Raw genomic sequence first — 55751 nt, forward strand, 5'->3', positions numbered from 1 at the left:
GACCCTGCGTGTCACCGGCAACGCCGGCGGCACCTGGGCCATGCGCATCCGTATCCCCGGCTGGACCGCGGGTGCCACCATCAGCGTCAACGGCGTCCGCCAGAACATCCCCACCGCGGCCGGCGGCTACGCGACCCTGACCCGCACCTGGGCTCCCGGAGACACGGTGACGGTACGCCTGCCCATGAGCGTCACCGTGCGCCCGGCCGCCGACAATCCCCAGGTCGCCGCGGTCACCTACGGTCCGGTCGTCCTGTCCGGCGATTATGGCTCGACCGCCCTCGCCTCTTTGCCGTATCTGGACACGGCCTCCATCAGGCGGACCGACTCCGCCTCGCTCCGCTTCACCGCGACCGCCGACGGCTCCGCCGTCGCCCTCGGACCATTCCACGACGCGCACGGTCACAACTACACCGTCTACTGGCGCACGGTCCCCACCGTCCGGCTCGTCAACGCGGGCAGCGGCCTCGTCCTGGGCATCCACGACATGTCCACGGCCGACGGCGGCCGGGCGCTCCAGTGGACCGATTCGGGCACGGCCGACCACGACTGGGAGATGGTCGCGGACGGCGATGCCGTCCGGTTCCGCAACGCGCACAGCGGGAAGGTCCTGGGCGTGCTGAACATGTCCACGGCCGTCGGGGCCGCCGTCCTGCAGTGGGCGGACAACGGCACCGCCGACCACCGGTGGACCCTGCTCGACCAGAGGGACGGCACCTTCAAGATCCGCAATGTGCACAGCGGCCGGCTCCTCGCGATCGAGAACGGTTCCACCGCCGTCGGCGCCCTCGCGATCCAGGACGCGGACGACGGCACCGCCGACAACCGGTGGCGCATCGTGCGCGTCTGAGGCGGACCGGGGACCCGGGAGGCCGAGCAGACCCTTCCCGTGGAGTGCGACCCGCTCGTCACGGCCGCCCGACGCCGGTCGACGAGACGTGAGGCCGACAGCTGTCGACGGAGACTGCCGGCCTCACGTGTCCGCTCACCCCTGGCCATCCCCCTCCCGCGGCGGGTGCGGACCACTGCCCGGGATGCGCTCGACCCCCTCCGAGGGCCTTCGCATGGTGGCCGCCCGCACCCTCGGGCGGCGAACTATGGTGTGCAGCCACATACACGCGTGACCAGCCGGTTTCTACGGTGTGGCGACACGAACACGTCCCCATCACCTGCTCGGAAGTGGTGCCCATGGCCGCCGCAAGACCCACTGCCACGTCCCCCGGATCCATCAAGCGGATCGTCGCCGCCAGCCTGATCGGCACCACCATCGAGTGGTACGACTTCTTCCTCTACGGCTCGGCCGCCGCCCTCGTCTTCAACACCCTGTTCTTCCCCAGCGCCGACCCGCTCGTGGGCACCCTGATCGCCTTCATCACCTACGCCATCGGTTTCGCCGCCCGTCCGCTCGGCGGCATCGTCTTCGGCCACTTCGGCGACAAGATCGGCCGCAAGAAGCTGCTGGTGCTCAGCCTCCTGATGATGGGCGGCGCGACCTTCGCTATGGGCCTGCTGCCCACGTACGAGTCGATCGGCGTGTGGGCGCCGATCCTGCTGACGCTGCTGCGGCTCGTCCAGGGCTTCGCCCTCGGCGGCGAGTGGGGCGGAGCCGTCCTGATCGTCTCCGAGCACGGCGGCGACAAGCACCGCGGCTTCTGGGCGTCCTGGCCCCAGGCCGGCGCGCCCGGCGGCAACCTGCTCGCCACCGGTATCCTGTCCCTCCTCGCCGCCGTCCAGTCGGACGCCGCCTTCCAGTCCTGGGGGTGGCGCATCCCGTTCCTGCTCTCCGGACTGCTCGTCATGATCGGTCTGTGGATCCGCGTCTCGGTCTCCGAGTCCCCGGTCTTCCTGGAGGCGCAAGCCAAGGCGGAGGCGGCGGCCGCGGCGGGCGCGAAGGAGGAGGCGCCGGTCGTCGAGGTCTTCCGGCGCAGCTGGCGCGAGGTCCTGTCGGCCATCGGCACCCGCTTCGGCGAGAACATCTCGTACTACATCCTCACCTCCTTCCTCCTCGTGTACGTCACCGTCCACCTGGAGCTGCCGAAGAGCACCGCCCTGAACGCCGTCCTCATCGGCTCGGCCGTCCACTTCGTCACCATCCCGCTCTGGGGCGCGCTCTCCGACCGGATCGGCCGGCGCCCCGTCACGCTGATCGGCTCGGCGGGCATGGCGGTCTGGGCGTTCGTCTTCTTCGGACTCGTCGACTCGAAGTCGTTCCTCGTCATCACCCTGGCCGTCACGGCCGGTCTGCTGCTGCACGGCGCGATGTACGGGCCGCAGGCCGCCTTCATCTCCGAGATGTTCGACACCAAGGTCCGCTACTCGGGCGCCTCCATGGGCTCCCAGCTCGCGTCGATCCTCGCCGGAGCCCTCGCCCCCATCATCGCGGTCGAGCTCCTCAAGGACTACGGCAGCTCCACGCCCATCAGCGTCTACCTCTGCGCGGCCGCCGTGATCACCACGATCACCGTCGCCGTCACCCGCGAGACGCTCGGCCGGGACCTCGCCCGCAACCGCCGGGACGAACCGGCCACCACGGCCCCCGCGACTACCGCCACCGCCGTCGGAGACCGCGCGTAGCGCTCGCGTCGCCCCGGCCGCCGTCATCCCGCGCGACGACGGCGGCCGGGCCCGTCCGTCCCCTCACTCGCGCAGACCGCCCGCCCGTACGCGAGCGCCGACTACCGCTGCCGGTACACCGGGCCCATCGACGACGTCGTCGCGGAGGAGGCCTCCCCGGCACCCCCGACGTCCCGCTCCGGCTGGGGTCCTCTTCGCGGCCGACCGTTACCGCGCGAGTGCACCCCCGGGGCCATCGCGCTCCCCGCCTCGCTCGCCGACCACGCCGCCGTCGCCATCGACAGCGCCCGCCGCCCGGACGAGAGCCGTACCGCCCTCACCCGGCTCGAAGCCGCCCACGCGACCGCCCGCGCCCGCAGCGAGGCCCTCCGCCTCGCGTCCGACGCCCACGACCGGCTCCAAGCTGATGCTGCGCGGCGCCGGAGTCGACGAGGTTGCCGCCGAGATCGGCGTGCTCGGCGGGGGAGCGGCCCCGTCGACACGGTCGTGCTGCGCCTCGACCGCGTCGCCCAACTCCTCGGTGCGCCTGGAGCATTCCCGACAGCGCCCTGGAGTTCCGCCTGGCTCTCCGGCTGCACCGACTGTCCCGGGGGAGGGGGGTGAGAGGTCCGGCGGCCGGAGAGAAGGTCTGAAGGACGGCGCGATCCTCCGAGGGCCGTTCCTGGTATGGACCTGACAAGTGAAGCCCGCTACCGTGCCGTGAGAGCGCTCTGAGAGCGCTCTCAGCGTGCGCTTCCCCCACACCAGGAGGTTCCGTGAAACGCTCAACCCCCGCCCGCTCCGCCGCCCGGCGCTCCACATCCGTCGGCGCCGCCCTCGGTGCCCTGCTCCTGACGGTCGGTCTGGGCGCGGCCGCGGCGACCGCCGCTCCGCTGCCGGAGCCCGCCGCACCGCCGTCGGCGTCCGCCGGACTCCTCGACGCCATGCGGCAGGACCTCGGGCTCACCGCGGCGCAGGCCGAGGAACGGCTGCGCGCCGAGAAGGCGGCCACCGAGGTGGAGAGGACCGCCCGACAGCGCGCGGGCGCCGCCTACGGCGGCTCGTGGTTCGACCCGTCGGCCGGCCGGCTCGTCGTCGCCGTCACCGACCGCGCCAAGGAACCCGAACTGCGGGCCCTGGGCGCCGACATCCGCCTGGTCCGCCACAGTGCCGCCGCGCTGGACCGCGCCAAGGCCCGCCTCGACGGCCTCCGTGCCCCCGCGGGCGTGGCCGGCTGGCACGTCGACCCGAAGGCCAACGCCGTCGTGGTCGACGTCGTACGCGACGCACGGCGCACCCCCGCCGTGCTGGCCTTCCTCGACCGGGCCCGCGCCACGGGCCTCGTGACCGTCGCCGAGACGGCCGAAGCGCCCCGCACCTACGCCGCCGGGACCGTGGGCGGCGACCCGTACTACACCGGCAACGTCCGCTGCTCCATCGGCTTCTCCGTGCACGGGGGCTTCGTGACGGCCGGTCACTGCGGGCGGGCCGGTGCGGCCGTGCGCGGCTGGGACGGCTCCGCCATGGGCACCTTCCAGGGTTCGTCGTTCCCCGGTGACGACTACGCGTACGTCTCCATCCACAGCGGCTGGTGGACCGTACCCGTCGTCCTCGGCTGGGGCACCGTCCCGGACCAGCTCGTACGCGGCTCCGCCGAGGCCCCGGTCGGCGCGTCGATCTGCCGCTCGGGCTCGACCACGCGCTGGCACTGCGGCACCGTCCTGGCCAAGAACCAGACGGTCAACTACAGCCAGGGCGCGGTGTACCAGATGACCAAGACCAGCGTCTGCGCCGAGGGCGGGGACTCCGGCGGCTCGTTCCTCAGCGGCGACCAGGCCCAGGGGGTCACCTCCGGCGGCTGGGGCAACTGCTCCACCGGCGGCGAGACGTGGTTCCAGCCGGTCAACGAGATCCTGGCCCGCTACGGCCTGCGACTCCACACGGCCTGAGCCGGGTACGAGGTGAGGGGGGTCGAGATCCGTCGAGCCCCGCCGTCGAGGCCCCTCGAACCTCGTCGAGGTCCGCCATTGAAACCCGTCGAGGCCGGTGCACCCGCCGGCCTCGACTCCGGCCTCGCCGGCCGGACGGTCAGTCGCTCAGCCCGTGCTCTCGGTCAGCCCGTGATCTCGGTCAGCCGGTGGCGGACGAGATCGGCCACGACGTCATCGGGGAGGGGGCGGCCGGCGGTGAAGCGGACGGTTCCCTTCGACAGGTCGAAGCCGCTCAGCCGGTCCCGTACCGCGTCGACCGCCGCCGGACTGAAGGGGAAGACGCTCAGGTGCTCCTTGGCGGCCCGGAACCCGAGGAGCGGTCTGCCGCCGTGCCGCAGGGCCGGCATGCCGTAGCTCCGTCCGTCCTCCGCGTCCGGAGCGACCTCCAGGGCGATCGCCCGGATCCGCCGGAAGGCGTCCCGCGAGTCCGCGTCCAGACCGTCGAAGTACTCCTCTACCTCGGTCATCCCCGCACTCCCCTTCTCCACGAGCCGGCCGAAGCGGCGGACACGGTCGGGTCGGCCGGACCACCCGGATCCGTCCGGAACGGAAGCATTCCACGGCTTCGACGGCGCCGCGGTGAGCGACGCCGCCACGCGCACCGCCGTGTCGACACCCGCCTACGGCTCCGAGCGCGAGCGTTCTGCTTCGAGGGCGTCCGCGCGCGCCGCGAGGTCCGCCGCGATGTCGTCCCGGTCCGGCCCGTGCAGCCACAGGTTCTCGGCCGCCTCCCGCAGCGGCGCCGGCTCGTCCGGCCGCTGAAGGAGCAGCAGCCGGTAGGCGAGGTTCCGTACCCAGACGGGGAGTCGGCCGTCGACGACGTGCGGACAGAGCTCGCGCAGCATGGCGTGGATCTCGTCCGCGTCGGCGAACGTCAGCCGTTCCACGAAGAGGAACTCCCGGTGGTCGCGGTCGCACTCGGGGGTGGGGGCGTACTCGTCGCCGTACAGGCACCGGGCATGCGCCGTCAGGGTGCTGTGCATGAGGGGACCCCGATCCTTCGTCGTTCCCGTTCCCGCTCCCGTACCGGGCGGTGCGGTGCCTAGCCGCGGTACTCGCAGAGGTAGGCGGTCTCCTCGGCGACCTTGAGCTGGAACGTGCTGTCGGCGGGGACGTCGAACTTCTCGCCCGCCTCGAAGGTCCGCCAGTCGTCGGAGCCGGGCAGCCGCACGGTCAGCGCACCGCTGACGACGTGCATGATCTCCCGCTTGCCGGTGCCGAACTCGTACTCGCCCGGGGCCATGACGCCGACCGTCGCGGGCCCCTCGGCGCCCGTGAAGGCGATGGACTTGACCGTCCCATCGAAGTACTCGTTGACCTTGAACATGCGTGTCTCCAGGAAGCCAAGCGGGGCTGGTCGCCGGCTCGGCTACGCCGGCCGCTGCAGCCTAGCGGCACCCCGCGCCCCTCCCGATGTGGGCCCGACGTTCCGCACACGGCTAACGGAGCGCCGCGGCGACGAGCCCTTCGAGGGCCTCGCGCGCCACTTCGCCGCCGCCGTTCACCAGCCGGTCGAAGACCAGGCCGTCGACGCAGGTCAGCAGGGTGTGCGTGCGGTTCTCCACGTCGTCCACGCCTCGGTCGGCGAGGAAGGTCCGGACGGCCTGGCGGCCGGCGTTCTCGCGGGGGACGAGGATCTCGCGCAGTTCCGGGTCGCGCACGCTCTCGACGGTGCAGGCGTAGCGGGCGAGCGACCGGCGGCGGCCCTCGCCGTCGAGCCGCTGCCGGGTGAGCGTCACGAGGCCGTCCACCAGTTCGTCGGTGGTGCGCAGGGGCGGCAGCCGTTCGGCCGTCGTCCGGAGCTCCTCCTGGTCGAGCCGGACCAGGCGGGTGACGAGTGCGGTGAAGAGGGCCGCGCGGGTGCGGAAGTACGCCGACGTGGTGCCGGACGGCAGCGCGGCCCGGCGGTCGACCGCCCGATGGGTGAGGCCGCGGATCCCCTCGTCGGCGAGTACGTCGAGCGCCGCGTCCGCGAGAAGGGTGCGCCGGTCCGAAGTCATGCCTCCTTTCTACACCCGTAGAAGCAGGGCGCGGGAGTCACGCTAGAGTCGGGCTTCTACAGATGTAGAAAAATGAGGAGGCAGGAATGGTCGGCACGGCAGTGGTGGTCGGAGGCGGCATCGGCGGGCTCGCCGCCGCGATCGGCCTGCGTCGCATCGGATGGGAGATACGGGTCGTCGAGCGCGCGCCGGTGCTCGAAGACGCGGGCGCGGGCATCTCCCTGGCCGCCAACGGCCTCCGGGCGCTGGACGAACTGGGCGTCGGCGAGGCCGTCCGGAGCGCCGCGCGGGGCCAGTACAGCGGCGGCACCCGCACACCGGCCGGCGGCTGGCTCACGCGGATGGACGGCGCGCTCCTGGAGAAGGCCGTCGGCACGCCGATCGTGGGCATCCCGCGCGCCACCCTCCACCGGCTGCTGCGCGAGGCCCTGCCCGCCGAGGCGCTGCTGATCGGCTACGACGCCGGCGCGGTCCGGCAGACCGCGCCCGGCAGGGTACGCGTCGAGGACGGCCGGGGGGGCGTCCTGGAGGCGGACCTGGTGGTGGCGGCCGACGGCATCGGCAGCAGGATCCGCAGCGGCCTCTTCCCCGCCCACCCGGGCCCGGTCCACAGCGGCTCGACCGTGCTCCGCGCCCTCACGGAGGAAGCGGTCGACCTCCGCACCGACTTCGAACTGACCTGGGGGCGCGGGGCGGAGTTCGGGCACATCGCCTTCCACGACGGGCGGGCCGAATGGCACGCCGTCCTCAGCCTTCCCGCCGGCACGCGCTTCCCGGACCCCCTGGCCGAACTGCGCCGACGGTTCCACGACTGGCACGACCCGATCCGCGCGCTGCTCGACGCCACCCGGCCCGAGGCGGTGCTCCACCACGACATCGGCGAACTCCGTACGCCGCTCCCGTCGTACGCGGTCGGCCGCATCGCCCTGCTCGGCGACGCGGCACACGCCATGACTCCCCACCTCGGTCAGGGCGCCTGCCAGGCACTGGAGGACGCGGTCACCCTCGCCGCGGCCCTCGCCACCGCGCCCACCACGGAAGCGGCCCTCGCCCGCTACGACGCCGAGCGGCGGCCCCGCAGCCAGGCGGTCGCCCGGGCCGCCCGCCAAGCCGGGCGGATGGGCCAGCGGCTCACCCATCCCGTGGCCGTCGGCCTGCGCAACACGGCGATGCGCCTCACCCCGTCCCGCACCGCGACACGCATGATCCTGCGCCACCACGCCTGGACCCCGCCCCGACTGCGCTGACCGCCGGAACGGAGCGGGGCCGGGGCCCGCCGAGGTGCCGGGCGGGGAACGGTCCGGGGCGGGGTGCCGAGCCCGGGCCGGCCTCTCGCGGCTTCCGGTCCCCGTGACGGCCTTTGCGGAGCGGCCTGTCCCCGGCTCCGACCCCTTCCGCCCGCCCCTCGGGTCCACCCGCCCAGGCCCGCCCCCGGGTCCGCCCGTTCAGGCCCCCCGGTCCACCCGTTCAGGTCCGCCCCCCCGGGTCCACCCGTCCAGGCCCGCCCCCGGCTCCACTCGTCCAGGTGAGTTCACGGCCTCCGCCGGAACCCGGTCCCCACCGGAACGTTCCACCCGGTGTTCCCCGTGCCGCCCTCCCCGCCTCCTGGAGCACCGTCGATGCGATCCCCGGCGTCAACCGCCCGCCATGCGACCGGAACCGGCGGCCCGGAGGGACGGAGGTGACGCGCGGCGTGCTGGTGGGGCGGGCACCCGCCCCGGGGGAGGTGGGGGACGCGTACGACGCGGTCGTCATCGGCTCCGGGGTCGGCGGCCTGACGGCGGCCGTCTGCCTTGCCCGGCAGGGGCGCCGGGTGGCGGTCTTCGAGCAGCACTACACCGCGGGCGGATACACCCATGCCTACCGGCGGCGCGGCTGGGAGTGGGACGTCGGCATCCACTACGTCGGGCAGCTCGCGCCGCGCGAGCCGGTCCGGGTGCTGTCCGACTACCTGACCGGCGGCGCGCTGCGGTGGGCGCCGCTGGGGGACCCGTACGACGAGTACCGGCTGGCCGGCGAGGTGTACGAGGCGCCCGTCGGACTCGCCGCCCACCAGGCCGGGCTGATCGCCCGGTTCCCGGCCGAACGCCCGGGCATCGAGGCGCTGTTCAAGCTCGTCGCACGCTGCCGGGCGACGCTTCCCGTCCTCGCCCTCGGCCGCCTCTCGGGCCCGGTGGCGCGGCGCCTGACGGGCCTGCTGCGACCGGCTGCCGTCCCGCGCGAGGCGCTGCGACCGGCCAGGGAGGTCGTCGCGGGCCTCGTCCGCGACGAGCGGCTGCGGCAGGCCGTGCTGACTCCCGCCGTCCTGCTGCTCGCCGACTCCTCCGCCCGGCTGCCGTTCTTCCTGGTCGCCGTCCTGTTCGAACACTTCAGGAAAGGCGCCTGGTACCCGGTGGGCGGCAGCGCCGCCATCGCCCGGGCGATGCTCGACCCCGTCCGCGCCGCCGGGGGAGAGGTCTACGTCCGGACGGCGGTGGACCGGATCGAGCTGGACGGGTCGCGGGCGAAGGGCGTGGTGCTGGCGGACGGCACGCGGGTACGGGCCCCGATCGTGGTCAGCGCGGCAGGCGCCCACCACACGTACCGCACCCTGCTGCCGAGCCGGTCCGCATCCGACGCGCGAACCGACCCCGTGCACGGCATGCGCGAGGGCTTCCCCTTCGTCCTCCTCTTCCTCGGCTTCGACGGCGAGCCGCAGGAACTGGGCCTGCCCCGGCACAACCTGATGGTCACGGACGGCGACTGCGACGCCTTCTTCGACCGCGCCGGCCGGGGGGACGGCCGCAGCGAGGGCGAGGGTGACGCTCTGCGGACCAGTGGCCTCTTCCTCTCCTTCTCCTCCGCCAAGGACCCGACCTGGACGGACCGGCACCCCGGCCGGTCCACGGGCGAGATCCTCGCGTACGTCGATCCGCGCCTCTTCGCCCCCTTCCGCGGCTCGCGCCACCGCGACCGCGACCCCGCCTACCTGGCCCTGAAGTCCGAGCTCACCGAACGCCTCCTCGACCGGCTGTACGTCCATCTGCCCCGCACCAGGGGCCGGGTGGCGTACCACGAACTCGGCACCCCGCTGACGGCCGAGCACTTCACCCGCTGGCGGGGCGGGAGCCTCTACGGGCTCGCCAAGGACGTCGCGGGGTTCGGCGACGGCACCCGCCCCGGCCTCGCCGACCGTCTGCGTCCGCGCACCGAGTTCGAGGGGCTGTACCTCGCCGGTCAGGACGTCCTGGCCGGCGGTTTCCTCGGCGCGGCCACCGGCGGGCTCCTGGCCGCCCACGAAGCCCTCGACCGCCCCGGCCGCAGCCGCCTGTGGCGGGCCCTCCTCGGGAAGGCTCTCCGCCCCACCGCGTAGGACCGCCTCGGTCGGATCGCGGCGACGGGTTCCCGGAGGCGCTCGCGGGTGCCCCGCCGTCAGAGCGAGGCGAGCCGGTCCACCAGGAGGTCCGTCCTCCGCTCGGCGTCCTCCGGGGGCAGCCGCCGTGCCTGGGTGAGGGTGGCGAGGCCGTGCAGCGACGCCCAGAACACCTCGGTGAACAGGCCCGGGTGGACGCCGTCCCCGGCGACCTCTTCGAGGTTCTCCAGCAGGGCGGCGAAGGCGTCCTTCAAGGGCTGCGGCGTGGACTCCTGCGCGAACGCCAGTCCGCCGTCGAGCTGGAACATGGCCTCGTAGACGGCCGGGTTGCGCCGGGCGAAGTCCAGATAGGCGCGGGCCAGGGCGGCGGCCCGGTCGCGGGGCCCGTCCGCCGCGGAGGCCGCCGCGCGCATCGACCCGGCCAGTTCGGCGGCACCCTGGAGGGCGACGGCCCCGATGATCTCGCGCTTGCCGCGGAAGTGGCTGTAGAGGACGGGCTGGCTGTACTCGATGCGCTCGGCGAGCCGGCGGGTGGTGACCGCGTCCCAGCCCTGGTGCTCGGCGAGTTCGCGGGCCGTGGCCACGATGAGCCGCTCGCGGTCCGCCCGCTCGCGCTGCTTGCGTTCCTGTACCGACATACCTCGACCCTAGCACTGCTAGACAATCGAGCGACTGTAGAGCTAGCGTTGACCCATCACCTAGCAACGCTAGATGTGAGAGGTCGGACGTCAGAAGGGGTGGTCATGCTCAACGCGCTCGAGGTCCTCACCACGGTGGTCGTCGGGGTGATGGTGGGGGTGGAATTCTCCGTCGCCTTCGTCATGAACCCGATATTCAACGGACTTCCCGACGACAGCACCGTGCTCGCCCGGGCCCACGGCGGCCGGATGCTCGGCGCCGTGATGCCCGTCTGGTATCTCGGCTCGCTCGCCCTGGTCGCGGTCTGGGCGGTCGCGGGACGGCACCAGGGAGGCACCGGCCTCGTCGTCACCGCCGGCGCGCTGCTGCTCGTCAGCGTGATCATGTCGGTCGCGCTGCTCGTCCCGATCAACAACCGGGGCAAGACGTGGACGCCCGAGAACCGGCCCGCCGACTGGAAGCGGCAGGCGAGCCGCTGGGACCGGTACCACTACGTCCGCGTGGCGGTCATCATCGCCGCCTTCGCCCTGCTCGTCACCGCCCTGGTCTGAGCCGGAACGCCGGCGACCCGGCTCGGTCGCCTCGCGGCGCGGGTGCGCGAGGTCGACGAGGGAGCCGGGTCGCGGGCCCTGTTCGAGGACGAGGGCAGGCCCAGGGGGGGGCGGGGTGCCGGGGTGCCGGGGTCAGGAGAAGACGACCGACCGCACCAGCAGTCGGTCCGAGGCGCCGCCGCCCGGCCGCAGGGCGTAGAAGGCGTCACCCTGGCAGTTCGCCTCCAGGAACACCACGGCCGTCGCGTCCGTGCGGTTCTTCGGTGCGTAGGCGGGCGAACCCGGCTCCGAGCCCGGCCCCTGGATGTCGATGCAGGTGCCGCTCTGGGGGTTGTTGAGGAAGCCGACCGCCTCGTACCCGTCGGCCGTCCGGTACGTGTAGCGGAACTGCCCCTCGGCGGCGGAGGCCGAACCGGGGGCGGTGAGGAGCAGAAGGGCGGCACCGGCGGCCGAGGCCAGGGTGGAGCGCAGACGCATGGGGGTTCCTTGTTCGCGGTCGAACTCCGCCGAGGGGCGGAGAGGGCACTGCGAGCGTTGCCCCCGGCTACGGCGAGGCACTCCTGCTGTCACCCGCACGGGTGCTGCGGAATCGTTTGCCCAGCTCAAGTGGCGGTGCGGTCCCCGAACCCGCGCGATCACCCGCGCCCCCAGGACGGCCTCGGCGGCGCCCCTCACAGGTGTGCCGGCGGCAGCAGGTCGCTTTCGCTGACGGTGTAGGTCAGGTCGGGGTAGATGAAGTCGGTCTCCTCGTTCTCGCGGCGCCGCAGGGTGAAGAACTCGCGCCGCTGCTCCTCGTCGGCGGCGGTGAGGCGCGCACCCCGGGGGAGGTACGGATGGCCGTCGCGGAAACGCAGGAGCGTCTTGGACGTGCGGAACGTGACGCCCAGCCATTGATGGTCCTCGGCGCCGGGGGCCGGGGGCACGTCGAGGACGATCCTGTGCCGGAAGCGGCTGTTGGACGCGACGGAGAACGCGACGACGCTGTTGTGGGTGAGGGCGATCTCGTACGTCTCGCCGTCGTCTCCCTTCGACTCGAAGACGAGTTTCCTCGGCGGGCTCGCCTCGGGGGTGCGGTAGCAGGAGAAGACGGCGATGGACGAATCCTCGGCCAGGTCCAGGGCCTGGTCCGAATGACCGCCCATCTTCCGATAGGCGCCCGTGTACATCTCGATGAGCGCGTTGTCGAAGCCGACCGGAATTCCCGCACACGCCCGAACCCGCTCCGCCAGCCACTCGTGTACGGCACGGAACCGCTGCGTCGGCCTGGCGTAACGGGTGGTGGTGCGTACGAGGGGAACGCCGCCCGTCGCGTCGACCTTGGTGAGCGTCGCTCCCCGCCGGCCCTTTCCGAGGGGTTCGAGGTGGGCCGAAGCGGACAGTTCCGCGAAGAGATTCCCGTCGACCGGCAGGGTCCGGCAGGTGATCTCGTCCGAGATCCTAGGGGCGGGGCGCAACGTAGTCTCCCGTGTTCATGCTGAACAGGAAATCGCTTCCGTAGTCGATGAAGGAAGACGTCCTGTTCTCCTCGGCGTACAATCCGCGGAGCCTGTCCATGCCCTCCTCCGTGGGAGGCTCCAACGGCACCAGGTCCTCGGCCGCTTTGAGGAACGTCCGACCGCCCCTGTGCACGGCCTCCGTGCGGGAGCAGCGCACCACGTAACCCAGACGGGTCGGGAGCAGCGACGCGTCGAGAGCCGACGGGCGGATCTCGTGGGTGTACAGGCGGTTGGTGGACAGCGGCATGAAGAACACCGAGCCCGGATGGAGGGTGACGGTGAAGTGCGGCGGAAGCGCCGCCCCGTCGAGTCGGGCATCCGGCTCCTTGAGGCGGAAGCGCAGCCTGGTCAGCCCGCTGACGCCCTTGACACCCCGGTCGAAGGGGTCCAAGGGAGCCTCGCCCAGAGGGCGCAGCTTGTCCAGCCCGTCGTAGAAGGTGCAGAAGGCCATGATGCCGTCGGCAGGCATGTCCTTGGTCTTGTCGGCGTGCGCCGAGATCTTCGCCTTCGACTGCTTGCGCTCCGCCGTGGCGAGCGTGTTGTGGTAGACCTGCGCGAGGACGTGATTGAGCGGCGCGTGGTTCCGGAAGACGGTGGCCGCCTCCCGGTTCAGGTCGTCGACGATGAGCGTGTCGGTCGGCCGGAATCCCTCCGTCGGTCCCGACAGATTGGTCGAGCACCGGAGCAGGCGGAAATGCAGGTCGTCGCCGACCCGGGTGACGGGCGTCAGATAGATGCCGCTGCGGTGAGCGGTTCCGGGCTTGGTGGACTCCGTCAGCGACTGGAACGCGTGCTCCGCCCGGATCCGACCGAAGTGATCGACTTCCGGGTCGAAGAAACGGGGATAGTGGACACCGACTCCGTGGACGCGCAGCGGGACCCGGCCCGGATCGATGAGGACCCGAGGCGGATGAGGGCCGTCGCCGTGGCCGGACGATGCCTCCCGGACGACGAACACCCGGGCGGCCGTACCCAGGCGAGGGTCGTCCAGGCCGGAAACGTCTCCCACCAGGTACACGGTCCTGCCGGTGAGGTCGTGCGCCCCGGAAGCCAAATCCTCCGGGGTGAGGACGGTCCCGAAGAAGTCCCTGGCCATGTCGTGATCGCGGGACAGGGCGGAAGACACCACCAGGACATGGCGCGCGGCGTCGAGGCGCGCCTCGCCCGGCTCGGCGGAGCCCGAGGCCGAGGCGGAAGCCGAAGTCATAGTCGTAGTCGAGTCGGTCATTCGTTCCCCGCTATCCGTCGTCCGTCGTCCGTCATGCGACATCGTGGGTGGTCCGTTCCTCGTCATCCGTCACTGGGCGCCCGGCGTCGGAAGGCGTAGGTGCTGGGACGGAGTTCGACGAACCGGTGGGCGTTCCAGCCGCCGCCGGCGCGGGCGCGCCGCGCGCGAGGCGGGCCGACGGAGACGGGCGCACGGAACCCCCTGTTGTGTGCGTACGGTGGGCGGATCCTACGTCACCGGCCGCCGCGCCGAGGCGAGGGTGCCGGCCGGGACGTCGCGACGCGGCGCGGCACCGCACGTACGGTGACCCTGACGAGTACGACGACGAGCGCCACGGAGCGCCCGGCGGGACCGCCCCGCCGGACCCGTGCGACGGCGCCCGGCAGAGAGAGCGATGAGGCCGCGATGAGTGAACCGACGAAGCCCGAGGTCGAGGTCCCCGAGGGCGACGCCCCCACCGAGCTGACGGTTCGCGACCTCGTCGTCGGGGACGGCGCGGAGGCGAAGCCCGGAACGGTCGTCAGGGTCCACTACGTCGGCGTGACGTTCGAGACGGGGAGGGAGTTCGACGCTTCCTGGGACCGGGGCGAGCCGTTCAAGTTCGCCCTGGGCGGCGGCAGGGTCATCAAGGGCTGGGACCGGGGCGTGCGGGGCATGAAGGTGGGCGGCCGGCGCGAGATCGTCGTCCCGCCCCGGCTCGGCTACGGCAAGCAGTCGCCCACTCCGCTGATCCCCCCGGGCTCGACCCTCGTCTTCGTCGTGGACCTTCTGTCGGTCGTGGGACCGGGCTCAGGGCGATAGACGCGGTGGCGGCGGTGGGGGAGGGGCATCCGGCCCGGTGGCGTTCCGGCAGTCGGCAGTCGGCAGTCGGCAGTCGGTACCGGTACCGGTGCCCGGCAGCCGGCAGCCACGACGACCCGGCCGAGCCGAGTACGCACGCGGGAATGCGGACGTTTCCGTGACCCGGGCCCTGGGCGCGAGCCGCGTCACCGCTCTGCTGCCTTCTGCGACGCCCTCGACGGCTTTCCGCTGGCTGCTGCGCCGCTGATCCCCGGAACCGCATGGCATGCGCCGGTCGTGGAGCGGGTGCGGCCCGCAGACGGTCCCGCGGACGGTTCTTGACCGATGAAGCCGCGGGGCCCTAGTTTCATGCGCACCGACTCGCGGGCACGGAAAGGGGGCGAGGGCGGATGTCGATCTTCTCCGACCTGAATCGCCTCGCTCACCGGGCTGCCTGGGTTCCGGGTCGTGTAGCGCACGGCTGCTGACGCGGCCGCTGTTCCGGCCGGCCCTCTCGTGGTGCCGCCGTTTCCTTCTCTCCTCATACGTGCCGGCTCCTGCCGTGTGTCGTCGTGCGGACATCCGACGCGCGCGCCCCGGGCCGGTCCTCTCACCGCGCACCGATACAGAAGGCCTGACATGGCGAACCATCCCCGTCCCCGTCCCGTTCTCCCTCCCTGTCCTTGTTCCCCTTCCCCTTCCCCTTCCCTTTTCCTTTCCCTTTGCCCTTCCCTTTGCCCTTCCCTCCCTACGACCCTGCACCGAAGCGAGGAACCGTCGTGACCGAGGCGCGGATCACCGTGAACGGGCAGGAGGCGCCGATCGCCCCGGCCGCGGCGCACACCACGGTGCTGGACTTCCTGCGCGAGCGCGGGCTCACCGGAACCAAGGAAGGCTGCGCCGAGGGCGAGTGCGGTGCGTGCTCGGTGCTGGTGGCTCGGCCCGGCGTGCACAAGCCCACCGACTGGGTCGCGGTCAACGCCTGCCTGGTGCCCGTGGCGGCACTCGACGGCCAGGAGGTCGTCACCGCCGAAGGGCTCGCCACCCCTGGCACGCCCGGCACGCCCCCCGCCCTGCACCCCGTGCAGGAGGAGCTGGCCGTGCGCGGCGGCTCCCAATGCGGCTACTGCACCCCGGGGTTCGTCTGCAGCATGGCGTCGGAGTACTACCGGCCCGACCGCCGCGCCTCCCTCGGTGCCACCGCTGCCACCGCTTCCACCGCTTCCGTCGATGTCGCCGTTCCCAGCGCTCCCGCCGAAGGTGCCCCTGATGCGGACCACCACCACGAGCACGGCCCCAACGGCTTCGACCTGCACGCGCTCAGCGGCAACCTCTGTCGCTGCACCGGCTACCGGCCGATCCGGGACGCGGCCTTCGCCGTCGGAGACCCCGCCGCGGACGACCCGCTCGCGCGGCGCCGGGACCAGGCGCCGCCGGAGCCGGTAGCGACCCACTACACCCAGGACGGCGGTACGTTCCTGCGGCCGGGCAGCCTCGCCGAGGCACTCCGCGTCCTGCGCGAACGGCCCGAGGCGGTGGTCGTCTCCGGCGGCACCGACCACGGCGTCGAGGTGAACATCCGCGCCCGCCGCGAGCGTTGTGTCGTCGCCGTCGACCGCCTGCCCGAACTGCGGCAACTGCGCGTCGAGTCGGACCGCATCGAGCTCGGCGCGGCCCTGACCCTCACCGAGATCGAGCGCCGACTCGACGGCGAAGTGCCGCTGCTGGCAGCGCTGTTCCCGCAGTTCGCCTCGCGCCTGATCCGTAACAGCGCCACCCTCGGTGGCAACCTCGGCACCGCTTCCCCCATCGGCGACAGCCCGCCGGTGCTGCTCGCCCTGGAGGCGTCACTGGTGCTCGCCGGCGCCGACGGGGAGCGGGTGGTCCCGCTCGCCGAGTACTTCACCGGCTACCGGCAGAGCGTCCGCCGCCCCGACGAGCTGATCCGCGCGGTCCGCGTCCCGCTGCCGCAGGCGCCCGTCACCGCCTTCCACAAGATCGCCAAGCGCCGCTTCGACGACATCTCCAGCGTCGCCGTCGCCTTCGCGCTCGACATCGACGCCGAGGACGGCACGGTCCGGAAGGCGCGGATCGGGCTCGGCGGCGTCGCCGCCACCCCGATCCGCGCGCTCGCCACGGAGGCGGCCCTGGAGGGCCGGCCGTGGACGGCGGAGACCGTCGAGGCCGCCGCGCGCGAGCTGCGCGGCGAGGGCACGCCGATGGACGACCACCGCGCCAGCGCCCTCTACCGCTCCGCGATGCTCGGCCAGAGCCTGCTGAAGCTGTACGCCCAGACCACCACCGAGGCGGTGTCGTCATGAGTCATCTCTCCGAACGTCCCGAGAAGGCCGTCGTCGGCGTCTCGATGCCGCACGAGAGCGCCCGCCTGCACGTCACCGGCGCGGCGCTCTACACCGACGACCTGGTGCACCGCACCAAGGACGTGCTGCACGCCTACCCCGTGCAGGTCATGAGGGCCCGCGGCCGGATCACCGCGCTGCGCACCGAGCCCGCGCTCGACGTGCCCGGCGTCGTCCGCGTCCTGACCGGCGCCGACGTGCCCGGCGTCAACGACGCCGGCATGAAGCACGACGAGCCGCTCTTCCCCGACGAGGTCATGTTCCACGGCCACGCCGTGGCCTGGGTGCTCGGTGAGACCCTGGAGGCCGCCCGGCTCGGTGCCGCGGCCGTCGAGGTGGAGCTCGACGAACGCCCCGCCCTGGTCACCCTGGAGGAGGCGATCGCGGCCGGCAGCTACCACGGCGCCCGGCCGCTGATGGAGACCGGCGACATCGACGCCGGGTTCGCGGACTCCGCGCACGTGTTCAGCGGCGAGTTCCGCTTCTCCGGGCAGGAACACTTCTACCTGGAGACCCACGCCGCCCTGGCCCTGATCGACGAGAACGAGCAGGTGTTCGTCCAGAGCAGCACCCAGCACCCCTCGGAGACGCAGGAGATCGTCGCGCACGTGCTCGGCGTGCCCGCCCACGAGGTCACCGTGCAGTGCCTGCGCATGGGCGGCGGTTTCGGCGGCAAGGAGATGCAGCCGCACGGCTTCGCGGCCGTCGCCGCGCTCGGCGCCAGACTGACCGGCCGACCCGTCCGCTTCCGGCTCAACCGCACCCAGGACCTCACCATGTCCGGCAAGCGGCACGGCTTCCACGCCACCTGGCGGATCGGCTTCGACGCCGACGGCCGCATCCAGGCCCTCGACGCCACCCTGGTGGCGGACGGCGGCTGGAGCCTGGACCTCTCCGAGCCGGTGCTCGCCCGCGCCCTGTGCCACATCGACAACACCTACTGGATCCCGAACGCGCGCGTCGCCGGCCGCATCGCGCGGACCAACACCGTCTCGAACACCGCCTTCCGCGGCTTCGGCGGCCCCCAGGGCATGCTGGTGATCGAGGACATCCTGGGCCGCTGCGCGCCCCTGCTCGGCCTCGACCCGACGGAGCTGCGGGAACGCAACTTCTACCGGCCCGGCCAGGGGCAGACGACGCCGTACGGCCAGCCGGTCACCCAGGCCGAACGCATCACCGCCGTCTGGCGGCAGGTCCAGGACGACGCCCGGCTCGCCGACCGCAGGCGGGAGATCGACGCCTTCAACGCCGCGCACCCGCACACCAAGCGGGCGCTCGCAATCACCGGCATCAAGTTCGGCATCTCCTTCAACCTCACCGCCTTCAACCAGGGAGGCGCGCTGGTGCTGATCTACAAGGACGGCTCCGTCCTGATCAACCACGGCGGCACCGAGATGGGCCAGGGGCTGCACACCAAGATGATGCAGGTGGCCGCGACCACGCTCGGCATCCCGCTGCACCGGGTGCGGCTGGCCCCGACGCGTACCGACAAGGTGCCCAACACCTCCGCGACCGCGGCCAGCGCCGGCACCGACCTCAACGGCGGGGCGATCAAGAACGCGTGCGAGCAGCTGCGCGAGCGCCTGCTTCAGGTGGCCGCCACCCGGCTCGGTGTCCACGCCTCCGACGTACGCGTCGTCGACGGCGTCGCGCGCGCCCTTGGCAGCGACAAGGAACTCGCCTGGGAGGATCTGGTGCGCACCGCGTACGTCCAGCGTGTGCAGCTGTCCGCGGCGGGCTTCTACCGCACCGAGGGCCTGCACTGGGACGCGAAGTCCTTCCGGGGCTCCCCCTTCAAGTACTTCGCGCACGGCGCCGCCGCGACCGAGGTGGAGGTCGACGGCTTCACCGGCGCGTACCGCATCCGGCGCGTGGACATCGTCCACGACGTCGGCGACAGCCTCTCCCCGATGATCGACATCGGTCAGGTCGAGGGCGGATTCGTGCAGGGCGCGGGCTGGCTGACCCTGGAGGACCTGCGCTGGGACACCGGCGACGGCCCGCACCGAGGCCGGCTGCTGACCCAGGCGGCGAGCACGTACAAGCTGCCCAGCTTCTCGGAGATGCCGGAGGAGTTCCACGTCCGGTTGATGGAGAACGCCACCGAGGAGGGCGCCGTGTACGGCTCCAAGGCCGTCGGCGAACCCCCGCTCATGCTCGCCTTCTCGGTGCGCGAGGCGCTGCGGCAGGCCGCGGCGGCGTTCGGCCCGGCCGGCGTCAGCGTCGAGCTCGCCAGTCCGGCGACCCCGGAGGCGGTGTACTGGGCCGTCGAGGCGGCCCGGGGCGGTGGGTCGGGCGCGGGCCCGTGGGACGTGGCGGGAACCACGGGCACGGGCAGCGGCACAGTGCCGGAAGTGAACGTTCCGAGTCATGTCTGACATGACCTGGATCGCCGCGGTCGCGCGGTTGCGGGGACGCCGTGAGGCCGGCGTCCTCGTGACCGTCGCGGCCGTGCGCGGTCACGCACCCCGCAAGGCCGGCGCGAAACTCGTCGTGGGAAGGACGGGGGTGTGGGGCTCGATCGGGGGCGGCAACATCGAGGCCGTCGCGATCGACCGGGCCCGGGAACTGATCGACACGCCCGGGGCGGAGGCCGAGCCGGAACTGATGGAGTTCGCCCTCAACGACAAGGTGACCGGCCCGCACGGCGTCCAGTGCTGCGGGGGCACGGTCTCGGTGTTCCTGGAACCCCTGCCGGTGCCGCCCGCGGTGGCGGTCTTCGGCGTCGGACACGTCGGCATCGAACTGGCCCGCATCCTGGCCCGGCACGACCTCGACCTGCACCTGATCGACAGCCGCCCCGACATGCTCACCGCGGAACGCCTCGCCGTCCTCGACGACGCGGTGGCCCGACTCCACGTCCACCACACCCCGCTCCTCCCCGAGGCTGTCCTCGAAGAACTCGCGCCCGGCACCCACGTGCTGATCGCCACGCACGACCACGCCGAGGACGCCGCGCTGTGCGACGCCGCACTGCGCACGCCCGGCCTCGGATCCATCGGCCTCATCGGCTCGGCCGCCAAATGGGCCCGCTTCCGGCAACGCCTGGCCAAGGAGGGCGGTCACGATCCCGCCGCCATCGACCGGATCAAGACCCCGATCGGCCTCCCCGGGATCACCGGCAAGGAACCCGCCACGATCGCGGTCAGCGTCGCGGCGGACCTCCTCCTGACCTTCCAGAAGGCCGGCCGCTGATCGGGTCTCCGCGGGCGGACGTTCGCAAAACGCGGCCCGCTCGCGGGTGTCGGACGGAGCCCGCCGCCTCCGTCCCCGGTATACCGGTGGCTCGAAGTCCCGCACGGCCGAGGGTGCCACGGCCCGGACGGCATGACGGCCCAGGCCCCCGTCAGAGGAGAAGCGCCATGACACTCGAACGGATGGACAACGTCGGCATCGTCGTCGAAGACCTGGACGCCGCCGTCGCCTTCTTCACCGAACTGGGCATGACGCTCGACGGCAGGGCGCAGATCGAGGGCCTCTTCGCGGACCGGGCCGTCGGTCTCGACGGGGTCCGCAGCGAGATTGCGATGCTGCGGACCCCGGACGGCCACGCCAAACTGGAACTCGTTCGATACCGCACCCCGGAGGCGATCGCCGACGGTTCGCCCCACCCGCCGCCGAACACCCTGGGCCTGCACCGGGTCATGTTCGCCGTCGACGACATCGACGACACCATCGCCCGCCTCCGCCGCCACGGTGCCGAACTCATCGGCGAGGTGGCGCAGTACGGTGACGTCTACCGCCTCTGCTACCTCCGCGGCCCCTCGGGCATCATCCTCGCCCTGGCCCAACGGATGAACTGACGCCCGGGCATCGGGCGCTCCTTCCCGACGTCGACCCCCGCCGGGATCGCGCAGCCGTCGGTGTCACCGGACACGTGACCGATGGGGTCTCGGCGACCAGGGGGTCACGGGGCGTGATGCCGCCCACATGCGGCGGGGCCGCCGCCCGGGGCGTGTTAGCTTCCGGCAGTGATATCCCAGGTCGCGGATGCCCGCGAAGTCGACGAGGCAGTCAGGTCCGGTTCCTTCCCGTCGGACGGCCGGCCGTCCGACGGTGCCGCGCACGCGGACGGGTCCCTGGGGCTGCTCGACCTGTTCGGCGACTCCTTCGTCCGTGATCCGTATCCGTGGCTCGAGCGGCTGCGCGCCGAGGCGCCGGTGCACCGGGATCCCGGCACGGGACTGTGGCTGGTCAGCCGGCACGAGGACATCCGGCGCGTCCTGCTCGACACGGACCGGTTCCTGCCGGACAACGCCCAGAACGCGGTCACGCCGCTGCCCGTCGCCGTCATGCGGGTCCTCGTCCGTGCCGGGTTCACGCTGCCGCCCGCGCTCGCCAACAACGGGAGCCCCAGCCACGCGGGGCTGCGCCGTGTTGTCATGCGGTTCTTCGACGCCCGGAGCGTCGCCGCCGCCGTACCCATGATCGAGCGCATCGCCGACGAGCTGATCGACCGGCTGCCCGGGACGGCGACGGCCACGTGCGACCCTTTCGACCTTTTCGTCCCCTTCGCCCAGGTCCTCCCGTGCCGGGTGCTGATGGAGCTCCTCGGTATCCGCGGCGTCGACCCCGTCACGCTGATCGCCTGGAGCGACGCCGCGCTGGAACTGTTCTGGGGGCGGCCCACGCTCGCCCGCCAGCTGGAACTGGCCGAGCCCGTCGCGGCGTTCCACCAGTGGCTCACCGCGACCGTCCGCGATGACGACGCGCCGTCCGGCTCCTTCATCCGCGCCCTCGCCGACCACCGGCTGCCCGACGGCACCCCTCTGGACACGGCCACCGCCGTCGCCGCCTGCTTCTTCGTCTTCGTCGCCGGCCAGTCCACCACCGGCCAGCTCATCGCCACCGTCCTCCGCCGGGCACCCACCGACCCGGAGGTGTGGCAGGGCGCCGCCGCGGAGGACGGCCTCGCGGAGGCGTGGGTGGAGGAGGTCCTGCGCCGTGAGCCGCCGGTGACCACCTGGCGCCGGGTGACCGCCGAAGCCACCCGCCTGGGCGGCGTGGAGCTGCCGGCGGGCGCGCAGGTGCTGCTGATGCTCATGGGCAGCGGTTCCGATCCGGACGTCTTCCCGGACCCGGAGCGCATGTGCCCGGGACGGGCGAACGCCCGCCGCCACCTGGCGTTCGGGGCCGGCCGCCACCTCTGCCCCGGCGCCACGCTCGCCCGCACGGAGGCGGCGGTGGCCCTGCGGGTCGCTGCCCGCCGCCTGCCCTCCCTCCGGCCGGCGGACCCCTCGGACGGACCTCCCATGCTGGGGCTCCTGTCGTTCAGGGCCCCGCTGCGGGTGGCGGTGGAGCGCAGGACCCAGCGGCCGTGAGGGGGCCGGGCCTCGGCACCGGTGACCGGGGCGGGCACTCGTAACGGCGGGCGGGCCCGCCGCGCCGCCCCTTCCTATGGCACCGCGCGCCACATTCCCGGCCCCGGAAGTGGCGGCACGCCATGTGGGCCGGGATCCCCGCCGTTCACCAGGATGTCCGCATCTCACCCCCACCCGCACCCGGAGATGCGCATGAAGATCAGAAGGATCGGCGGCAACAGCGGCAGCGGCGGCCACCGCGGGGACGGCGGGACCATGCGGGTCCGCCGGTTCGGCCGGCTCCTCGTCGCCGCCCTGGCGGCCGCCGGCATCGCCGCCACGACGGTCGGCGGGGCGACGGCCGCGGTTCCGCCGCCGACGTCCGGCACGCTCCAGCGGTACGACATCAGCGCGACCTACGTGAGCGGCCTCTCGTCCGGCGGCTTCATGGCCAACCAACTGCACGTCGCCTACTCGGACGTCTTCGCGGGAGCCGGCATCTTCTCGGCCGGCCCGTACGACTGCGCGCAGAACAACCTCAACACGGCCCTGTACGCCTGCATGGACACGCTCATGGCCCGCAAGACCCCCGCCCAGCTGGAGCAGCTGACCCGCGACAGGGCCGCGGCGGGCAAGGTCGACCCGGTCGCCAACCTCTCGGGCGACAAGGTCTGGCTGTTCCACGGCACCAACGACGCCACCGTCAAGGCCCCCGTGAACGACGATCTCGCCACGTACTACCGCGACTTCGGCGCCGACACCGTCTACGACGACACGTCCGCGTCGGGCCACGCCTGGGTCAGCCCGATCGGACCCAACGCGTGCACGTCGACCAGCTCGCCGTACGTCAACAACTGCGGCGGCGACCCGGTGAAGGACATGCTGACCCATCTGCTCGGGAGCGTGGAACCGGCGACCTCCGCCGCGCTGACGGGCAAGCTGGTCAGGTTCGACCAGAGCGCGTACGCCCCCGGCGGCAGCTCCAGCGCCATCGGCATGGGCGGCGAAGGCTTCGCCTACGTGCCGCGGTCCTGCCAGAACGGCGCCTCCTGCACGCTCATGGTGACGCTCCACGGCTGCTACCAGTACTACGGCCTGGTCGGCAACGCCCTCATGGACAAGGCGTACCTCAACGAGTACGCCGACACCAACGACATGATCGTCCTCTACCCGCAGGCCACCACCATGACCGGCAACCCGCGCGGCTGCTGGGACTGGTGGGGCTACAAGTCGGCCGACTACGCGCAGAAGAGCGGCCCCCAGATGAGGGCCGTGACGAACATGGCGAAGGCCCTCGGCGCCGGCACCACCGGCACCCCCGCCCCCGGCCTCCCCGCCCCCACCGGAGTGACCGTCACCGCCACCACCGCTTCGAGCGCCTCGCTCTCCTGGAACGCGGTCCCGGGCGCGGCCTCGTACGACGTCTACCGCGACGGCGCCAAGGTGAACGCGACCCCGGTGACGTCCACCGGCCACACCGACTCCGGCCTGACCGCCGGCACGGCGTACGGCTACACGGTCGCGGCCGTCGACGCCTCCGGAGCGCCCGGCGCCAGGAGCGCCCCCGTCACGGCCACCACCACCGGTGCCGCGCTCTGCGTGACCGCCGACAACTACGCCCACACCCAGGCCGGGCGGGCCCACCAGTCCGGCGGCCACACCTACGCCAACGGCTCGAACCAGTACCTCGGCCTCTGGAACGTCCTGGCCTCCAGCACCATCAAGGAGACCTCGCCGGGCTACTGGGTCAGGTGCTGATCGCCCGGCGTCGCCGAGCCCCGTGCGTCGACCCCGACGGCGGGGCTGCGGCGTTCGACGAGGACGACGTCGCGCCAGGCGCCGTGATGGCGGCCGATGCGTTCGCGGGTGCCGATGACGCGGAAGCCGGCGCGCCGGTGCAGCGCGAGGCTGGCGGTGTTCTCCGGAAAGATCCCGGACTGCACCGTCCAGATCCCGGCGGCGTCCGTGGAGGCGAGCAGGGCGGTCAGCAGGGCCAGGCCCACACCGCGGCCCCGGGCGCCGGGATGGACGTAGACGGAGTGCTCGACGACACCGGCGTACGCGCACCGGTCGGAGACCGGGACGACGGCGGCCCAGCCCAGGACCCGGTCGGCGTCGAGGGCGACCAGGCGGTGGTCGGGCAGTTTCGCCTCGTCGAACGCCTGCCAGGTGGGGGCGGCGGTCTCGAACGTCGCGTTCCCCTCGTCGATGCCCAGCTGGTAGATCCCCAGCACCTGTGCGGCGTGCTCGGGCCGGAGCGGCGCGATGCGTACGCCGCTCTCCGCGGCCGTCACCGTCACACCGCCGCCTCGACGCCGAGTTCCGCGAGCAGGCCCCGGACGCGGCGTTCGATCTCGTCGCGGATCGGACGGACGGCCGCGACGCCCTGGCCAGCCGGGTCGTCGAGCTGCCAGTCCAGGTACCGCTTGCCGGGGAAGTACGGGCAGGCGTCGCCGCACCCCATGGTGATCACCACGTCGGAGGCCTGGACCGCCTCGGTGGTGAGGACCTTCGGCGTCTCGGCCGAGATGTCGATGCCCGACTCCCGCATGGCCTCGACCACGGCCGGGTTCACCGTGCTCGCCGGGGCGGAGCCGGCCGAGCGGACCTCGACCCGGTCCTCGCCGAGGTGGGTGAGGAAGGCCGCGGCCATCTGCGACCGACCGGCGTTGTGGACGCAGACGAACAGCACGGAGGGAACGAGGGAAGGGGTGGGAGCAGGAGTGGGGGCGGTATTCATCGGGCTGGGGCGCTTTCTTCAGTGGGTACGGGTGGCGGGCTGCCGCGTCGGGTCCGAGGCGTCCGTCCCCGGGGCCGGCGACGTGAACACGGCTTCCGTGGGCACAGCTTCCGTGAGTACGGGTGGCGTGGGCGCAGGTTCCGTGGGCGCAGGTTCCGTGGGGCTCTGGACCTCGCGGCCGAAGCAGAGTGCGACCAGGCCGAGGCCCGCGATCGCGCCGACGAGCTGCGCGGCGAGGAAGGGCGGCACGGAGGCGGGGGCGATGCCGGCGAAGGTGTCGGTGAACGCCCGTCCGATCGTGACGGCCGGGTTGGCGAAGGAGGTGGAGGAGGTGAACCAGTACGCCGACCCGATGAAGGCGGCGACCAGCGCCGGCGCGAGGTGGGCCCGGCCCGTGCGGGCCAGGCCGAAGACCAGCCACACCAGCCCGGCGGTGGCCACGACCTCCGCCAGCCACAGGTGCCCGGCGAACCGGTCGTGGGTGGACAGGCGCAGCAGCGGCTCGCCGAACATCGCGTCGGCCAGTACCGCGCCGGCGATCGCCCCGGCGATCTGGGCGGGGATGTACGCCGCGGCCTCGCGCGCGGTGAAGGCCTCGGCGCCGGCGCGGCGGCGGCCGGTCGACCAGGCGGCGAGGGTGACCACCGGATTGAAGTGGGCCCCGGACACCGGGCCGAGCAGGGCGATCAGCACGCCGAGGCCGAAGACGGTGGCCAGGGAGTTGGCGAGGAGCTGCGTCCCGACGTCACGGGTCAGCGCGGTGGCCTGGATCCCGGAGCCGACGACCACCGTGACCAGCGCGGCGGTGCCGAGCCCCTCGACCGCGGCCCGTCGCGGCAGAGGCGCGGTCACACCGACGCCTTCGCGGTGACGGCGGGGATCTGGAGCAGGGCGGACAGCTGCGCCAGGGTGTCGGGCAGCACCCAGTAGTACACCCACGTGCCACGTCGCTCGGAGCCGACCAGGTCGGCCTCCCGCAGCACCTTCAGATGGTGGGAGATCGTCGGCTGGGAGACGTCGAACGGGCCGGTGAGGTCGCACACGCACGCCTCCCCGCCCTCGTGGGACGCGATCAGGGACAGCAGGCGCAGCCGGATCGGGTCCGACAGCGCCTTGAACATCCGCGACAGCTCGACCGCCGCCTCCTCGCCGAGCGGCTCACGGACCATCGGCGCGCAGCACGCCGCCTCGTCCTGCCCGAGCACCGGCAGACCAGCTTGTTTCGACATTCCTCAATATTGACAGCGGTCGATCCCGATGGCAAGGTCGGCTATATCGACAGACGTCGAAACAGTGGGTGCGTGGGCGTGGTGCCCATGCGCCACGCCACGAAGGGGAGACAGTCATGTCCCGTGTCCAACTGGCCCTGCGCGTAGCCGACCTGGAAGCGTCGGTCGCCTTCTACGCCAAGCTCTTCGGCGCCGAGCCCGCGAAGCGCCGCCAGGGCTACGCCAACTTCTCCCTCGTCGAACCCCCGCTCAAGCTCGTCCTCATCGAGGGCCAGCCGGGCGAGGACACCCGCCTGGACCACCTCGGCGTCGAAGTCGCCACCTCCGCGCAGGTCCACGCCGCGACCGGCCGGCTGAAGGACGCCGGACTGTCGACCGTGGAGGAGAACGACACCTCCTGCTGCTACGCCCTCCAGGACAAGGTGTGGGTCACCGGCCCCGGCAAGGAGCCGTGGGAGGTCTACGTCGTCAAGGCCGACGCCGACCGGCTGGACAAGAGCCCCGCCCCCGACACCGAGGCTTGCTGCGCCTGACCGGCAGGGGGGCGTACGCCTCACACCCCGAACCCGACGAGGGCGGACGACCCGTACCCGGCGAGGCGTCACCCCCCGAACCGGGCGAGGCCGGACGCCACGAACCGGCGTCCGGCCCGCGAATCCGGCTATGGCCCCCGTTTCGGTTCACCATCGGGTTTCGGCGGGTACTCGATCGGATCGGCCTTCCAGTACCAGTCCTCGCCCTGGTGGACCGCCCGCCCGGGCCGGGGACTCGGCCCGCCGTCGCGCCCCGCGAGCCAGTGGATGAAGGCGACCACCGCGACGAGGAACAGAACCATGCCGAACACGGTCCACGCCCCCGCATCCCCCTCGGCGAGCCGCGGCACGCCCGTGGTCCACAGATAGCGCCCGAGCCGCCAGGCCATCATGAGCAGCGCATACCCGAGCCCCACCGCGAACGGCAGGAAGATCAGGCCGAGACCGAGACAGCCCTTGTCCACGCCCTTGCGATCCATCCCCGCCCCCGTGTGATCTGATCCGCCAGGTGTGGCCGAAGCTGGGGATACCCCCTCGCGAGGGCCCCCACACCAGGTGCGCCACCGCAGGTGAGCCCGACCGGATGCGTCCCCGGGGCCCGGTGACCGACAACCGACGACCGCGTGAACAGGGAAGAACATGAACGAGGATTCCGCGGCCCGGGCGGACCGCCCGCGAGCCGGAGTCCGGCTGCGGCCGGCTACCGCGGACGACGCCGACTTCCTGGTCGAGATGCTGCTGGAGGCGTTCAACTGGAAGGGGCCGCGGTTCCGTCGGGAGGAGATCCTGGCGACGCCGCACTTCGCCCACTACGTCACCGGGTGGCCGCGGGCAGGGGACTTCGGCGTGGTCGCCGAGGACGCCTCGGGCGAGCCGGTAGGGGCGGTCTGGGCCAGGACCTTCCCCGCGGACGATCCGGGGTACGGATACGTCGACCCGGAGGTGCCCGAGCTGACCGTCGGCGTGCTCCCCGGACACCGGGGCCGGGGCGTCGGCGGCGCTCTGCTGGACGCGGTGGTGGAGAGGGCGGCCCGGTCGGGCGTCGCGCGCCTGAGCCTCAGCGTCGAGGACGGCAACCGCGCCGCCGCGCTCTACGCCTCCCGCGGATTCGTCACGGTCGGGCGGGAAGGCGACTCGGACACCATGGTGCTCCGCGTGCGCACGCCCTGAACGCCGCCCGGGCGGGCGCAGGGGCCGAGGACCACCCGGGACGCCCGGCATCCGGGCACCGTCGCCGCCGGGGGTCAGGGGACCTCGCGGACGACCTGGTTCGTCAGTTCGTAGCGTGCGCCGACGACGGCCAGCCGGCCCTCCGCGATCCTGGCGGCCAGGTCGGGCTCCGCGGCGAGCCGGGAACGTACGAGCCCGACCTGCGCGGTGACGGCGGCGTCGACGCGTGCGGTGAGAGGGAGGGAGTGGTCGATCGCGGGCTTGATCTGCTCGGCGAGGTACTGGATGTGGGCGGGCAGCGTCTCGCCGGTCTCGTCCGCGTGGACCGCCGCGGACACCGCGCCGCACGACTGGTGCCCGAGGACCATGACCAGGGGTATCCCGAGGTCCAGCACTCCGTACGCCACGCTGCCGAGCACCGCCTCGTCGAGGACCTCGCCGGCGGAGCGGACGGCGATCAGGTCGCCCAGCCCCTGGTCGAAGACGAGCTCCGGCGGGACCCGGGAGTCGATGCAGCCGAGGACGACCGCGAACGGGTGCTGCCCCGACACCACCTCGGTGCGGACGGCGCGCGTCTCGTGCGGATGCCTCTCGCGGAAGGTGCGCCAGCGCCGGTTGCCCGCGTACAGCTCGCGCAGCGCCGCTCCGGGCGTCGCCGGCCGGATCCGCCGCCGCGGGGCGGGAGCCGCTGTCGCTGGCGGGGTGCCCAGGGCCCACGCACCCGTGGTCACGGCCGCCCCGGTCACGGCGGTACGCAGTAGACCGCGGCGCGAGGGCGTCGCCCTCCGGACGTCACCGGCGGAGGGAAGGGGTTCCGAAGATTCGTTCATGGCGGGAACGTACGGCTGGTCCGGACGGCTCCGTCCGTCTGTTTGCCGAATGCACGAGGTCTCTTTGATTCCCATTGAACTCGGGGAGGAATGAGCCGAGTTGGATCCAGGAAATTCCCGCCTCGGGGTGAGCCGATGGCAGGCGCTCGCTGTCCGTCGCCGGTCCGCCACGCTCGGTGGCATGATCGCTGATGTGGACTACCGAATGTGCGTCGACATGCTGGCGAAGGTGCACGAGAACCCCGGCGGGGTTCCCCGGACGGTGCGCCAGGCGAACGTCTCCCGTCTGCTGGAGGTGCTGGGCCGTCCCGAGCGGGGGCTCCGCGGGATGCTGGTGGTCGGGACGAACGGCAAGGGATCGACGTGCGCGTTCGCCGTGTCGGCGGTGACCGCGACCGGCGCGCGGGTCGGCAGCATGCCCAGCCCGCACCTGCAGGAACTCAGGGAACGCATCCGGATCGACGGGATCCCCGTGACCCGCGCCGAGTACGCCGCGGCGTACTCCGAGGTCTGGCGGGCGATCGAACGGCACGACCTGCCCGTCCTGCCCCAGGGCATCCACGCGACCACCGCGGCCGTGCACTTCCGGCGGGCGGGCGTCGCACTGACCGTCGCCGAGGCGAGCATCGGCGGGAGCCGGGCGGCGGCCGCCGAACTCGGCCTGGACGTCAAGGTGGTCACCGGCGTGGGCCTCGACCACACCCGCCTGCTCGGCACCTCCCTCGCCGAGATCGCCGAGGCGAAGGTGGGGGCCGCACGGGACGGGGACCACGTCGTCCTCGGACGCCTGGACCCGGAGGCGGCCACGGCCGCCGAGCGCGTCCTCGGGGAACGGACGGGGCTGACCGTCTGGCGCCTGGGCCACGAGATCCGCTACACCACCCGCCTCGCCCGCCCCACCGGTCAGGACGGCGGCCCTGGCGGCCCGGTGACGCTCGTCGACGTCTCCACGCCCCGCGCCGTCCACCGCGACCTGCCCTGCCCGCTCCCCGGGGCACATCAGCACCACAACCTCGCCGTCGCGATCGCCTCCGTGGACGCCCTCGCCGAACGCGGCCACATCCAGGAGCCGGACGGTGACCGGCTCCGCGCCCGGCTGGCGGCCACCCGCTGGCCCGGCCGCCTCGAACTGGTCGAGACCCGCCTCGGAGACTGGACGGGCCGCGTCCTCCTCGAAGGCGCCACCAACCCCCAGGGCGTGGAGACCGTGGCCCCGGAGATCCTGCGCCGCGCCCGCCGCGACGGAGACGGGGGAGCGCCCGTGCTGCTCTTCGCGTCGATGGGCGACAAGGACGCCTCCGGCATGCTCGCCCCGCTCCCCGCCGACTGGCCCCTGGTCCTCACCCGCACCGGAGCGACCCGGGCCGCGGACCCCGACGCCCTGCACGCCCGGTTCGCCCCGGCCCGCCGAGGTCCGTGCGTGATCGCCGAGGACACGCCCGCCGCGCTCCACCGCGCCGCCGAACTTGCTGGAGCCGGCGGCCTGATCGTCGTCATCGGCTCGCTGCGCCTGGTCGGCGAGGCCCGTACGGCGCTGGGCCTGCCGTCCGCGTGACGGCGGCGCGGCGGGCGGTGCGGGGCGTCAGACGGGCAGCGCGTGCAGCTTCTTGCCGTGCAGGGCGAACACGTGCTTCCCGTCGGTGGCCACCAGCCACGCGTGGTAGTCACCGGAGCCGTCGTTGAACGTCCACCGCACCGCACCCGACTTCGCGTCGATGGCGATGACCCCGCCCCGCTGGTCCAGGTCCGTCGCCGCGTACAGGACGCCGCCGGCCTTCACGTACTGGCGCGGGACCGTGATGTCCGCGTCGGCGAGCGCCTGGGACGTCCAGAGCACCTTGCCGGTGCGGGGGTCGAGGGCGCGCAGCGTACGGCTGCTGTCCGCGAGGTAGAGGACGCCGTCCAGGACGGCCGGCTCCTTGAACGAGACGTAGCTCTCCGCCGTCTCCGCCGACCACTTCAGCGCACCGTCGGCGAGGCCGAAGGCCTGGAGCTTCGGCCCCTGCGGAACGATCACCAGGTTCTCGTGCACGGCGAAGAAGCCGTAGTTGGTCTTCGTGGTCTTGTGCGTCCACACCTGCCTGCCGGTGGTGGTGTCGCGCACTGTGAGGTTCTTCTTGAAGTCGGTGTACACGAGGTGGCGGCCCTGCGCCTGGGCGTGGATGCCGTTGCCCTCGGTGCCGACGTCGCGCCGCTCCTTCCACGCCAGGCGACCGGTACGGCTGTTCAGTGCGGCGATCACGTTGGTCCTGGACGACCCGTCGGCTTCCAGGACCTCGGCGATGACGTACACCTGCTCGTCGTCCACCGCGATCGGTCGCGGCTGCCGGTAGCCCTTGCCGAGGTGGCTGCGCCAGGTCTCCTTGCCCGTGGCCGGGTCGTAGCCGGCGACCGTGCCGTCGTACGTGGCGCTGGCCAGGTACAGCGTTCCGGCCCCGAGCAGCATGGGCGCGCCGGGCACCGCACCGTCCTTCAACGACCACCGCTCCGTGCCCGACGCGGCGTCCAGCGCGGCCAGCGGCTCGCCGCTGGCGATCACCACGCCGTTCGCGGCGACGAGTTCGTCGTTGTCGCCGTAGGTCTGCGCGGACGTCGTTCTCGTCCAGAGCGGTCGGGGCGCCCGGCCGTCCTTGCCTGCGCCGCCCCCGGCGGGCTGGTCACCGCCGACCGGCTTGCCGTCGCCGGGGCTCTCGGATGCTCCTGACGCGCCCGATCCCGCCGGGTTTCCCGACCCGCCGAGGTCGGCGCCGTCCTCGCGGCAGCCGGTGGCGCCCATCGTCAGGGCGGCGAGGGCGAGTCCGCCGCCGGCCAGCCGCAGTGCGCGCCGCCGGGAGAACCCGCCACCCGGCACGCCGTCGCCTCGCATGATCATGTCGCTGTACCCCCGTGGAGCCGTCGGATCGGAAGAGTGCCCGGGGTCGACGCCGTCCGTACGTCCGTACGTCTGTGCCTGCGTACGTCTGTGCGTGCTTCCGTGTGACCCCCGCGGCCTGGAACCTATCCGTCGTCGCAGGCCGGACGCGGTGTCGGGGTCCAATCGGGACGTCCTCGTGAACCAATCGGGACACTGCGGCGGCCTTCGCGGCGCACCCGGCGGAGGGCACGGCTCCGCGCCTACCGCTGCTGTTGCTTCTCCTTCTGCTTCTCCTTCTGCCGGGCGTAGTAGGCGCGGGCGCGGTTGCGGTCGCCGCAGTCCTTCGTGTCGCACCAGCGGCGGTTCCGTCGCGGTGAGGTGTCCAGGTAGACCCATCCGCACGTGGCGTCCTCGCACTGGTGCAGACGGTCGAGGTCGTCGCGCTGGGTGAGGGCCACCAGCCCCCGGACGATGCGGTGGCGGGGGAGGCGGAGGTCGGGCTCCCGCTCCTGCCACCGCCAGCGGCCGTCCGAGGGGACCAGGTCCGCCGCGGCGACCGCTGCCCGGTACAGGCGAGCGAGGCCGGCGGCGGCTTCGCTGTCGTTCTCGAAGAGGACCCCGTAGACGTCCTCCCGCGCGGCGACGACCAGTTCGCGTTCTCGTTCGGCCGCGGGCCCGTCCCGGTCGGCGAGCCCGTTCAGGGTGGCGGCCTCGTCCTCGTCGATCAGGCCGGATTCGAGGCACCACTCGACGACGTCGGCATAGGTCCTCAGGGACTCGGTGCGTTCGGGTCCGCCGCGTCGCCACGCGACGGTGTTCACCAGGTCGAGCATGCGGTCGCCCGCGATGTGACCGAACCTCACCCTCCGCTCCTCTCGTCGAAGTCGACATCTCATGGGTGAATCCATCATTGCATGTGAGACTCCCCTCTGTGATCATGAGGCTCATCCATTCTCATGTCCAATCGACCAATCACCCATGAGACTCCCAGGAGGGGAGCGACCGTGCCCGTCGCCGTCGTCAGACCGTTCACCGCCCTGTGGGCGTCCCAGGCGTCCTCGAACCTCGCCGACGGCCTCCTCCAGGCCGCGGCCCCCCTCCTCGTCGCCACCCTCACCCGCGACCCGCTCGTCGTGTCCGGCATGACGGTGGCGCAGTTCCTGCCCTGGCTGCTCGCGACCCTCCCCGCGGGCGCGCTCGCCGACCGCATCGACCGACGGCGGATCCTCGTCGCGGGCAACCTGCTGCGCGCGGCCGGGTTCGCGCTGCTCGCCCTCGCCCTGGCCGGCGGAGGGCGCCACGTCGGCCTCCTCTACGCGGCGGTGTTCATAGCAGGCTGCGCCGAGACGATGGTCGACAACGCGGCCCTGGCCATCCCGCCCCGCCTCCTGCCCCGCGCGAAGCTGGAGCGCGCCAACGGCAGGCTGTTCGCCACGCAGGCGCTCGTCAACACGTTCGTCGGCCCACCCGCCGGCGCCGCGCTGTTCGCGCTGACGGCGTCGGCGGCCTTCTTCACCGGCGCGGCCGCGTTCGCCGTCGCCGGACTCGCGGCCCTGCTGCTGCCCGCACTGCGCCCCGCAGGCGAGGAGGACGGCCCGGGCGACTCCGGCAGGGCCACCCTGGCCCAGGACATCCGGACCGGATGGTCCCACTTCTGGCGCCACGACCTGCTGCGCCGCGTCGCGTTCATCTCGGCGGCCATCAACTTCTTCGGTGCGGCCACCGGCGCTCTCCTCGTCGTGCTGGTCACGGGCCCGTACGCCGTGGCCCTCTCGCACTACGGCCTCTTCATCGCCGTTCCCGCGGCCGGCGCCATCGCCGGATCGCTGCTCGCCGAACGCCTCGTGCCCCGCGTCGGCGGCGGCCCCACCACCTGGCTCGCCGCCCTCGTCCCCGCCGCCGGCTACGCGGTCCTGGGGCTCGGTCACAGCACGCCGCTCGCCCTCGCCGCGATGTTCGGCGCCGCGTTCGCCGGCTCGCTGAACCAGATCGTCGTCAGCACCCTGCGCCAGGCCGCCGTACCGGACGCACTCCTCGGCCGCGTCACGGCCGCCTACCGCCTGATCGTCCTGGGCGTCGTCCCCCTCGGCGCCCTCGGCGGCGGCCTGCTCGGCCGCCACCTCGGAGTCCGTGCCGTCTTCCTCGCCGCGGCCGCCGGACTCGCCCTCACCGCGGCCCCCCTCGCCTCCCGGGTCACCACCCGACGCCTCCGCGAGGCCGAGAGGCTCCCCGTGCGCCCCGTGGGCCCCGTGGGCTCTACCGGGTCAGACGAGTGACGACGCGTCGGCCTCGACGGCGTCGGCCGGCACCCGCACCTTCACCGGCTCGCCCTGCGCGGTGAGGGTCAGCGTCGTCGTGGACTTCAACAGACCCTCCAGGTCCATCTGCAGCCGCACCCGTACGAGCCGGCCCCGCCGGTCGATCCACACGTCGGCGGTGGCGGGAATCGGGCCGCCGAGCATGTCGCGCACCTGGTCGACCTTCTTCCGTGCGTCCGCGGACATGCCGAGGGTCAGCGCGGCATGGGTGAGCGCGCCCTGGTAGCGGGTCGCCGGGGCTCCGGCCACGTCCTCCACTGCGAGCTGCCGATAGCGCTCGCCCAGGAGCACCTGCCGCATCAGGAACTCGGGGTCGTTGCCCGGCGCCTTGAGGAGGCGTTCGGCCTTGATCTCGGCCCGGTCCACGTACATCCAGTCGACCGATTCCTTCGTCGTCGTCCCCCGCACGTAGAGCCGCTCCGGCGTGAAGACCTGATCGAACCGTGCGACGTCCTCCAGCCCCACGGCGAACGTGCCCCGCCTGCGCGCGAAGTCGTGCCCGCCCTCGCCGGTGAGGGCGTACGTGCTGCCGCCCGTCTGCCCGACCTCCCAGCGGTACGCCGTACGCGCCGTGGTCAGCCCCTCGACGGCCGCGCGGACCGTCCGCAGGTGATCGACATCCGCGGTCGCCGTCGCGGCTGCGGTGGCTGTCGCTGTCGTCGTGGACGTCGTGGACGTCGTGGACGTCGTGGACGTCGTGGACGCCGTGGACGCCGCGGGTGTGGCGGCCGTGCCCGCCGGACCCCTCGCCGCGCACCCGACGGTGAGCAGCGCGACGCAGACGAGGGTGGAAGGCAGGGCACGGCGCATGGCGGCGGAACTCCAGGAAAGGCAGGAAGCGGCGGAACAGGCGGGAACAGGCGGGAACGGGAAGGAACCGAAGGGGCGTGACGAAGCCGTACGCACCCGCCTCCTGACCTGTGCACGTCGACCGTGCCCGCAGCCTATCCGGGCCCCGCACCTCCCTTGACCTGGGGTTCACCGGAGATCCCGGTCTCACCGGCAGCGACGGTCACGCCGACGCCGTACGACCGCCGTCCCGGCCGGCACAACCTCGGCGTCCCGATCAGGAGGGGTTGTCCCCGTGGGTGAGGGTCTCCCAGGCGACGAAGAGATTGTTGCTGCCGGCCGGGCGATTGCGCTTGGTCAGCGCCTCGGTGTTGGTCATGGCGAAGCCGAGACGGTTGTGCAGGGCGTTGTAGCCGACCTCCGTGACGGGACCGAGCCCCAGGTGCAGGGTGCCGCCGCACAGCGTGCTCGGCACGGTCGCGCCGAGTTCGTACCTGGCCTGGAAGCCGAGCGCCTGGCGCAGCCGCTCGCCGACGTCCGTGCCGTACAGGTCATGGCCCTGGATCCGGCTGGTCTCGGCGACGTGCGCGATGGCGGAGATGCCGTAACCGGTGTGGGTGAGGTCGCGGCAGGTCTCTTGGGTGAGGCCGGTGGTGAAGGTCGACTGACCCTGCCAGTACTTGACGATCTTGTCTCGGGTGTCGAGGTTCTGGCTCGGCACGGTCTTCGGCAGCGCGCCGTCGGAGGCGAGGTACACGTAGGCGGCGGTGCGCGTGCGGAATTTCGCCATGGCCTTGTCGTACGACGCCCTGTCCTCCAGGAAGACGGAGATGCCGACGGCGGCCTCCATCATCGACAGCTCCCAGTTCCCGTTGGAGTGGGAGCCGTTGATGACCTCGGGGAGGTAGACGTCGCGGAGCATCGTCCCGAAGCGGCCGGAATTCGGCCAACCCCCGCTGTACGTGTGCTTGATGATCTCGGCGGCCCTTGGCCAGGAGGAGCCCGCCCAGCCGGTCTGGAGCGGGGCGTTGCTGTTGGTGTGGTCCGTGATGACGGCCGACCAGGCGTCCATCAGCTGGATGGACTTCTGCGCGTGGCGGGCGTCGCGGTTGATGTACCAGGCGAGGGCGTGGGTGTACGCCGCGATCGCGTCCTCCCGCTCGTCGGTGCAGCCGTTGTTGGGGTTGGAATACGAGCCGCACTCCACGACCGAGCGGGGCCTCGGGGTGCGGTTCAGGTCGGCGTACCTGCTCGCCATCATCTGGTCGTACGCACCCTTCCAGGGCTGGGCGCCGGCCAGGACCTTGGCGCGGGCAAAATCCAACTGACCCTGGGAGACGGTGACTCCGGGGTGGACGAAGACGGTGGGGGCGGCTTCGGCGCGGGGTGCGGACGGCCAGGCGAGGGCGCCGGCGACGAGGGCGGTGACGGCCGTGAGGAGTGCGGTTGTGCGCATGGGTGGGGGGCCTTCCGTTCTGGAACGAACGTGAAGCGCCTTGCAGGGCAGGCGCGTTGGCGAGACCATAGGTCTGGACCAACCTTCCGTCAAGGTGTGAGGGAAGGGGTGGGGGCGCGCGGAGGAAACACGGGTGCCCAGCAGCCGCGCTCACCCTCCGCCCCCGGCCCGGCCGGACCGCCCCTCGTCCGGGTCTCGTCGATGGGCGGCCCTCTGATCGCCCTCCGCGTGTCCGCGAGGGGCGCCTGGCAGGGGTGCGTGAAGGAGGGGCAGGTCAACGGGGACGGCGACGTCCCGGACGACGCCGAACTCCTCGCTGACGCCCGGACCGACCTCACCGCCCCGGCGACCGGGTGGCAGGAGTGCGAGGCCTGGGAGACGGACGGACCGGCGGTCCTCATGGACTCCGTCACAGCCGGAGCCGACCTGGACGTCGAGCACCCCACAGCGGAGCACTCCCCGAACAGGCACCCCCCCCGATTCGGTCCGATTCCGTCCGGCCGCTGGTCCGTCCGCGCCCCGGCGGACGACACGCCAGGGTAGGCCTGGTCCAGCTGCTGCCCTCCCCGAGCCCGCCCACCGCCGAGAGCCGTGCCTTCGGCGGCCGTCCGACCGAAGGGCCCCCGGCTTCCTGAGGACCGTGCACGAAGACGCCCGGGGAGCGCACCCACGCCGACTAGCCCTGAAGCACCACCTCACGACCCCACCCGACCGCCGCGCGCGCCGACGCTGCCCGCAAGCATAAGGAGATCCTCGAACGGGATTCCCCACGAGCCGCCGCGTCACGCGATCGGTGAGGCGACGCTCGGGCAAGGTGCTCGGCCGTTCCCCCGCGACGGCTCAGCACCGCACGTCGGTCTCGTGGCGGTCGCCGGTCAGCACCGCACGTCGGTGGCGGGGCGCTCGCCGGTCAGCAGGAAGCGGGTGACCGTCCGGTCGCCGCAGGCGTTTCCGGTGCCGCCCGCGGCGACCAGGTACGCGCCGTGGCCGCCCCGGTCGACGGAGACCAGCCGGGCCCGGTCGCCGAGGGCGCGGCGCATCTTCAGGCCCGAGGAGTGCGGGGTGGACGGGTCGCGCATGTTCTGGATCATCAGGATGTTGGACGGCCCGTCGTCGGTGAGGCGCACCGGCTTCTCCACCGCCCCGCCCTTCCAGAAGGCGCAGGGCGTGATGTTCACGGGCATGCCACCGGTCAGCGGGTGACGTGCCCGGTCGGCCGCGACCGCCCTCGCGTACGCCGGGACAGCACGGGGCCAGTCGACGTCGTTGCACACGACGCCCACCGTGATCGCGGCGGCCTCGTCGGGCATCGCCCCGGTCAGCTCCGGCGGCAGCGCGGGTACGGCCTCCGGGTCGCGTGCCTGGCCGACCAGACGCGCGAACCCGGGGAAGGCGGCGTCCGAATAGAGAGCGGACTGCAGCGCCTGCCGGAAGGCGGGGCCGGTGAGGAGGGCCCCGGGCACGCCGGTGGCGCGGGGCGCGCGGTCGAGACGCGCGGCGAGGTCGAGGACGAGGGCGCGCACCTCTTCGGGCCGGTCGCCCAGCCGCAGGCCTTCCGCCTCCCGGTCCGGGTGCGAGGCCCAGGCCGCGAAGTCCGGGAACCTGTCCTCGGCGCCCTTCCCCATGTCGGCGAGCCAGCCGTACGCCAGCCGGCGCGGATCCGGGTCGGCGCTGCTGTCCAGGACCCAGCGGTCGGTCCGGCTCGGGTACTCCTGGGAGTACCGGGCGGCGACGTACGTCCCGTACGAGTTCGCCCACGCCGACATCTTCGACTCACCGAGCGCCTGCCGCAGAACCTCCGTGTCCCGCACCTGGTTGGCGGTGGTGAGGCTCCGCAGCAGAGCGCCCCCGTTCCGCTCGCACGCCTCGGCGACCCGGCGCGCCCGCTCGACGTTCGCGCCGATCGAGCCGTCGGCGGTGGGCCAGGACCGCAAGGTCACCAGCCACCGGTCCTCGGCCGCGAGCCCGCACCGCGCCTGCGTCGAGCCGCCTACCCCGCGAGGATCGAAGGCCACGAGGTCGTACGCGCCGCCCGTCTCCGCCGCGAGCGCCGCACCCTTCTGCGAGAGCCGCTGCACTCCGGAGCTGCCGGGCCCGCCCGCGATCAGGAGCAGCGTCCCCCGGCGCGCCTCGGGCCGCGCGGAGAGCAGCCGCGAGACGGCGATGTCGACACGCGGCCCGGCCGGATCCCCGTGGTCGAGCGGCACGGAGAGCGTGGCGCACTCCTGTCCCTCGCCCGGCTTCACCGAGGCGGGACAGGCGCCCCAACGCAGACCGTCAGCAGCCGCGCCCACGGCCCCCGTGTCGGTGGCGGTGGCGGTGTCGGTGTCGGTGTCGGTGCCGGTTCCGGCACCGGATGCAGAGACCGCACGGGCCTGACTTCCGGTCCCGCTCGCGCTCGCGGGTCCTCCGGCGGCGGCGAGTGCCAGGGAGGCGAGGGACGCGATGGCCAGGGTCGAGGCGGCGAGTGATGTACTCGGACGGCGTGTCGTTGTCATGCCTCAACCATGTCGCCGAAAGCCCCGACCCCCCATCCGGCCACCGGCCCCATCGGGGGTGAGGCCACCCCCCCCAGGCCGTGACGGCCGTCCTACCGGTCGACGTCATCACCCACGCCGTCGACGCGCAGATCCGCTGGCCAGGCTGCTCAACGCCCGCCTCCGGCCGACACCCAGGCCGAACGAGCACCACTCCGGCGGACGCGGGACGGTGCGAGGCGCACGGCTGCCGCGCTTCGCGAAGACCCTGAGGGGTGGGAGCGATCGTGCTGTGAGGCATGTACGGCATGCGCGGACGGCGGGAGGGGCGCAGCGAGTGCCGCGCGGGTGTACGAGTGGAGCGTGCCGGTCCGGGGGAAGCACAGTGTGTCGAGGCCTTGGCCCGGGTGCCGACCGCCTCCGCCCCGTAGGCGCGCAAGTACGCCTCGACGCCCGACCCCACGGCGGCAGCCGGATTATCACCGAGTCATTGAGCCACCCGAGCCACCGAGTCAGGCAAGCCACCGAGTCATCAAGCCAGCCAAGCCGGCTATGCCTCCCGAGGCTCCGGGGCCGGCCGACCTCCTGAGTCGGTGATGGGAGGCAGTGAGCCCGCCGAAGCCGTCCGCCTCGCGAGATCCCGTGGCGCGGACTCTTCTCGTACTCACCGGCGCGTTTCCGCCCTCGGCCACGAGCCTGGCGCCGCGAATCGCCTCCGGCGGCACGTAGCGCCGTTCGGATCGTCGACACCGCCCGGGTCGAACTCGGCGGCACTGCGACACCGGGGAGCTCCGCAGCCTTGGAGGGCGCCCCGGTGTCGCAGTGCCGCCCGGCGGGTGGGCGAGAATGATCGCCGAATCATGTCGGCCGGCGACGGGCCGGCCGGCGACGAGAGCGAGGAGCGGGCGATGGCCCTTGAGCGACCGGAGATCGAGTCCCCCCGGGGCAGGCCGTCCCCCTATCTGCACATCGAGGATCTGGTGGTCGGGGACGGGGCCGAGGCGACCAAGGGCTTCATGGTCGGGGTCCACTACGTGGGCGTGGCCCACTCCACCGGCGAGGAGTTCGACGCCTCGTGGAACCGCGGTGAGGCCTTCGAGTTCGAGCTGGGCGGTCGACAGGTCATCAAGGGCTGGGACATGGGCGTGCGCGGCATGAAGGTCGGCGGCCGCCGGAAGCTGGTCATCCCGCCCCACCTGGCCTACGGCGACCGCTCGCCGTCGGCGGCCATCAAGCCGGGCGAGACACTGATCTTCGTAGTCGACCTCCTCTCGGTCGGCTGACGCGACACACGAGCGCTGCGTCCGGTGAGGGCAGGCCCCCCTTCCGAAAGACAGGGGGCCTGCCCTCACCGACGAGGGAACCGGCTGGCAAAGGCTCGACGACTCCTCCCAGCCGTCCCAAGAGCGAACGGCTGAGGGGTGCGACGCCGAAACCGACGGCGACGGCATCGCTGCCCGCGTGCGTCGCGGAGGTCGGGTAACAAGGCGGGGGCGGCGTGGATCCAGGGGCTGGGGCAGGTCAACCCAGCGCGCGCGGTGACGCCGTCGTCCCGCTGACGCTCCGGCCGTACACCGCGATCACGCCGATGAAGGGCGCCGAAGAAATAGGCGACCTGCGTGGACCACACCATCAAGGGTGTGGTGCCTGGTGGCCATTCCGTCTCCGGCTACCCGAGTCCACCGAGACGGAGCGCATCCTCGATCTCGCTGAGCTTCGCGGAGGGCAGGACCCCCGCTCTCTCGATCAGGTCGTCCCGGGACACCGTGGTCAGCCATGTGCAAGGGGTCAAGCCCGGACGCGGCAACGCGATCCGCAGCACGCCTTCAAAGGGCAGCCCCTCCACGGCACCTACCGCCACTTCGACACCCAGACCGCTGATGTCCACGCCCGCCGGAGCGACGACCTGCATCGCCCGGATCCCGGATGCGTCGTCTCCCGACAGCAGGACGACCGGCCGCCGCTCGTCGAACGCGACCCACCAGACTTCGCCACGTCGCACATGTCCTCCAGACCCAGGACGCCAGTCGGAGGCTGCGCGCCCCTGACGCGTTGGGGAGACCGTCGCGACCACCGCTGCTCATCGCTGTGCGAAAACAGAAGACCCTGCGGTGCCCGCGGTTCACAGCGTAACCCCCACCCACTGACCGGAGGCGTCCGAGGTCCTGATGAGCCGGTGAGGACGCGTTGAACCCCGGCGCCGAGTGAGGGACTTGACGCTGGTCCCCTTGCCGGGCCCACCCGCAAAGCCGCTGGAGTATCGCCGAGTGGGCCGGGCGACCAGTCCGGGCGGCACGCGGCACGCGGCACCTGCCCGGGCGGGCCACGCGGGATGCCGACGCTGTACGCGAGTACGTACGAGAGCACCTGCGCGACGACGGGGCGGTGCTGGTGGTCGACAAGACGCCAACCCTGAGTCGGCCGCCCGGGCGGTCGGCAGGTTCCTCGGCCCCGGAAACCCCGCGAAGGGGGTCGCGGGCGACGAGGCCCACGGCGGCAACTCCACGCTGCGGCCCACGCCGGAAACGCGCCGCGTGGGCCAGGGTGCTCGTCGTCGTGGTCGTCGCCCCGGGGGTCGCCGGCTTTGGGCCGTGACGCCGAATCAAGTCGCCGGCGGCGATGCGACAACGCATCCGCACCCGCCTCGAGGCGGGAGGGCGAGGTGGTGGGCGCGTACGCCGGCGGGCCGGGCCCCCCGGACGGTGGGGGGCCGGCCCGCCGGGCGCGGGGGGTGGTGTCAGCCGGTGAAGCCGGCGGTGATCCGGGTGAACTCCCAGTCGGCCTGGGCGATGCCGGAGCAGGTCTCGGTCACTCCGCCGCCGGCGCAGCCCCGGTCGCGGTTGACGGACCAGAAGGCGAGCCGGGCGATGTGGTGGGTGTTGGCCCAGTCGCGGATGTTCGTCCAGGTCTGCGGGGTGGTGACCTCCTGCTGGTCGGACAGGCCGTTCATGCCGGAGATGCCGATGTGGGCGTAGGCGGTGGCGTCGTCCCAGCCGTAGACGGCCTTGAGCTTGGTCTTCAGGCCTTCGGCGGCCTTGATGGTGTTGCCGTACATGTCGGCGCCGCCGCCGAAGTCGAACGGCATGATGGTGAAGACGTCGATGCCCGCGTCGAGCGCCTTCGACCGTTCGATGAGCCGGTGGCCCCAGGAGGTGGGCCCGGTGGTCGACGTGCCGAAGGTGAGGATGGTGCGCAGGCCCGGGTTGTTCGCCTTGACGATCTTCAGTGCGCCGAGGACGCGGTCCTGGACGGCGGCGTTCTCGAACTCGTCGGTGTTCTCGATGTCGACGTCGATGGACTTGAGCCCGTACGCGTCGATGACCTTCTGGTAGGCGCCGGCCAGGGCCTCCGGGGTGGCGCAGTTGGGGCCGAGCTTGTTGCCGGACCAGCCGCCGATCGACGGGACGATGTCGCCGCCGGCCGCTCGGATGGCGTTGATGGTGGACTGGTCGATCCCGCCGGTGAGCGGGCGCTGGCCGTCCCAGGCCGGGTTGCAGCCGCCGGAGGAGAGGATGAAGGCCATGGTGAAGGTCTTGATGCCGGTGGCGTTCATGACGGTGGCCGGGGACGGCGGGTTGCCCCAGCCGAGGTACAGGTAGGGCGCGGCCTGCTTGAAGCCGGTGCCGCCCCCGCCGCCCGCCTCGGTGCTGACCGTGACCGGTGCGGACGCGGGGGAGGCGTTGCCGGCGGCGTCGCGGGCCTTGACGGTGAAGGTGTACGCCGTGCTCGGGGCCAGCCCTCCGACCGTGGCGGTCGTGCCGGTCACCGTGCTGACCTTGGTGGTCCCCTGGTAGACGTCGTACCCGGTGACGCCCACGTTGTCGGAGGCGGCGGTCCAGGCGAGGGACACCGAGGAGGCGGTCTTGGAGGTCGCCTGGAGGCCGGTGGGCGCGCTCGGCGCCTGGGTGTCGCCGCCGCCCCCACCGCCGGGGCCGTCGAGGCTGAGGTCGTCGGCGTAGTAGGTGCCCTGCCCGTACCAGCCGTGGGTGTACACGGTGGCGCTGGTCTGGCTCGCGCCGGTGGTGAAGCTCAGCGAGAGGCGCTGGTACGAGGGGGCCGACGCCGTCCAGGTCGAGGCGCCGCCGTCGACGCCGAGGTACACGTAGTTGCCGCGCACCCAACCGGCCAGCGTGTAGGTCGTGCTGGGCTGCACGGCGACCGTCTGGGCGCACCTGGCGGTGTCGGACGCGCTCGCCGCGCCGGCCAGTGCCTTGGTTCCGCTGTGGACGGGGCTCGACACGACCGAGCCGGTGCCGCCGGAGCAGCTCCACCCGGACAGGGAGCCGGACTCGAAGCCCGGATTGGTGAGCAGTTCGGCGGCCTGGGCTGGGGCGGGCAGGGCGACCAGCGCCGCCGCGCCCAGAAGCGACGCGCCGAGCGACGCCACCAGACGATTGCGTACGAGCACCATTCCTCCAGGGGAGCTGTGGGGGTGGCAGGGAGGGGCAAGCGCGTCACACATTGGACTGGACCAATCGCCTCGTCAAGACCTCCGTCTCACCTTCTGGGTTGCGCCAGGGAGAAATGCCTGGTCACGACAGTCGGCGAGATAACCAGACGGGGAGGGTGCGGAGTTGGCCGATGGAGGGGGCGGGTGGGGTGGGGCGGCACGCGGTTGGCGACAGAGGCCTGGGCGTCAGGTGCGAGGCGCAGAGGCCTGGGTGCCAGGTGCGGGCGCAGGGGCCTGGGCGACGGGTACGTGGCGGCAGGCGGCAGGCGGCAGGCGGCAGGCGGCAGGGGGGGGCTGGGGCTCGGCCGCCGGCTCCCCGGTGCCGCCGCAGCTCCGGCGGCGAGCAGGGGCACGTCCGGCGCCGGCGCCGAGGCCCCGGTGGTCGTACCCCCGGCAGGGGAGGGCGCTCAGGCGGTGGGCTGGGAGAGGAAGACCCGCTCCAGCAGGCCCCTCAGGCGGTCCCGGTCCTCGTCGTCGAGCCGGTCGAGGCCCTCCTGGGTGGTGCGCATCCCGTCCCGGATCGCGTCGGCGACGCGCTCGCCCTCGGCGGTGAGGACGACGTTCTTGACGCGTCGGTCGGACGTGCCGGCCTCGCGGCGCACCAGGCCGCGCTTCTCGAGCCGGTCGACGATCCCCGTGATGTTCGAGGCGTCGCAGGTCATGGTCTCGGCCAGGGCCCGCATCGCCGCAGGTCCCCGGCGCAGGACGGTGAGGGCCTTGCCCTGGCTCGCCGTCAGGTTCTCGCTCGCCGCCGCGGCGATGAACTCGCCGTAGTAGACGCCGAGGGACAGGGAGAGCAGCTCCATGAGCTGGGCCGTGTCGGCGCGGGGAGCTTCGGTCATGGGGGCAGTCTACCCGGAGATACTTGACTACATCAAATATCGACCTCTACCGTCTTCCTTATTGCGTGAGGTTCTCAAGCATCGAAGTTGTCAAGCAGTAGCCATGAGGAGCGTTTCTGTGACCGTCACCGCGTCCCCCGCCTCCCGCGCGGCCGAGATCCTGTCCCGGCCCGTCACGCTGAACGGCCTGACCGTCCCGAACCGCATCGCGATGGCGCCGATGACGCGGATGTTCTCCCCGGGCGGCGTCGCCGGCGAGGACGTCCGCTCCTACTACGCCCGCCGGGCCGCCGCCGGCGTGGGGCTGATCGTCACCGAGGGGACCTACGTCGGCCACGACTCGGCCGGCCAGAGCGACCGGGTGCCGCGTTTCCACGGCGAGGAGCAGCTGGCGGGCTGGGCGAAGGTCGCCGAGGCCGTCCACGCGGAGGGCGGCACGATCGTGCCGCAGCTCTGGCACATCGGCATGGTCCGCAAGGAGGGCCAGGCGCCCTACCCCGAGGCCCCGGCCGTCGGCCCCTCCGGCATCCGCACCGACGGCACCGAGGGCGCCGGCAAGGCGATGACGCAGCGCGACCTGGACGACGTCATCGGCGCCTTCGCCGAGGCCGCGGCGGCCGCCGAGCGCATCGGCTTCGACGGCGTCGAACTGCACGGCGCCCACGGCTACTTGATCGACCAGTTCCTGTGGGCGGGGACGAACCGCCGTACCGACGCCTACGGCGGCGACCCCGTGGCCCGTACGAAGTTCGCGGCCGAGATCGTGGCGGCGGTGCGGGCGAACGTCTCGCCCGACTTCCCCGTGATCTTCCGCTACTCGCAGTGGAAGCAGGACGCCTACGAGGCCCGGCTCGCCGAGACGCCGCAGGAGCTGGAGGCGATCCTGTCCCCCCTCGCCGCGGCCGGCGTCGACGCCTTCCACGCGTCCACGCGCCGCTACTGGATCCCCGAGTTCGACGGCTCGGACCTGAACCTCGCCGGCTGGACCAAGAAGCTCACCGGCAGGCCCACCATCACCGTCGGCTCGGTCGGCCTCGACGGCGACTTCATCGGCGCCTTCATGGGCGAGGGCTCCTCGGTCCAGGGCATCGACGACCTCCTGGACCGCCTGGAGCGGGACGAGTTCGACATGGTCGCCGTCGGCCGCGCCCTGCTCCAGGACCCCGAGTGGGCGTCCAAGGTCCTGTCCGGCCGGTTCGACGAACTGAAGCCCTACGACGCCGCCGCGCTGAAGACGCTGAGCTGAGGTTGCCGTAAGGGATCCCTTCGAGCCACTTCGCACTCGCCCGGTCGCCGAGGCCCGCTGACCGACCGGGCGAGGGCGTGGCCGTGCATGCGGCCGCTGGCGAGCGGCACGGCGCAGTGGACGCCCTTGTTTCGACAGCGCTCGGGACGGTGCGGGATGACGAGTCCGGTGCCCGGGTAGCCGCCGTCGGCGATCGTGGTGGTTCTTGCCCACGATGGCCTTCCGGACGGCGGCCTTGGTGCCGGACTCCTCCCACGCCTTGCCGCGGTCGCGGTTCGCGAGGAGCGGCTGACCGACTACGGCGACAGGGGTGATCGCGGCCGGCACCTGGCGGTTTCCGTACCGGCGTCGTCCGCCTTCCTGCGGCGAGGCTGGAGCGGGCGGAACACCTGCTGAAACGGCTCCGACAGCGCGTCCGGCAACAACTGAGCTGGACCGGAGAGATAGGTCGTCGGTACAGCGAAACGGTTCGCCGGGGGATTTGGCGAACCGTTTCTGCGGAGAAGTTCCTCAGGAGTTCCTCAGGATTTTCCCGGGGGCATCGAAAACTCCTCCGGTCCCATCCGGTCTCTTCGGGGCTCTTCGGATTCCTCGATCTCCTCGGGGGGCTTCGTCATGCCTTGGAAGGGTGCTGGACGCGAGCCCTCCTGCGGGTTCGGCGCTCGCAGGAGAACTGGCCGACGAGCTCCCAGAAGCACACGAGCGAGGTGATCGGCGGGATGCCGAGCGTCACGTACGCCAGCACCGAGCGGGACGAGTGGCTCACGCACAAAGCCACCGCCATGGCCGAGGTCACGAGGAGCACCCCCCAGGAGCGCTTCGCCGGCTGTCGCTGGACGGCCGCGCGGAGGACCGACAGGGCCGCGACCGACCAGGGGCCGTACAGCGTGAGCGGCCACCAGTGCGCGAGGTTCATCGGGAGCACGGACGCCGCGGTCTCCGAGAGTTGTCCGTACGTGTAGGTGATGGACCACACGAGCAGACACGCCGCGCATACGGCGATGGCGGCGAAGAGCGCCGTCACCTGCGTGATGCGCCGGTAGAGGCCGAGGAACTGCGGTCGGGGCCGGGTGCGCCGCCTGTCGATCCTCGGGGCCTGCCGGTCGACCGGGTCCACGTCCTGCGAAGGTCCCGGCTCCGCGGCCAATAGGTGAGCGAGCTCCTCCTCCAGGTGCCGTTGGCTCATCGTGGTGTCGAGCCCGTTGTCGTCCCAGTGCTGCCGGGTGGGAAGGGGGCCGGCGTCGTACGGGACGTGCTCGTCGCGGCCGGAGCGCGGGGGAAAGAGCGGAACCTCACGCCCCGTCCCGGGGTGCTGCGGCATCTCCCGTACCGGCCCCGCCGCGTACAGCGGGATGTCGTCCTCCACGCCTGGGTAATCCCGTACGTTCCAGCCCGATGCCGTCGGGTACGGCGGGACCTCGTGCCCCACGCCGGGGTACGGCGGCATCTCCCGAACCGGCTCCATGGGGTGCTGCGGGATGTAGAAGTTCGTCTTGTCTCTGTACCAGTCCATCTGACTTTCTTCGTGCCCTTGTTTCAGATCGTTCCGTCGAGAGCACGGAGTGCGGAGGCGCGCACGTGATCTTCTCCGGTTAACTCGTGGGTGTGTCCGCGTTCCATGGAAGAACCCTTTCTGCAAGCACCCCTTCCGACGTCATGCCCAGCTAACGACCGAGGTCGGAGGAAGGTGGCACCACCAATGGGTGATCAACTCGCCTGATGGAGGGATGCAGGATCCGCCTTTCAAACGCCAGAGCGAAATGTGGGGCGGGTCGCGGAGTGGACGCCGGGACGGGTAGCGCGGAGGTCTCATCGCGCGTCAAGGCGGATTGACCGGAGGAGTTACCGAGATCTTGCAGCATCGTTTCCTCGGGCATGAGCTTCTACCCTCGCGTCACCGTCCTAGCCTTGGACGAAACGGTTCTGCGTGAGTCTCCGATCTTCGCCGCGCTCGCCTGTCAGTGGCTCGAGAACGGCCGGTTCGTCCCGGGGCCGGCGACCCAGGACCGCCCGCTGGCCCTCGTCTCCATCACCGCGGCCCTGCCGGCCCCGACCCCGGTCACCCCCACCCCGGTCGCACCGATCCTGCCGGAGCTCGTCCCCGCTTCCCGCGGCGTACGGCGCCTGACGTCGGGGGTGGAGCGCCCGTGACCGGACACCACTCGAAGAAGGCGCCCGGCCGCGCACCACGGACCCCGGACTGCGTCGTCCCCCTGACCCTGGCGGCGTACACCGCCCCGGACCGGACGACGCCCGTACCCGCCCGGCTCCGTTATCACCGAGGGGATCCGTACGCGGTGCACCTGGACTGTCAGGTCGACCGGCCGACGCCGGTCACGTGGGTCTTCGCCCGTGACCTCCTCGCCGAGGGGCTCCTCGGCTGGGCCGGGCCGGGCGACGTCTCCGTCCATCCGTCGCTCGACCCCGCCCAGGACGTCGTTTACTTCTGGCTGCACCCGCCCGGCTGCCCGGTGGCCTTCCACGCACCGAGAACCGCCATCGAGACGTTCCTGGCGGCCTCGTACGCGATCGTCCCGGTCGGCGGCGAGACCGCGTACCTCGACCTTGAGGAGCTGCTGGTCCGGCTCAGGAGCCGCGACGCCCCGCCGCCTGGCTGACGCGGGACGCGGGACCGGGGGGCGTGGGACGGGGGGCGTGGGATGCCGGACCCGGGTCGGGGGATCCGGGACGCGGGTACGGTGCGACCTCCAGGCGGGCCGGTGCCTCGCGGCTCGGGGCAGGGCGTCTCGCGCGCGTAAAGCGTTGGCGAAGGGGCTGCCGCCGTCATCGGTCAGCGTGACGCCGTCGTACGAGAACCGCCGGGGGCACCGCGGATCAGGGCCCGCCACACCGCCGTTGAGCACCACACCGCCGTTGGGTACCGCGCCGCCGTCGAGTGCCGCGCACGGATCTGCGGGCCGCGGCCAGGGTCTTCTCCGCGTCGTGGGTGAGTGCGCCGTCGACGTCGCGGACGGTCCGGGCACGGCGTCCCGCTGCGCCCCGGCGGGCGCCGGCGGAGAATCGGCGTTTTCGGCGCGGGCACCCCGAGTCCGCCGTACCCGTCACAGGGAGCACCGTCGGAGAGGTGGGGGAGGGGCGGCGGTACGGGCACGGGTGGGCGTGGACGAAGGGTGTTCGACGGTGGTGGGCCTGAGGTCGTCGGCGTCGCCGCCGCCGGTCGCAGCCGACGAGGGCGATGGTGAGGGTGGCGACGACCGAGGCCGCTGTGGTGCGGATGCGCGTGGTTCCCCGGCGCGCGGTGAGTTCGGGGCCATGGTGCGTCAGGCGAGGCGACGGCGCGGCGGTGATGACGACGCTGTGCCGTCGCTCGGACCTACCAGAAGAGATCGGCTCCCCAAGGCAGTCACCGTGCCAAGGTCGTCACCGCACCGCACCGCACCGCACCGCACCGCGACCGTCACCGCACCAAGGCAGTCAACGTGCCAAGTCAGTCAACGCACCGCGCCCGTCACCGCCCCGCCACCGACGGATCGTCGGCCTGGGACTGGGACTGGGCCTGTGGTGAGCGGCCGTCGTCGCTGTCGGGGCTGTCGGGCGACGGGGCGAGGGCGAATGCGCCGGCGAGGACGGCGAGGGCCGCGGTCGCCGCGAACACCACGAGGGTGAGAGCGCGTGCCCGGCGCTCGCTCGCGGCGCGGACGCACCAGGGCTGGGCGAGGGTGGCGACCGAGGCGTCCTTGACGCGCCTTCGGAGCGGGTGGTCCGGGGCGCCGGCGACGCCGTCGGGCAACCGCCCGCTGATGACCGCACGGGCATGCCGCAGCCTGCCCGCGGTGGCGGCGGGGGACGCGTGCGTCTCGGCGGCGGCCTCCGCCACGCTCAGGTCGAGACCGTCGCACAGCAGCGCCGTACGGCGCTGCCACGGCGGGAGTTCCAGGAGCACACGCACCACGGGTTCGGCGGTCAGCGGGTCGGGCCGGGGCCTGCCCGGGCGCAGGCGGTGCCAGGGGGCGAGGGCGTACTCGTGGACCCGCGCCCTGACCCATGCCTCGGGGTCGGGATCGTGCGCGACCTCGGGCCACTGTTCCCAAGCGCGGTGGAACGCCTGCTCGGTCGACTCGAAGGCGAGGCGCCGGCAACCGGTCAGCACGTACGCCTGCTGCGTGAGGCCGGCCGCCGTGGAGAGGTACAGGGCGTCGAAGGCCGCCTCGGCGGAGTCGGCCACGCCCTCCGGCGCGTGGCCCGGTGCGCGATCCGGATCGTCGTCCCCGACCGGGAAGCCCGCCGCCGACCGCTCGCGGGACGGGGCCGGGGCGCCGGCCCCGAGAGGGTCCGTCGCCGTTGCCGAACTCGTCCTTTCCCGAGTGTCGCCCGGGCGGTCGATCGGATCGCGATGCATGGGTGTCCTTTTCACGCGGTGCAGAATGGTTTCGCTTGAGAACCGGTCGGTGGATGGTGGGGAGGAGGGGGACGGCAGGGCCGATCGGCAGCCCGATGCGGCTGCGCCGACCCGAAGAAGAATCCTTTCTCCGTCCCCGTTTGCCCCTCTCACGTCCACATAACGACCAGATCGGGGCATGCGATGTCCGTCAATCTGGTGACTGCTTCACACGAAGGAGTGACAACCCACCCGGGTGCGACTCCAGAACCCGGATACGCCCCCTTGGAAACGATACGGCTCCAGCTCGCCGCATCCCTCCTGGCCGCAGCGGGGGCAGCCGCCCCTGACTCGCTCCCTGGGAGGAAGGAATCCCGCCCCCTGCTCGGCCGGCGCCGTCGCCGGCCCAGCAGGCCGAACTCATGAAGTCCCGGGCGCGGAGGCCGGGAAGAGGCGGGTCATCCGCATCAGAGCCGGATCGCCGGCGAACCCGAGCTCCCTGTAGAGCGGAGCAGCCTCGTCACTCGCGTGCAGTTCGAAGAGCGTGACTCCGTCGCGCTGGAGACGGTCCAGAAGCGCGGACACCGCCGCCCGGGCGAACCCCCGACGCCGATAGGCGGGTTCGGTGGCCACGACGTGGATGCGGGCGGCCAGCCCCCGGGGGTAGCGCGGGCCCGGTAGAACGCGGTGGGTCAGCCCGAGAGCGCACGCCGCGAGCCCACCGGGCGCGTCGACCACGTACGCGAGCGCGTCGCCTCCGGCGTCGAGCCTCTCGGCCAGTTGCTCCCGGCAGACCGCGAGCCACTCCTCTCCGAGGGGCTCGGCCAGGACGTACTCGGAGCGCAGCCTCGTGATCTCCCCCGCATCGGCCGGGACGGCAGGCCGGACGGCACCGGCAGCGGCGAACGACCCAGGGCGGTGCGGCATGGGCGGGTACCTCCATCAGGCGGTCTCGGAAAGCAGAGTCTTCCCCACGCACGCGATGCGGCAACGGCGGCGGCAGCGCACCCGCACGGAGTCGCGCCCCCCGTGCGCTCCCCGACCTCCTGCGCGGCAAGCCAGCAAGCCAGTCAGCCAGCCAACCGGCCGCGGTCGACACGTCGGCGGGCGAGGCCGCCGCCTCGGGGAGGGCTACGGCCGTCGTCCCTGCGCGCCGCGCGTGGTGCGCCGTGCGTGGAGCGCCGTGACCCTCCTCCCCGCTCCTCGACGTCGAAGGCCGTCACCAGCCGTCACCAGCCGCCAGAAGGCCTCCGAGTCCGCCTCCGGCGGACACCCGCCCCCGTGGATACGATGCCGGCATGTCCCACGCTCTCTGCGCCCTCGTCGTGGCCGGGCAGGTGGATGCCGCCCGCGCCGAAGCCCTGGGGCTGTACGCCGCGCTCGCCCACGGGGACGTCACCGTGTTTCCGATCGACCACTACTTCTCCGCGTACTGGGCCGCGGTCCGGGGCGACCGCGGCGAGCTCGATCTGCCGGCCGGGATTCTCTCGGAGAGCGTGACGTTCCCGACCGAAGCGGTCCTGCGCGACCTCGCCCGCGAGGTGACCCGCGGGGGCACGCCCCGCTTCGCCGTCATCCAGACCGAGTACTTCGGCGGCGTCGGCGACCAGTGGGCGGCGGCGTTCGAGGGCGAGGTGCGCGTGACGCCCGACGGAGCGACCATCGATCAGGCCCTGGCGGCGCTGGGCGTGCGGGCGACCGCCACGGAGGACGAATTCGACGTGATCGGCCTGGGCTCCCTCCGCGGCAGCCCTGATCACCTCCAGGTCTACGCCGCCCTCTGCGACGAACTCGGCGTGTAGTCCGACCCCTCAGAACACGCCGCCGTACTGGGACTCCGCGAGGGCGGCGGCGCGCTGGTCGCGGAAGTTCGCCACGTACGCGTCGTGCATCTCCGGACCGACGTACTTCAGGAGTGCCTCGTCGTTGGCGGTGAGTGCCAGGCCGGTGTACGTGTGGCTGCCCGTGAAGACCAGCTTCTGGTCCTTCACGCCCTTGTACGAGCCCTCGATCAGCAGGTACTTGGTGTGGCTGGTCGTGCCGGGAACCTCGGGCGCGGCCGGGTTCGTCGCCTCGTCGTTCGCCAGGCGGTGGAGGGAGATCTTCCCCTTCGTCGTCGACCGCGTCAGCCAGTACGCCGTCTCCCGGTGCGTGCCGACGGCCGCGTAGTCGGAGAGCTTGCCGTACACGACGTCGACGTAGCAGCCCGCGTCGGCGAGCTGCCACAGCTTCTCCGCCACGGCCGGCCGCGAGATGTGCCCGTTGGCGATGCGGAGGACGGTGCGGCCGTCCGCCGTGCCGTGCCCCGGGCTGTTTCCGTGGCAGACGGGGGCGGTGGACCCGTCGGCGTTCGGCACCCGGGTCTCGACCATGCTCAGGATGTTCTCGACGACGTCGGTCGAGGAGCGCGGGAAGAAGTAGCCCTTGGCCGGCCCCGCCTCCACGTCGATGGCCAGGTCGCTCACCGTCTTCGAACCGTCCGGCTGCGCCTGCGACGCGGCCATCAGGTCGAAGTAGCGGACGTACCCGGCGTGCAGGGCGGCGTTGCCGGTGACGGTCATGGCGTCGTTCCAGCCGGACGCGCGGTCCCAGGTCGTGAGGTTCCCCGAGGACTGCACCACAATGTCCTCGACCACCGAGCCCGTGGCGGGCGAGCCGCTTCCGGTGGAGCGCGAGAACAGGAAGAACTTGTTGTGGTTCACCCCGCTCGTGCCCGCCGCCAGGCACGGTCGACCCGCCGCGCACACCCGGAACCACGATGTCTGACCGGGCGCGGACGATGCCGCGAAGGCCGTCTGGAGCTTGTCCCGGACCGTCTTCCCCGACGTGCCCATCCAGGCCGCGGAGACGCTCGTGTCGTCGACGAGGACCTGCACGTTCACGTTGCGCTGGTGCGCCTGCACGAGCTGGTCGGCGAGCCACGACGACCCGAACGCGTACAGGGATATGCGGATCGTCGATCCGCCCGGCGCGCCGTTGACGAGGCGTCCGAGGTGGCTGAGGATCGCGCCCTGCTCGGCGGTCGTGCCGTTCGGCTTGTTGAAGACGACGCCGGTCTTCACGTACGCCTCGTCCTGCGCGGTGGCGGCCGGCGCACCGGCCACGAGGAGCCCCACGATGAGGAGGCCGGTAAGGAACCTGTTCTTGATCACGGCCGTCACCCTAGTGCGGGGTGAACGGCCCGACCGCACCCCTATGGCGTTCATGGCGTCCATCGCCGCCGCGGCCGCGGCGACCTCCGTGATGCGGGCGCAGGCGGCCGGCCAGGGGCGGGCGGGCCGGTCGCCGGTGGGGAAGGGCCGCATGGACGCGCGGGCGGATGCACACGCGCACACCAGCGGAAGCTCGCGCTCCAGTTGACGGAACGGCCCGAACGTGGCGGGCTCGGCCCGCCGAACTGCCGTCCTGACGCGGCCAGTTCCTCTACCGCCCGGGTCCGACGGCGCGCTCGCTTCCGACGGCGTCGCCCGAGGGTGCCCCACGGTGACCCACTCCGGGGTCACCACTCGGCGATGAGCGGGGTGCCCGAGACTCCGTACCGCCGCCAGGCCTCGGTGAGGCGGGTGAGGCGGGCAGGGGCGGCGATGCCGCGCACGGTGGCGATCTTTCCGTCGACGATGTCGAAGGTCACGGAGCCGACGACCCGATCGCCGACCACGGTGACGATGGCGGGGGAGCCGTTGACGAGGGCGTAGTGGATGGCGGGAGTGCCGCCGACCAGCCGGCGCTTGGCGGGGGTGGGCTTGAACCCGGCCCGTGCGATGGCGGCGACACGCTGCGGGGTGTCGTACCGCAGCAGCCTCTCCGCGAGACCGGCGCCGTCCGAGATCGCGGTCGCGTCGTCGGTGAGCAGGGCCACCAGCCGTTCGGTGCGGCCCGAGGAGGCGGCGGAGAGGAACTCCTCCACGATCCTGCGGGCCGCCGTCCGATCGACCTCGGCGCCGCGGCGCCGGGCGGCCGTGACGCGCTGCCGAGCTCTGTGCAGGTGCTGCTGGCTCGCGGACTCAGAGATGTCGAGGATCTCGGCGATCTCGGCATGGCCGTACGAGAAGGCTTCGCGCAGGACGTAGACGGCCCGCTCGACCGGTGACAGCCGCTCCATGAGCATGAGCACGGCCAGCGAGACCGACTCGCGCTGCTCGACGGTGTCGGCCGGACCGAGCATCGGGTCGCCGTCGAGGAGCGGTTCGGGCAGCCAGGCGCCGGCGGTGCGTTCGCGGCGCGCCTGGGCGGAACGGAGCCGGTCCAGGCACACGTTGGTGACGACCTTGGTCAGCCACGCCTCGGGCACCCTGATCTGCTGCCGGTCGGCGGCCTGCCAGTGGAGGTACGCGTCCTGTACGGCGTCCTCCGCGTCGACGGCCGAACCGAGGAGCCGGTACGCCAGCGAGGCCAGTCGGTTCCGGCCTGCCTCGAACCGAGCGGTGTCGAAGGGATCGGTGACGGTGCTGTCCACATGGACCACCCTAGAAGATCTCGCGGAAGGGGAGACGGGAAGGAGCCGGGCCGCCGGAACCGCCGGAGCTGTCGGTGCCGCCGGAGCCTGCGGCGGCGTCGGCGCGGGGTCGGGCACCCGCGCGGGGGCGGCACCGGTACCCCAGCCGCCGACCAGGCACGGCCCCGGTCCCAGGGCGAGCCGGGCCGCCACGACGACGACAGGGCGGGTGGCGCCCTGACCGTGGAAGAAGGCGGTGGAACGCAGCAGTTGGCCGCCGGCCCGGAGGGCAGCGGTTGCCCGAGGGCGCCCGACCAGCCCGGCAGCATCTCGGGCGCGGTCGCGGTGCCCCACGAGGGGTTCCCGACGAGCATCGTGACGGCGCCGGAGCCGACGGGACCCGAACAGCGGCTGGAGACCGAGGAGGCCCGGGGCGCCCACGGCCCCGGCCTCACCCAAGGCACCCGCGTGCCCGGCCTGGCCCGAGGCCCCGGCTTGACCCGAGGCGCCCGCGTGCCGCCCTGATCCGAGGCGCGCCCGCGCCCCGCACGCGGGCGCGAGGCACCCGCCGGCCCAGAATGCCCCAAGACACCCGCCAGCCCACCCCGACCCAAGACGCCCCTCGCATGTCTACGCCGCCCTCGACCCAACAGGCGAGGTGAGCGCCGTGGCGGGCAGGCGGTGCTTGCGCTGGGGAAGGCCGAAGGTCGGGTGGGAGGTGGCCCACAGCGACATCCGGACGATGACCGCCTTGAAACGTACGGCCGCGCCGCCGCCCACGTACGTGGGCTTCGCGTGCCCCTCGCCGTCGACCATCTGCAGGATCGCGTCCCGACGGCCGAGGCTGATGTGGTTGCCGACGTAGTCCAGCTTGGTCTCCGGGGTCGTCCGGCCGGTCAGACGGGCCATGATCGCGTGGACGGCCCGCCGGCCGGTGTAGCCCGCGGAGGCGCAGGACATGGGCAGCGGCCGGCCGTTGTCGCCGATGGCGAGCGCGCTGTCGCCGACGGCGTACACGTTCGGGTGCGACACCGACCGCATGGCGCGGTCGACGACGATCCGGCCGTTGCCGGTGACCTCGAGCCCGCTCGCCGCGGCGAGCGGGCCGACCGCGAATCCGGCCGCCCAGACGGTCGCGTCCGACGCGAGAACGGTGCCGTCGGCGCACACCACGCGCCCCGCCTCGACGGACTCGACCTCGGTGTGCTCCCACACGGTGATGCCCAGCCGCTCGCACGCCCGGCGCAGATGGCCGCGCGCCCCGGCCGAGAGCCGGACACCCAGCTCTCCCCGGGCGACCAGGGCGACCGACAGGCCGGGCCGCGACTCGGCGACCTCGGTGGCGGTTTCGAGCCCGGTCAGCCCGTCACCGACGACCACCACCCGTCCGCCCTCGTCCAGGCCCCCGAGGCGCTCGCGCAGGCGCAGTGCGGCGGGCCGGGTGGCGACATCGAAGGCGTGCTCGGCGACACCGGGGACGCCGTGGGCGTCGCCGTGGCTGCCGAGCGCGTAGACGAGCGTGTCGTACGCGAACTCGTCGCCGCCGGCGGCGTCGGCCACGGTGACGACCTGCCGTTCGGGGTCGACCGCGGTGACCCGGGCGATACGGAGGCGGACCCCCGTACCCGCGAACACCTCGGTCAGCCGCGGCGCCTCGATCTCCTGGCCGGCCGCCAACTGGTGCAGCCGCAACCGCTGTACGAACTCCGGCTCGGCGTTGACCACGGTGATCTCGACGTCCTTGGGCGACAGCCGCCGGGCGAGGGTCCCGGCCACGTACGCCCCGGCGTACC

General features: G+C 72.7%; 51 protein-coding genes and 1 pseudogene (2 of these 52 cut by a window edge). 23 read left to right on the plus strand and 29 right to left on the minus strand.

Annotated features, from left to right (window positions below; genetic code table 11):
* The 3 genes from ACFZCF_RS15900 to ACFZCF_RS15910 all read left to right on the plus strand — a co-directional run.
* A protein-coding gene (locus tag ACFZCF_RS15900) for a beta-L-arabinofuranosidase domain-containing protein (protein WP_391286912.1) crosses the window boundary here: on the plus strand, positions 1-850 show its 3' portion. It extends 1457 nt beyond the left edge of the window; 850 of the gene's 2307 nt are visible here — the last part of the coding sequence; the start codon falls outside the window, past its left edge; it ends in the stop codon at positions 848-850.
* 338 nt (positions 851-1188) lie between these two features.
* Positions 1189-2574 (plus strand): MFS transporter, encoded by a 1386-nt coding sequence (locus ACFZCF_RS15905; protein ID WP_391286913.1) that lies wholly within the window; start codon positions 1189-1191, stop codon positions 2572-2574.
* Between the two features lie 755 nt (positions 2575-3329).
* Positions 3330-4502, plus strand: a complete 1173-nt coding sequence (locus tag ACFZCF_RS15910) for a trypsin-like serine protease (protein ID WP_391286914.1) — start codon at positions 3330-3332, stop codon at positions 4500-4502.
* 164 nt (positions 4503-4666) lie between these two features.
* Here ACFZCF_RS15910 and ACFZCF_RS15915 read toward each other — a convergent pair whose 3' ends face one another.
* From ACFZCF_RS15915 to ACFZCF_RS15930, 4 genes are all read right to left on the minus strand, one after another.
* Positions 4667-5011, minus strand: coding sequence for an iron chaperone (locus ACFZCF_RS15915; protein ID WP_388447452.1), 345 nt, complete (start codon positions 5009-5011; stop codon positions 4667-4669).
* Between the two features lie 153 nt (positions 5012-5164).
* Positions 5165-5527 carry a hypothetical protein gene (locus ACFZCF_RS15920; protein WP_391286915.1) on the minus strand — a complete coding sequence of 121 codons (363 nt, stop codon included), beginning with the start codon at positions 5525-5527 and terminating at the stop codon, positions 5165-5167.
* A gap of 59 nt (positions 5528-5586) precedes the next feature.
* The gene (locus ACFZCF_RS15925) at positions 5587-5871 is read right to left on the minus strand and encodes a pyrimidine/purine nucleoside phosphorylase (RefSeq protein ID WP_391286916.1); all 285 of its coding nucleotides are present in this window, start codon (positions 5869-5871) and stop codon (positions 5587-5589) included.
* A gap of 112 nt (positions 5872-5983) precedes the next feature.
* On the minus strand, positions 5984-6544 hold the full coding sequence (locus ACFZCF_RS15930; protein ID WP_388447446.1) for a TetR/AcrR family transcriptional regulator: 561 nt from the start codon (positions 6542-6544) through the stop codon (positions 5984-5986).
* Positions 6545-6630: 86 nt separating this feature from the next.
* Here ACFZCF_RS15930 and ACFZCF_RS15935 point away from each other — a divergent pair, with 86 nt between their 5' ends.
* Positions 6631-7791, plus strand: a complete 1161-nt coding sequence (locus ACFZCF_RS15935) for an FAD-dependent monooxygenase (RefSeq protein ID WP_391286917.1) — start codon at positions 6631-6633, stop codon at positions 7789-7791.
* 434 nt (positions 7792-8225) lie between these two features.
* Positions 8226-9896, plus strand: a complete 1671-nt coding sequence (locus ACFZCF_RS15940; RefSeq protein ID WP_391286918.1) for an FAD-dependent oxidoreductase — start codon at positions 8226-8228, stop codon at positions 9894-9896.
* A gap of 59 nt (positions 9897-9955) precedes the next feature.
* Here the strand turns inward: ACFZCF_RS15940 and ACFZCF_RS15945 are convergent, their stop codons facing one another.
* Positions 9956-10534 carry a TetR/AcrR family transcriptional regulator gene (locus tag ACFZCF_RS15945; protein ID WP_388447440.1) on the minus strand — a complete coding sequence of 193 codons (579 nt, stop codon included), beginning with the start codon at positions 10532-10534 and terminating at the stop codon, positions 9956-9958.
* Between the two features lie 105 nt (positions 10535-10639).
* On the opposite strand from ACFZCF_RS15945, the gene ACFZCF_RS15950 reads away from it, so the two are divergent.
* On the plus strand, positions 10640-11086 hold the full coding sequence (locus tag ACFZCF_RS15950; RefSeq protein ID WP_391286919.1) for an anthrone oxygenase family protein: 447 nt from the start codon (positions 10640-10642) through the stop codon (positions 11084-11086).
* A gap of 132 nt (positions 11087-11218) precedes the next feature.
* Here ACFZCF_RS15950 and ACFZCF_RS15955 read toward each other — a convergent pair whose 3' ends face one another.
* The 3 genes from ACFZCF_RS15955 to ACFZCF_RS15965 form a co-directional block, all read right to left on the minus strand.
* Positions 11219-11563: a hypothetical protein gene (locus ACFZCF_RS15955; protein WP_391286920.1), complete on the minus strand. Its 345-nt coding sequence runs from the start codon at positions 11561-11563 to the stop codon at positions 11219-11221.
* A 194-nt stretch (positions 11564-11757) separates the two neighbouring features.
* Positions 11758-12540, minus strand: a complete 783-nt coding sequence (locus tag ACFZCF_RS15960) for an alpha-ketoglutarate-dependent dioxygenase AlkB (protein WP_391286921.1) — start codon at positions 12538-12540, stop codon at positions 11758-11760.
* Positions 12524-13810 carry a hypothetical protein gene (locus ACFZCF_RS15965; RefSeq protein WP_391286922.1) on the minus strand — a complete coding sequence of 429 codons (1287 nt, stop codon included), beginning with the start codon at positions 13808-13810 and terminating at the stop codon, positions 12524-12526. Before ACFZCF_RS15965 ends, ACFZCF_RS15960 begins: the two co-directional genes overlap by 17 nt.
* 405 nt (positions 13811-14215) lie before the next feature.
* On the opposite strand from ACFZCF_RS15965, the gene ACFZCF_RS15970 reads away from it, so the two are divergent.
* From ACFZCF_RS15970 to ACFZCF_RS16000, 7 genes are all read left to right on the plus strand, one after another.
* Entirely contained in the window at positions 14216-14611 is a 396-nt protein-coding gene (locus ACFZCF_RS15970; protein ID WP_391286923.1) for an FKBP-type peptidyl-prolyl cis-trans isomerase, read from the plus strand.
* Between the two features lie 758 nt (positions 14612-15369).
* Positions 15370-16911, plus strand: coding sequence for an FAD binding domain-containing protein (locus ACFZCF_RS15975; protein ID WP_391286924.1), 1542 nt, complete (start codon positions 15370-15372; stop codon positions 16909-16911).
* Positions 16908-19328: a xanthine dehydrogenase molybdopterin binding subunit gene (gene xdhB / locus ACFZCF_RS15980; RefSeq protein ID WP_391286925.1), complete on the plus strand. Its 2421-nt coding sequence runs from the start codon at positions 16908-16910 to the stop codon at positions 19326-19328. The genes ACFZCF_RS15975 and xdhB overlap by 4 nt, the downstream gene beginning before the upstream one ends.
* A 1-nt stretch (position 19329) precedes the next feature.
* Positions 19330-20145, plus strand: a complete 816-nt coding sequence (gene xdhC, locus ACFZCF_RS15985; RefSeq protein ID WP_391287095.1) for a xanthine dehydrogenase accessory protein XdhC — start codon at positions 19330-19332, stop codon at positions 20143-20145.
* A 167-nt stretch (positions 20146-20312) separates the two neighbouring features.
* Positions 20313-20753: a VOC family protein gene (locus tag ACFZCF_RS15990; protein WP_391286926.1), complete on the plus strand. Its 441-nt coding sequence runs from the start codon at positions 20313-20315 to the stop codon at positions 20751-20753.
* Positions 20754-20921: 168 nt separating this feature from the next.
* Positions 20922-22271 carry a cytochrome P450 gene (locus ACFZCF_RS15995; protein ID WP_391286927.1) on the plus strand — a complete coding sequence of 450 codons (1350 nt, stop codon included), beginning with the start codon at positions 20922-20924 and terminating at the stop codon, positions 22269-22271.
* 192 nt (positions 22272-22463) lie between these two features.
* Complete coding sequence (locus tag ACFZCF_RS16000; RefSeq protein WP_391286928.1) at positions 22464-24008, plus strand: fibronectin type III domain-containing protein; 1545 nt, start codon at positions 22464-22466, stop codon at positions 24006-24008.
* On the opposite strand, the gene ACFZCF_RS16005 is transcribed toward ACFZCF_RS16000, so the two are convergent.
* Genes ACFZCF_RS16005 through ACFZCF_RS16020 form a run of 4 tightly spaced genes read right to left on the minus strand, consistent with a single transcriptional unit; the run spans position 23990 to position 26219 of the window.
* Complete coding sequence (locus ACFZCF_RS16005; protein ID WP_388447418.1) at positions 23990-24550, minus strand: GNAT family N-acetyltransferase; 561 nt, start codon at positions 24548-24550, stop codon at positions 23990-23992. The two genes, ACFZCF_RS16000 and ACFZCF_RS16005, sit on opposite strands and share 19 nt — an antisense overlap.
* Positions 24547-24990, minus strand: coding sequence for an arsenate reductase ArsC (locus ACFZCF_RS16010; protein WP_388447416.1), 444 nt, complete (start codon positions 24988-24990; stop codon positions 24547-24549). The genes ACFZCF_RS16005 and ACFZCF_RS16010 overlap by 4 nt, the downstream gene beginning before the upstream one ends.
* Positions 24991-25008: 18 nt before the next feature.
* Positions 25009-25842, minus strand: a complete 834-nt coding sequence (locus tag ACFZCF_RS16015) for an aquaporin (protein WP_391286929.1) — start codon at positions 25840-25842, stop codon at positions 25009-25011.
* Complete coding sequence (locus ACFZCF_RS16020; protein ID WP_391286930.1) at positions 25839-26219, minus strand: metalloregulator ArsR/SmtB family transcription factor; 381 nt, start codon at positions 26217-26219, stop codon at positions 25839-25841. The genes ACFZCF_RS16015 and ACFZCF_RS16020 overlap by 4 nt, the downstream gene beginning before the upstream one ends.
* Positions 26220-26335: 116 nt before the next feature.
* Between ACFZCF_RS16020 and ACFZCF_RS16025 the strand changes: the two genes are divergently transcribed.
* Complete coding sequence (locus ACFZCF_RS16025; RefSeq protein WP_391286931.1) at positions 26336-26752, plus strand: ArsI/CadI family heavy metal resistance metalloenzyme; 417 nt, start codon at positions 26336-26338, stop codon at positions 26750-26752.
* 128 nt (positions 26753-26880) lie between these two features.
* Here the strand turns inward: ACFZCF_RS16025 and ACFZCF_RS16030 are convergent, their stop codons facing one another.
* A complete protein-coding gene (locus ACFZCF_RS16030; protein ID WP_388447408.1) occupies positions 26881-27231 on the minus strand; it encodes a hypothetical protein in 351 nt (116 codons plus the stop codon).
* Between the two features lie 160 nt (positions 27232-27391).
* Here ACFZCF_RS16030 and ACFZCF_RS16035 point away from each other — a divergent pair, with 160 nt between their 5' ends.
* The gene (locus ACFZCF_RS16035) at positions 27392-27922 is read left to right on the plus strand and encodes a GNAT family N-acetyltransferase (RefSeq protein ID WP_391286932.1); all 531 of its coding nucleotides are present in this window, start codon (positions 27392-27394) and stop codon (positions 27920-27922) included.
* Between the two features lie 74 nt (positions 27923-27996).
* Here the strand turns inward: ACFZCF_RS16035 and ACFZCF_RS16040 are convergent, their stop codons facing one another.
* Positions 27997-28752, minus strand: coding sequence for a carbonic anhydrase (locus tag ACFZCF_RS16040; RefSeq protein WP_391286933.1), 756 nt, complete (start codon positions 28750-28752; stop codon positions 27997-27999).
* Between the two features lie 181 nt (positions 28753-28933).
* Between ACFZCF_RS16040 and ACFZCF_RS16045 the strand changes: the two genes are divergently transcribed.
* The gene (locus ACFZCF_RS16045) at positions 28934-30307 is read left to right on the plus strand and encodes a glutamate ligase domain-containing protein (RefSeq protein ID WP_391286934.1); all 1374 of its coding nucleotides are present in this window, start codon (positions 28934-28936) and stop codon (positions 30305-30307) included.
* Between the two features lie 27 nt (positions 30308-30334).
* Here ACFZCF_RS16045 and ACFZCF_RS16050 read toward each other — a convergent pair whose 3' ends face one another.
* Both ACFZCF_RS16050 and ACFZCF_RS16055 read right to left on the minus strand, forming a co-directional pair.
* Positions 30335-31624, minus strand: coding sequence for a PQQ-binding-like beta-propeller repeat protein (locus tag ACFZCF_RS16050; RefSeq protein WP_391286935.1), 1290 nt, complete (start codon positions 31622-31624; stop codon positions 30335-30337).
* 242 nt (positions 31625-31866) lie between these two features.
* Positions 31867-32469 (minus strand): CGNR zinc finger domain-containing protein, encoded by a 603-nt coding sequence (locus tag ACFZCF_RS16055; protein WP_391286936.1) that lies wholly within the window; start codon positions 32467-32469, stop codon positions 31867-31869.
* A 141-nt stretch (positions 32470-32610) separates the two neighbouring features.
* On the opposite strand from ACFZCF_RS16055, the gene ACFZCF_RS16060 reads away from it, so the two are divergent.
* Entirely contained in the window at positions 32611-33882 is a 1272-nt protein-coding gene (locus ACFZCF_RS16060) for an MFS transporter (protein WP_391286937.1), read from the plus strand.
* Here ACFZCF_RS16060 and ACFZCF_RS16065 read toward each other — a convergent pair.
* Positions 33871-34734, minus strand: coding sequence for a hypothetical protein (locus ACFZCF_RS16065; protein WP_391286938.1), 864 nt, complete (start codon positions 34732-34734; stop codon positions 33871-33873). The two genes, ACFZCF_RS16060 and ACFZCF_RS16065, sit on opposite strands and share 12 nt — an antisense overlap.
* 256 nt (positions 34735-34990) lie before the next feature.
* Complete coding sequence (locus tag ACFZCF_RS16070; protein WP_391286939.1) at positions 34991-36169, minus strand: alginate lyase family protein; 1179 nt, start codon at positions 36167-36169, stop codon at positions 34991-34993.
* A 228-nt stretch (positions 36170-36397) separates the two neighbouring features.
* On the opposite strand from ACFZCF_RS16070, the gene ACFZCF_RS16075 reads away from it, so the two are divergent.
* Complete coding sequence (locus tag ACFZCF_RS16075; protein WP_391286940.1) at positions 36398-36712, plus strand: Imm21 family immunity protein; 315 nt, start codon at positions 36398-36400, stop codon at positions 36710-36712.
* Between the two features lie 332 nt (positions 36713-37044).
* Here the strand turns inward: ACFZCF_RS16075 and ACFZCF_RS16080 are convergent, their stop codons facing one another.
* On the minus strand, positions 37045-38667 hold the full coding sequence (locus ACFZCF_RS16080) for an alpha/beta fold hydrolase (protein ID WP_391286941.1): 1623 nt from the start codon (positions 38665-38667) through the stop codon (positions 37045-37047).
* Positions 38668-39554: 887 nt separating this feature from the next.
* Here ACFZCF_RS16080 and ACFZCF_RS16085 point away from each other — a divergent pair.
* On the plus strand, positions 39555-39929 hold the full coding sequence (locus tag ACFZCF_RS16085) for an FKBP-type peptidyl-prolyl cis-trans isomerase (RefSeq protein WP_391287096.1): 375 nt from the start codon (positions 39555-39557) through the stop codon (positions 39927-39929).
* 386 nt (positions 39930-40315) lie between these two features.
* On the opposite strand, the gene ACFZCF_RS16090 is transcribed toward ACFZCF_RS16085, so the two are convergent.
* From ACFZCF_RS16090 to ACFZCF_RS16100, 3 genes are all read right to left on the minus strand, one after another.
* Positions 40316-40648 (minus strand): type II toxin-antitoxin system PemK/MazF family toxin, encoded by a 333-nt coding sequence (locus ACFZCF_RS16090; protein WP_391286942.1) that lies wholly within the window; start codon positions 40646-40648, stop codon positions 40316-40318.
* 735 nt (positions 40649-41383) lie between these two features.
* Entirely contained in the window at positions 41384-43057 is a 1674-nt protein-coding gene (locus tag ACFZCF_RS16095; RefSeq protein WP_391286943.1) for a fibronectin type III domain-containing protein, read from the minus strand.
* A 446-nt stretch (positions 43058-43503) separates the two neighbouring features.
* Positions 43504-43938 carry a MarR family winged helix-turn-helix transcriptional regulator gene (locus ACFZCF_RS16100; RefSeq protein WP_388449396.1) on the minus strand — a complete coding sequence of 145 codons (435 nt, stop codon included), beginning with the start codon at positions 43936-43938 and terminating at the stop codon, positions 43504-43506.
* A 118-nt stretch (positions 43939-44056) separates the two neighbouring features.
* Between ACFZCF_RS16100 and ACFZCF_RS16105 the strand changes: the two genes are divergently transcribed.
* A complete protein-coding gene (locus tag ACFZCF_RS16105) occupies positions 44057-45184 on the plus strand; it encodes an NADH:flavin oxidoreductase (protein WP_388449395.1) in 1128 nt (375 codons plus the stop codon).
* A gap of 137 nt (positions 45185-45321) precedes the next feature.
* Here the strand turns inward: ACFZCF_RS16105 and ACFZCF_RS16110 are convergent.
* Positions 45322-45490 (minus strand): annotated as a pseudogene (locus ACFZCF_RS16110) (IS5/IS1182 family transposase); the annotation flags it as partial.
* Between the two features lie 307 nt (positions 45491-45797).
* Positions 45798-46697 (minus strand): hypothetical protein, encoded by a 900-nt coding sequence (locus ACFZCF_RS16115; RefSeq protein ID WP_391286944.1) that lies wholly within the window; start codon positions 46695-46697, stop codon positions 45798-45800.
* Positions 46698-47092: 395 nt separating this feature from the next.
* Here ACFZCF_RS16115 and ACFZCF_RS16120 point away from each other — a divergent pair, with 395 nt between their 5' ends.
* On the plus strand, positions 47093-47335 hold the full coding sequence (locus tag ACFZCF_RS16120; RefSeq protein WP_391286945.1) for a hypothetical protein: 243 nt from the start codon (positions 47093-47095) through the stop codon (positions 47333-47335).
* Positions 47332-47802, plus strand: a complete 471-nt coding sequence (locus tag ACFZCF_RS16125; RefSeq protein ID WP_391286946.1) for an SsgA family sporulation/cell division regulator — start codon at positions 47332-47334, stop codon at positions 47800-47802. Before ACFZCF_RS16120 ends, ACFZCF_RS16125 begins: the two co-directional genes overlap by 4 nt.
* 851 nt (positions 47803-48653) lie before the next feature.
* Here ACFZCF_RS16125 and ACFZCF_RS16130 read toward each other — a convergent pair.
* Together ACFZCF_RS16130 and ACFZCF_RS16135 are read right to left on the minus strand one after the other, a co-directional pair.
* The gene (locus tag ACFZCF_RS16130) at positions 48654-49370 is read right to left on the minus strand and encodes a hypothetical protein (RefSeq protein WP_391286947.1); all 717 of its coding nucleotides are present in this window, start codon (positions 49368-49370) and stop codon (positions 48654-48656) included.
* A gap of 573 nt (positions 49371-49943) precedes the next feature.
* On the minus strand, positions 49944-50450 hold the full coding sequence (locus ACFZCF_RS16135; RefSeq protein WP_391286948.1) for a GNAT family N-acetyltransferase: 507 nt from the start codon (positions 50448-50450) through the stop codon (positions 49944-49946).
* A gap of 371 nt (positions 50451-50821) precedes the next feature.
* Between ACFZCF_RS16135 and ACFZCF_RS16140 the strand changes: the two genes are divergently transcribed.
* Positions 50822-51325 (plus strand): hypothetical protein, encoded by a 504-nt coding sequence (locus ACFZCF_RS16140; protein ID WP_391286949.1) that lies wholly within the window; start codon positions 50822-50824, stop codon positions 51323-51325.
* 9 nt (positions 51326-51334) lie between these two features.
* Here the strand turns inward: ACFZCF_RS16140 and ACFZCF_RS16145 are convergent, their stop codons facing one another.
* From ACFZCF_RS16145 to ACFZCF_RS16155, 3 genes are all read right to left on the minus strand, one after another.
* Positions 51335-52675 carry a phospholipase D-like domain-containing protein gene (locus ACFZCF_RS16145; protein ID WP_391286950.1) on the minus strand — a complete coding sequence of 447 codons (1341 nt, stop codon included), beginning with the start codon at positions 52673-52675 and terminating at the stop codon, positions 51335-51337.
* A 347-nt stretch (positions 52676-53022) separates the two neighbouring features.
* The gene (locus tag ACFZCF_RS16150) at positions 53023-53979 is read right to left on the minus strand and encodes a sigma-70 family RNA polymerase sigma factor (protein WP_388449387.1); all 957 of its coding nucleotides are present in this window, start codon (positions 53977-53979) and stop codon (positions 53023-53025) included.
* A 609-nt stretch (positions 53980-54588) separates the two neighbouring features.
* Positions 54589-55751, minus strand: partial view of an NAD(P)/FAD-dependent oxidoreductase gene (locus tag ACFZCF_RS16155; protein ID WP_388449386.1) — the 3' portion only. 34 nt of this gene lie beyond the right edge of the window; 1163 of the gene's 1197 nt are visible here — the last part of the coding sequence; the start codon falls outside the window, past its right edge; its stop codon occupies positions 54589-54591.

Source organism: Streptomyces sp. NPDC007945 (assembly GCF_042958885.1).
Classification (GTDB): Bacteria; Actinomycetota; Actinomycetes; order Streptomycetales; family Streptomycetaceae; genus Streptomyces.

Coding starts and splice junctions, on each gene's coding strand:
- ACFZCF_RS15905 (WP_391286913.1), top strand. CDS start 1,189: ATGGCCGCCGCAAGACCCACTGCCACGTCCCCCGGATCCATCAAGCGG.
- ACFZCF_RS15915 (WP_388447452.1), bottom strand. CDS start 5,011: ATGACCGAGGTAGAGGAGTACTTCGACGGTCTGGACGCGGACTCGCGG.
- ACFZCF_RS15920 (WP_391286915.1), bottom strand. CDS start 5,527: ATGCACAGCACCCTGACGGCGCATGCCCGGTGCCTGTACGGCGACGAG.
- ACFZCF_RS15925 (WP_391286916.1), bottom strand. CDS start 5,871: ATGTTCAAGGTCAACGAGTACTTCGATGGGACGGTCAAGTCCATCGCC.
- ACFZCF_RS15930 (WP_388447446.1), bottom strand. CDS start 6,544: ATGACTTCGGACCGGCGCACCCTTCTCGCGGACGCGGCGCTCGACGTA.
- ACFZCF_RS15935 (WP_391286917.1), top strand. CDS start 6,631: ATGGTCGGCACGGCAGTGGTGGTCGGAGGCGGCATCGGCGGGCTCGCC.
- ACFZCF_RS15945 (WP_388447440.1), bottom strand. CDS start 10,534: ATGTCGGTACAGGAACGCAAGCAGCGCGAGCGGGCGGACCGCGAGCGG.
- ACFZCF_RS15950 (WP_391286919.1), top strand. CDS start 10,640: ATGCTCAACGCGCTCGAGGTCCTCACCACGGTGGTCGTCGGGGTGATG.
- ACFZCF_RS15955 (WP_391286920.1), bottom strand. CDS start 11,563: ATGCGTCTGCGCTCCACCCTGGCCTCGGCCGCCGGTGCCGCCCTTCTG.
- ACFZCF_RS15965 (WP_391286922.1), bottom strand. CDS start 13,810: ATGACCGACTCGACTACGACTATGACTTCGGCTTCCGCCTCGGCCTCG.
- ACFZCF_RS15970 (WP_391286923.1), top strand. CDS start 14,216: ATGAGTGAACCGACGAAGCCCGAGGTCGAGGTCCCCGAGGGCGACGCC.
- xdhB (WP_391286925.1), top strand. CDS start 16,908: ATGAGTCATCTCTCCGAACGTCCCGAGAAGGCCGTCGTCGGCGTCTCG.
- xdhC (WP_391287095.1), top strand. CDS start 19,330: ATGACCTGGATCGCCGCGGTCGCGCGGTTGCGGGGACGCCGTGAGGCC.
- ACFZCF_RS15990 (WP_391286926.1), top strand. CDS start 20,313: ATGACACTCGAACGGATGGACAACGTCGGCATCGTCGTCGAAGACCTG.
- ACFZCF_RS16000 (WP_391286928.1), top strand. CDS start 22,464: ATGAAGATCAGAAGGATCGGCGGCAACAGCGGCAGCGGCGGCCACCGC.
- ACFZCF_RS16010 (WP_388447416.1), bottom strand. CDS start 24,990: ATGAATACCGCCCCCACTCCTGCTCCCACCCCTTCCCTCGTTCCCTCC.
- ACFZCF_RS16020 (WP_391286930.1), bottom strand. CDS start 26,219: ATGTCGAAACAAGCTGGTCTGCCGGTGCTCGGGCAGGACGAGGCGGCG.
- ACFZCF_RS16025 (WP_391286931.1), top strand. CDS start 26,336: ATGTCCCGTGTCCAACTGGCCCTGCGCGTAGCCGACCTGGAAGCGTCG.
- ACFZCF_RS16030 (WP_388447408.1), bottom strand. CDS start 27,231: ATGGATCGCAAGGGCGTGGACAAGGGCTGTCTCGGTCTCGGCCTGATC.
- ACFZCF_RS16035 (WP_391286932.1), top strand. CDS start 27,392: ATGAACGAGGATTCCGCGGCCCGGGCGGACCGCCCGCGAGCCGGAGTC.
- ACFZCF_RS16040 (WP_391286933.1), bottom strand. CDS start 28,752: ATGAACGAATCTTCGGAACCCCTTCCCTCCGCCGGTGACGTCCGGAGG.
- ACFZCF_RS16045 (WP_391286934.1), top strand. CDS start 28,934: ATGATCGCTGATGTGGACTACCGAATGTGCGTCGACATGCTGGCGAAG.
- ACFZCF_RS16050 (WP_391286935.1), bottom strand. CDS start 31,624: ATGATCATGCGAGGCGACGGCGTGCCGGGTGGCGGGTTCTCCCGGCGG.
- ACFZCF_RS16065 (WP_391286938.1), bottom strand. CDS start 34,734: ATGCGCCGTGCCCTGCCTTCCACCCTCGTCTGCGTCGCGCTGCTCACC.
- ACFZCF_RS16070 (WP_391286939.1), bottom strand. CDS start 36,169: ATGCGCACAACCGCACTCCTCACGGCCGTCACCGCCCTCGTCGCCGGC.
- ACFZCF_RS16080 (WP_391286941.1), bottom strand. CDS start 38,667: ATGACAACGACACGCCGTCCGAGTACATCACTCGCCGCCTCGACCCTG.
- ACFZCF_RS16085 (WP_391287096.1), top strand. CDS start 39,555: ATGGCCCTTGAGCGACCGGAGATCGAGTCCCCCCGGGGCAGGCCGTCC.
- ACFZCF_RS16095 (WP_391286943.1), bottom strand. CDS start 43,057: ATGGTGCTCGTACGCAATCGTCTGGTGGCGTCGCTCGGCGCGTCGCTT.
- ACFZCF_RS16100 (WP_388449396.1), bottom strand. CDS start 43,938: ATGACCGAAGCTCCCCGCGCCGACACGGCCCAGCTCATGGAGCTGCTC.
- ACFZCF_RS16115 (WP_391286944.1), bottom strand. CDS start 46,697: ATGGACTGGTACAGAGACAAGACGAACTTCTACATCCCGCAGCACCCC.
- ACFZCF_RS16135 (WP_391286948.1), bottom strand. CDS start 50,450: ATGCCGCACCGCCCTGGGTCGTTCGCCGCTGCCGGTGCCGTCCGGCCT.
- ACFZCF_RS16140 (WP_391286949.1), top strand. CDS start 50,822: ATGTCCCACGCTCTCTGCGCCCTCGTCGTGGCCGGGCAGGTGGATGCC.